59 protein-coding genes (2 of these 59 cut by a window edge) are annotated in these 57,671 nt (G+C 30.0%); 55 read left to right on the top strand and 4 right to left on the bottom strand.

The window, feature by feature from the left end:
- From recG to LQK79_RS04855, 4 genes are all read left to right on the top strand, one after another.
- Nucleotides 1-1,044 carry the 3' portion of an ATP-dependent DNA helicase RecG gene (gene recG / locus LQK79_RS04870; protein ID WP_053240814.1) on the top strand. Its footprint begins 993 nt before the window's first position, so only the last 1,044 of its 2,037 coding nucleotides appear in the window; its start codon lies off the left edge, out of view; it ends in the stop codon at nt 1,042-1,044.
- Between the two features lie 213 nt (nt 1,045-1,257).
- A complete protein-coding gene (gene rsmD / locus LQK79_RS04865) occupies nt 1,258-1,815 on the top strand; it encodes a 16S rRNA (guanine(966)-N(2))-methyltransferase RsmD (protein ID WP_231015740.1) in 558 nt (185 codons plus the stop codon).
- A 2-nt stretch (nt 1,816-1,817) separates the two neighbouring features.
- Nucleotides 1,818-2,303: a pantetheine-phosphate adenylyltransferase gene (coaD, locus tag LQK79_RS04860; protein ID WP_053240815.1), complete on the top strand. Its 486-nt coding sequence runs from the start codon at nt 1,818-1,820 to the stop codon at nt 2,301-2,303.
- A 32-nt stretch (nt 2,304-2,335) separates the two neighbouring features.
- The gene (locus tag LQK79_RS04855) at nt 2,336-2,869 is read left to right on the top strand and encodes a hypothetical protein (protein ID WP_053240816.1); all 534 of its coding nucleotides are present in this window, start codon (nt 2,336-2,338) and stop codon (nt 2,867-2,869) included.
- On the opposite strand, the gene ylbJ is transcribed toward LQK79_RS04855, so the two are convergent.
- Both ylbJ and LQK79_RS04845 read right to left on the bottom strand, forming a co-directional pair.
- On the bottom strand, nt 2,866-4,005 hold the full coding sequence (gene ylbJ, locus LQK79_RS04850; protein ID WP_231015739.1) for a sporulation integral membrane protein YlbJ: 1,140 nt from the start codon (nt 4,003-4,005) through the stop codon (nt 2,866-2,868). The genes LQK79_RS04855 and ylbJ overlap by 4 nt on opposite strands.
- 114 nt (nt 4,006-4,119) lie before the next feature.
- The gene (locus LQK79_RS04845) at nt 4,120-5,319 is read right to left on the bottom strand and encodes a nucleotidyltransferase (protein WP_231015738.1); all 1,200 of its coding nucleotides are present in this window, start codon (nt 5,317-5,319) and stop codon (nt 4,120-4,122) included.
- 357 nt (nt 5,320-5,676) lie between these two features.
- Between LQK79_RS04845 and pta the strand changes: the two genes are divergently transcribed.
- The 20 genes from pta to LQK79_RS04745 all read left to right on the top strand — a co-directional run bounded on the left by pta (nt 5,677) and on the right by LQK79_RS04745 (nt 23,648).
- A complete protein-coding gene (pta, locus tag LQK79_RS04840; RefSeq protein ID WP_231015737.1) occupies nt 5,677-6,678 on the top strand; it encodes a phosphate acetyltransferase in 1,002 nt (333 codons plus the stop codon).
- An 11-nt stretch (nt 6,679-6,689) separates the two neighbouring features.
- A complete protein-coding gene (locus LQK79_RS04835; RefSeq protein ID WP_053240818.1) occupies nt 6,690-7,892 on the top strand; it encodes an acetate kinase in 1,203 nt (400 codons plus the stop codon).
- A 128-nt stretch (nt 7,893-8,020) separates the two neighbouring features.
- On the top strand, nt 8,021-8,566 hold the full coding sequence (locus LQK79_RS04830) for a YceD family protein (RefSeq protein WP_231015736.1): 546 nt from the start codon (nt 8,021-8,023) through the stop codon (nt 8,564-8,566).
- Nucleotides 8,567-8,580: 14 nt separating this feature from the next.
- Entirely contained in the window at nt 8,581-8,766 is a 186-nt protein-coding gene (rpmF, locus tag LQK79_RS04825; protein ID WP_053240819.1) for a 50S ribosomal protein L32, read from the top strand.
- A gap of 225 nt (nt 8,767-8,991) precedes the next feature.
- Nucleotides 8,992-10,017 carry a phosphate acyltransferase PlsX gene (gene plsX, locus LQK79_RS04820; protein WP_053240820.1) on the top strand — a complete coding sequence of 342 codons (1,026 nt, stop codon included), beginning with the start codon at nt 8,992-8,994 and terminating at the stop codon, nt 10,015-10,017.
- Nucleotides 10,018-10,113: 96 nt separating this feature from the next.
- A complete protein-coding gene (gene acpP, locus LQK79_RS04815) occupies nt 10,114-10,347 on the top strand; it encodes an acyl carrier protein (protein WP_231015735.1) in 234 nt (77 codons plus the stop codon).
- Nucleotides 10,348-10,464: 117 nt separating this feature from the next.
- Nucleotides 10,465-11,163 (top strand): ribonuclease III, encoded by a 699-nt coding sequence (gene rnc / locus LQK79_RS04810; RefSeq protein WP_231015734.1) that lies wholly within the window; start codon nt 10,465-10,467, stop codon nt 11,161-11,163.
- A 1-nt stretch (nt 11,164) separates the two neighbouring features.
- Nucleotides 11,165-12,235, top strand: a complete 1,071-nt coding sequence (locus LQK79_RS04805) for an elongator complex protein 3 (protein WP_231015733.1) — start codon at nt 11,165-11,167, stop codon at nt 12,233-12,235.
- A gap of 201 nt (nt 12,236-12,436) precedes the next feature.
- Complete coding sequence (gene smc, locus LQK79_RS04800; protein WP_231015732.1) at nt 12,437-16,003, top strand: chromosome segregation protein SMC; 3,567 nt, start codon at nt 12,437-12,439, stop codon at nt 16,001-16,003.
- Nucleotides 16,004-16,123: 120 nt separating this feature from the next.
- Nucleotides 16,124-17,035 carry a signal recognition particle-docking protein FtsY gene (ftsY, locus tag LQK79_RS04795; protein ID WP_231015731.1) on the top strand — a complete coding sequence of 304 codons (912 nt, stop codon included), beginning with the start codon at nt 16,124-16,126 and terminating at the stop codon, nt 17,033-17,035.
- A gap of 119 nt (nt 17,036-17,154) precedes the next feature.
- Entirely contained in the window at nt 17,155-17,499 is a 345-nt protein-coding gene (locus LQK79_RS04790) for a putative DNA-binding protein (protein ID WP_231015730.1), read from the top strand.
- A 31-nt stretch (nt 17,500-17,530) separates the two neighbouring features.
- Nucleotides 17,531-18,883 (top strand): signal recognition particle protein, encoded by a 1,353-nt coding sequence (gene ffh, locus LQK79_RS04785; RefSeq protein WP_231015729.1) that lies wholly within the window; start codon nt 17,531-17,533, stop codon nt 18,881-18,883.
- A 95-nt stretch (nt 18,884-18,978) separates the two neighbouring features.
- Nucleotides 18,979-19,227, top strand: a complete 249-nt coding sequence (rpsP, locus tag LQK79_RS04780; RefSeq protein ID WP_053240825.1) for a 30S ribosomal protein S16 — start codon at nt 18,979-18,981, stop codon at nt 19,225-19,227.
- An 18-nt stretch (nt 19,228-19,245) separates the two neighbouring features.
- Entirely contained in the window at nt 19,246-19,473 is a 228-nt protein-coding gene (locus tag LQK79_RS04775) for a KH domain-containing protein (protein WP_053240826.1), read from the top strand.
- 234 nt (nt 19,474-19,707) lie between these two features.
- Nucleotides 19,708-20,208, top strand: coding sequence for a ribosome maturation factor RimM (rimM, locus tag LQK79_RS04770; RefSeq protein ID WP_053240827.1), 501 nt, complete (start codon nt 19,708-19,710; stop codon nt 20,206-20,208).
- Nucleotides 20,193-20,918 carry a tRNA (guanosine(37)-N1)-methyltransferase TrmD gene (trmD, locus tag LQK79_RS04765; protein ID WP_231015728.1) on the top strand — a complete coding sequence of 242 codons (726 nt, stop codon included), beginning with the start codon at nt 20,193-20,195 and terminating at the stop codon, nt 20,916-20,918. Before rimM ends, trmD begins: the two co-directional genes overlap by 16 nt.
- Nucleotides 20,919-21,059: 141 nt before the next feature.
- On the top strand, nt 21,060-21,410 hold the full coding sequence (rplS, locus tag LQK79_RS04760) for a 50S ribosomal protein L19 (RefSeq protein WP_053240828.1): 351 nt from the start codon (nt 21,060-21,062) through the stop codon (nt 21,408-21,410).
- Nucleotides 21,411-21,452: 42 nt separating this feature from the next.
- The gene (lepB, locus tag LQK79_RS04755; protein WP_231015727.1) at nt 21,453-21,998 is read left to right on the top strand and encodes a signal peptidase I; all 546 of its coding nucleotides are present in this window, start codon (nt 21,453-21,455) and stop codon (nt 21,996-21,998) included.
- 1 nt (nt 21,999) lies between these two features.
- Entirely contained in the window at nt 22,000-22,848 is an 849-nt protein-coding gene (ylqF, locus tag LQK79_RS04750) for a ribosome biogenesis GTPase YlqF (protein WP_231015726.1), read from the top strand.
- 20 nt (nt 22,849-22,868) lie between these two features.
- Nucleotides 22,869-23,648: a ribonuclease HII gene (locus LQK79_RS04745; RefSeq protein ID WP_231015786.1), complete on the top strand. Its 780-nt coding sequence runs from the start codon at nt 22,869-22,871 to the stop codon at nt 23,646-23,648.
- 371 nt (nt 23,649-24,019) lie between these two features.
- Here LQK79_RS04745 and LQK79_RS04740 read toward each other — a convergent pair whose 3' ends face one another.
- Nucleotides 24,020-24,382 (bottom strand): YraN family protein, encoded by a 363-nt coding sequence (locus LQK79_RS04740; RefSeq protein WP_231015725.1) that lies wholly within the window; start codon nt 24,380-24,382, stop codon nt 24,020-24,022.
- Nucleotides 24,383-24,472: 90 nt separating this feature from the next.
- The gene (locus LQK79_RS04735) at nt 24,473-25,990 is read right to left on the bottom strand and encodes a YifB family Mg chelatase-like AAA ATPase (protein ID WP_231015724.1); all 1,518 of its coding nucleotides are present in this window, start codon (nt 25,988-25,990) and stop codon (nt 24,473-24,475) included.
- Nucleotides 25,991-26,107: 117 nt separating this feature from the next.
- Between LQK79_RS04735 and dprA the strand changes: the two genes are divergently transcribed.
- The 31 genes from dprA to pgsA all read left to right on the top strand — a co-directional run.
- Nucleotides 26,108-27,178 (top strand): DNA-processing protein DprA, encoded by a 1,071-nt coding sequence (dprA, locus tag LQK79_RS04730; protein WP_231015785.1) that lies wholly within the window; start codon nt 26,108-26,110, stop codon nt 27,176-27,178.
- A 41-nt stretch (nt 27,179-27,219) separates the two neighbouring features.
- A complete protein-coding gene (topA, locus tag LQK79_RS04725; protein ID WP_053241882.1) occupies nt 27,220-29,304 on the top strand; it encodes a type I DNA topoisomerase in 2,085 nt (694 codons plus the stop codon).
- A gap of 178 nt (nt 29,305-29,482) precedes the next feature.
- Complete coding sequence (gene codY, locus LQK79_RS04720; protein WP_231015723.1) at nt 29,483-30,259, top strand: GTP-sensing pleiotropic transcriptional regulator CodY; 777 nt, start codon at nt 29,483-29,485, stop codon at nt 30,257-30,259.
- 160 nt (nt 30,260-30,419) lie between these two features.
- Nucleotides 30,420-31,121, top strand: a complete 702-nt coding sequence (rpsB, locus tag LQK79_RS04715; protein ID WP_231015722.1) for a 30S ribosomal protein S2 — start codon at nt 30,420-30,422, stop codon at nt 31,119-31,121.
- Nucleotides 31,122-31,174: 53 nt separating this feature from the next.
- Nucleotides 31,175-32,098, top strand: coding sequence for a translation elongation factor Ts (gene tsf / locus LQK79_RS04710; RefSeq protein WP_231015721.1), 924 nt, complete (start codon nt 31,175-31,177; stop codon nt 32,096-32,098).
- Nucleotides 32,099-32,182: 84 nt separating this feature from the next.
- Nucleotides 32,183-32,893 (top strand): UMP kinase, encoded by a 711-nt coding sequence (pyrH, locus tag LQK79_RS04705; RefSeq protein ID WP_053241885.1) that lies wholly within the window; start codon nt 32,183-32,185, stop codon nt 32,891-32,893.
- An 18-nt stretch (nt 32,894-32,911) separates the two neighbouring features.
- A complete protein-coding gene (frr, locus tag LQK79_RS04700; RefSeq protein WP_231015720.1) occupies nt 32,912-33,469 on the top strand; it encodes a ribosome recycling factor in 558 nt (185 codons plus the stop codon).
- 155 nt (nt 33,470-33,624) lie between these two features.
- The gene (locus LQK79_RS04695; protein WP_231015719.1) at nt 33,625-34,419 is read left to right on the top strand and encodes an isoprenyl transferase; all 795 of its coding nucleotides are present in this window, start codon (nt 33,625-33,627) and stop codon (nt 34,417-34,419) included.
- Nucleotides 34,412-35,203, top strand: a complete 792-nt coding sequence (locus LQK79_RS04690; RefSeq protein ID WP_231015784.1) for a phosphatidate cytidylyltransferase — start codon at nt 34,412-34,414, stop codon at nt 35,201-35,203. Before LQK79_RS04695 ends, LQK79_RS04690 begins: the two co-directional genes overlap by 8 nt.
- 120 nt (nt 35,204-35,323) lie before the next feature.
- The gene (lexA, locus tag LQK79_RS04685; protein WP_231015718.1) at nt 35,324-36,757 is read left to right on the top strand and encodes a transcriptional repressor LexA; all 1,434 of its coding nucleotides are present in this window, start codon (nt 35,324-35,326) and stop codon (nt 36,755-36,757) included.
- A 63-nt stretch (nt 36,758-36,820) separates the two neighbouring features.
- The gene (locus tag LQK79_RS04680) at nt 36,821-37,777 is read left to right on the top strand and encodes an AI-2E family transporter (protein WP_231015717.1); all 957 of its coding nucleotides are present in this window, start codon (nt 36,821-36,823) and stop codon (nt 37,775-37,777) included.
- Nucleotides 37,778-37,799: 22 nt separating this feature from the next.
- Complete coding sequence (dxr, locus tag LQK79_RS04675; RefSeq protein ID WP_231015716.1) at nt 37,800-38,957, top strand: 1-deoxy-D-xylulose-5-phosphate reductoisomerase; 1,158 nt, start codon at nt 37,800-37,802, stop codon at nt 38,955-38,957.
- An 11-nt stretch (nt 38,958-38,968) separates the two neighbouring features.
- Nucleotides 38,969-39,988: an RIP metalloprotease RseP gene (gene rseP, locus LQK79_RS04670; RefSeq protein WP_084756919.1), complete on the top strand. Its 1,020-nt coding sequence runs from the start codon at nt 38,969-38,971 to the stop codon at nt 39,986-39,988.
- Nucleotides 39,989-40,009: 21 nt separating this feature from the next.
- The gene (ispG, locus tag LQK79_RS04665; protein WP_231015715.1) at nt 40,010-41,059 is read left to right on the top strand and encodes a flavodoxin-dependent (E)-4-hydroxy-3-methylbut-2-enyl-diphosphate synthase; all 1,050 of its coding nucleotides are present in this window, start codon (nt 40,010-40,012) and stop codon (nt 41,057-41,059) included.
- A gap of 269 nt (nt 41,060-41,328) precedes the next feature.
- The gene (gene rimP, locus LQK79_RS04660; RefSeq protein ID WP_053241890.1) at nt 41,329-41,775 is read left to right on the top strand and encodes a ribosome maturation factor RimP; all 447 of its coding nucleotides are present in this window, start codon (nt 41,329-41,331) and stop codon (nt 41,773-41,775) included.
- Nucleotides 41,776-41,788: 13 nt separating this feature from the next.
- Nucleotides 41,789-42,865: a transcription termination factor NusA gene (nusA, locus tag LQK79_RS04655; RefSeq protein WP_231015714.1), complete on the top strand. Its 1,077-nt coding sequence runs from the start codon at nt 41,789-41,791 to the stop codon at nt 42,863-42,865.
- 32 nt (nt 42,866-42,897) lie between these two features.
- Entirely contained in the window at nt 42,898-43,164 is a 267-nt protein-coding gene (rnpM, locus tag LQK79_RS04650; protein ID WP_053241891.1) for an RNase P modulator RnpM, read from the top strand.
- Complete coding sequence (locus LQK79_RS04645) at nt 43,157-43,471, top strand: ribosomal L7Ae/L30e/S12e/Gadd45 family protein (RefSeq protein ID WP_053241892.1); 315 nt, start codon at nt 43,157-43,159, stop codon at nt 43,469-43,471. Before rnpM ends, LQK79_RS04645 begins: the two co-directional genes overlap by 8 nt.
- 15 nt (nt 43,472-43,486) lie before the next feature.
- The gene (gene infB / locus LQK79_RS04640; RefSeq protein ID WP_053241893.1) at nt 43,487-45,613 is read left to right on the top strand and encodes a translation initiation factor IF-2; all 2,127 of its coding nucleotides are present in this window, start codon (nt 43,487-43,489) and stop codon (nt 45,611-45,613) included.
- Nucleotides 45,614-45,637: 24 nt separating this feature from the next.
- Complete coding sequence (rbfA, locus tag LQK79_RS04635) at nt 45,638-46,003, top strand: 30S ribosome-binding factor RbfA (RefSeq protein WP_053241894.1); 366 nt, start codon at nt 45,638-45,640, stop codon at nt 46,001-46,003.
- On the top strand, nt 45,990-46,958 hold the full coding sequence (locus LQK79_RS04630; protein WP_053241895.1) for a DHH family phosphoesterase: 969 nt from the start codon (nt 45,990-45,992) through the stop codon (nt 46,956-46,958). The genes rbfA and LQK79_RS04630 overlap by 14 nt, the downstream gene beginning before the upstream one ends.
- Nucleotides 46,958-47,827, top strand: a complete 870-nt coding sequence (gene truB, locus LQK79_RS04625) for a tRNA pseudouridine(55) synthase TruB (RefSeq protein WP_053241896.1) — start codon at nt 46,958-46,960, stop codon at nt 47,825-47,827. Before LQK79_RS04630 ends, truB begins: the two co-directional genes overlap by 1 nt.
- Nucleotides 47,828-47,840: 13 nt before the next feature.
- A complete protein-coding gene (locus LQK79_RS04620) occupies nt 47,841-48,776 on the top strand; it encodes a bifunctional riboflavin kinase/FAD synthetase (RefSeq protein WP_231015713.1) in 936 nt (311 codons plus the stop codon).
- Between the two features lie 123 nt (nt 48,777-48,899).
- On the top strand, nt 48,900-49,163 hold the full coding sequence (rpsO, locus tag LQK79_RS04615; protein WP_053241897.1) for a 30S ribosomal protein S15: 264 nt from the start codon (nt 48,900-48,902) through the stop codon (nt 49,161-49,163).
- A gap of 78 nt (nt 49,164-49,241) precedes the next feature.
- The gene (locus LQK79_RS04610; RefSeq protein ID WP_053241898.1) at nt 49,242-51,347 is read left to right on the top strand and encodes a polyribonucleotide nucleotidyltransferase; all 2,106 of its coding nucleotides are present in this window, start codon (nt 49,242-49,244) and stop codon (nt 51,345-51,347) included.
- 119 nt (nt 51,348-51,466) lie between these two features.
- The gene (locus tag LQK79_RS04605; protein WP_231015712.1) at nt 51,467-51,742 is read left to right on the top strand and encodes a YlmC/YmxH family sporulation protein; all 276 of its coding nucleotides are present in this window, start codon (nt 51,467-51,469) and stop codon (nt 51,740-51,742) included.
- A gap of 14 nt (nt 51,743-51,756) precedes the next feature.
- Complete coding sequence (gene dapG, locus LQK79_RS04600) at nt 51,757-52,962, top strand: aspartate kinase (RefSeq protein ID WP_231015711.1); 1,206 nt, start codon at nt 51,757-51,759, stop codon at nt 52,960-52,962.
- A 64-nt stretch (nt 52,963-53,026) separates the two neighbouring features.
- Entirely contained in the window at nt 53,027-53,695 is a 669-nt protein-coding gene (locus LQK79_RS04595) for a ClpP family protease (RefSeq protein ID WP_053241901.1), read from the top strand.
- 95 nt (nt 53,696-53,790) lie between these two features.
- A complete protein-coding gene (locus tag LQK79_RS04590; RefSeq protein ID WP_053241902.1) occupies nt 53,791-56,040 on the top strand; it encodes an FtsK/SpoIIIE family DNA translocase in 2,250 nt (749 codons plus the stop codon).
- A 119-nt stretch (nt 56,041-56,159) separates the two neighbouring features.
- A complete protein-coding gene (gene rimO / locus LQK79_RS04585) occupies nt 56,160-57,497 on the top strand; it encodes a 30S ribosomal protein S12 methylthiotransferase RimO (protein ID WP_231015710.1) in 1,338 nt (445 codons plus the stop codon).
- Nucleotides 57,481-57,671, top strand: the start of a protein-coding gene (gene pgsA, locus LQK79_RS04580) for a CDP-diacylglycerol--glycerol-3-phosphate 3-phosphatidyltransferase (RefSeq protein WP_053241903.1). Its footprint extends 421 nt past the window's final position; only the first 191 of its 612 coding nucleotides appear in the window; its start codon is at nt 57,481-57,483; its stop codon lies off the right edge, out of view. The genes rimO and pgsA overlap by 17 nt, the downstream gene beginning before the upstream one ends.

The following is a 57,671-nucleotide window of genomic DNA, read 5'->3' as shown; positions in this document are numbered from 1 at the left end:
ATAAAAATTGAAATTTTAACTGGAAGTGTAACAGCAAAAAATAAAAATGATATAAAGGAAAAATTAAAGAGTGGAGAAATTGATTTAATTATAGGTACTCATGCTCTAATTGAAGATAATGTAGAATTTAAAAATCTTGGAATGATTGTTACAGATGAACTTCACAGATTTGGTGTTATGCAAAGAAATAAACTCTTCAATAAGGGGGATAACGTTGATGTGCTTGTGATGACAGCTACGCCTATACCAAGAACTTTATCATTGTATTTATATGGCGATCTTGATGTATCGATAATAGATGAGCTGCCGCCGGGAAGGAAAAAAATTGAAACATATTATATAAAAAGCAATGAAAAAAGCAGGGTTTATAATTTTGCATTGAAACAAATTGAAGAAGGAAGACAGATATACGTAGTATGTCCATTAGTTGAAGAAAATGATGAGCTTAAACTTACTTCTGTAGAAAAGCTATATGAGGAATTAAAAAGTACATATTTTAAAAATGTAGAAACCGAAATGCTCCACGGCAAAATGCCAGCTAAGGATAAAGAAAGGGTAATGAATGAATTTAAAGCTGGAAAAATAAAGGTACTTGTATCCACCACGGTCATAGAGGTAGGAGTAAATGTACCAAATGCATCTGTTATGATTATTGAAAATGCAGAAAGATTTGGTCTTGCCCAGCTGCATCAGCTTCGCGGAAGGGTTGGACGTGGTGAGTATAATTCCTATTGTATTTTGATAACTGAACTTAAAAATAAGATAGTTGAAAAAAGAATGAAAATAATATCAGGAAGTACAGATGGTTTCTACATTTCAGAGCAGGACTTAAAACTTAGAGGAAGCGGGGAAGTTTTTGGAATAAGACAAAGTGGAGATAATGAGCTTATTATAAGTGATGTTGTAGATGATATAAATACACTTAAGCTTGCAAATGAAGAAGCAAAAAAACTTATTTTAAGTAAAGCTGATGAAGATATAAAAGTTAAAAAATATATTGCTGAAAAATTAAAAAGTACATCTAGATATATATGCTTTAATTAAAGTGTTACCATATCTAAACTCAACTTATACATGTTTCAAAATCCTATGTTCAAGGTATTATGATGCATATATAAGCTAAAAGTTGAGTCGGCAACACTATAAAGCGTATTATATAACAGTAAAAATTAAAAATTTAACAAAATAGTTTTTGTATGTTATACATAAATGTGATAAAATATTAACGAAAATTTGCCTTGAATTGGAGGAAACATTATGAGGATAATTTCAGGTATTGCAAAAGGGCGAAAATTGCTACCACCAGCAAGCATGGTGACAAGACCTACTTTGGATAGAGTTAAAGAATCCATTTTTGATATAATTCAGAATGAAGTTCCCTATTCAATTGTTCTTGATGCTTTTGCTGGTACGGGAAGTTTAGGCCTTGAAGCAGTGAGTAGAGGAGCTAAAAGATGTGTTTTGATAGATCAAAGTCCTGAAACATATAGTTTGCTTAGAAAAAATGTGGAAAATTTAAAATTTGATGATAAATGCGAAACAATTAACATGGATTCATATAAGGCTTTAGAAAATTTGGGCGATAAAAATGAAGAGTTCGATTTAATATTTATTGATCCACCTTATTCGAAAGATATGATTCCGCCGGCTGTAGAAATTATAAGCAGCAAAGGTATGCTTAAGGGGGATGGGCTTATTGTTACTAAAATTGATTCTGGCGAAGAAATTTATGAAGGAAATAAAAGCATTAGACTTATAAGACACAAGAAATATGGTAATACAACAATTTGCTTTTATAGATATAAGGAGGACTAAAGATGAAAGTAGCTGTGTACCCTGGAAGTTTTGATCCGATTACTAATGGACATTTAGACATAATAAAAAGGTCATCTAGGGTGTTTGACAAGGTTCTTGTAGGAGTCCTTGTTAATCCAGATAAAAATGGGTTATTTACGATTAATGAAAGAGTAGATATTATAAAAAAGGTTGTAAAACCTTATGATAATGTAAGTGTAAAGAGCTTTAATGGACTTCTTGTTGATTTTATGCGGGAGAACAACTCTAATGTTATGGTAAGGGGACTTAGAAGTGTAGCGGATTTTGAATATGAGCTTCAAACCTCATTAATGAATAAAAAGTTGGATCCAGGAATTGAAACTGTATTTATGATGACAAGTTCAGAATTTTCATTTTTAAGTTCTTCATCTATTAAGCAAGTGGCCTTTTTGGGAGGCTGTATTAAGGGACTTGTACCAGATGAAATAATATCAGATGTTGCAAGAAAAGTAAAAAACATTAAGTAATATTATTATTGTACAATTTGGGGGAATAGAGTATGAATATAATGAAGTTACTGGAATACTTGCAAGAAATAGTTGAAACGGGAAGTAAATTTCCTCTTTCACGTAAGGTGTCAGTAAACAAAAAAGAAATGATAGATGTTATAACTCAAATTATTGATGAGCTTCCAGATGAATTTAGAAAAGCTCAGAGGATCATTAGTGATAAAGAAAAAATACTTAATAATGCTATTAAAGAAGCGGATGCTATAAGAGAAAGAAATCTTCAGAATATAAGAGAAGAAGTTGAAAAACATGATATTACAAAGGAAGCTGAGGAAAAGGCTCAGTGTATAATAATTTCTGCAAAAAAAGAAGCAGAGGAAATAAAACTTGCTTCAATCGAGTATGCATATAATCTTCTGAAAAAACTAGATGAACAAATTGAAATTAGAAAAAATGAAACAGGAGATAGAATTAAAAAGGATATGGAACAATTTGATATGGATATTGAAAATGATTTTAAAGCTATAAGCGATGTCATAAGTGAAAATATTGACGAACTAAAAAGGTCGAGTAATAAGCATTAATATTTTCGCCTTAGAATTTTGCTTAAAAGTATAGGAATTATAAAAATTATAATTAAAGAAATATAGTATAATATAAAATTGTATTTTGAAAGCTGAAAATTAAAAGTATATTTTATTTCTTGCTTAGGCAAAACATTTATTAGGATAAAACATATAAAGCTTCCTAAGACACCTTGGATAAGCTTTCTTAGTATAAATTTAGTAGGAGAAATTTCATATTTCCCTATAAATGAGTAAATTTGAGATATAACGCAGAATCCCCCAAAGCACATTAAAAAGCTTGTTAAAATCATTTTTAACTCAAATGAAGTTTCTGAAGTAGAAATTATTGAGCAACCATTAGTCATTTCAATACAACCAAGTATTATTGATTTAACCATGGGATTTTGAATGTTTTTAAATAAAAAGGAATTTTTTAATATACCTATTAATACGGAGAAAAAAACTATAAATCCCATAAGTTGAATTGATACTTGAAGCGCATTTTCAACGCTTTTTTTTATAAAAATGCCTAAGTTATTTTCTTTCCTAGTATTGCTTTTCTTTTTAGTGCGTACATGTGTAATTGAAGCTTTATATGGAAGTAATATACCCATAAGTATGCATGAAAGATAACAGGATGCCAAGAGAATATATCCTGAATATTTATTTCCCAGCATTGATGTCCCCACGGCTCCAACTATAAAAAGTGGACCTGCATTAGAAGCTATGTTTATAATCCTTTCGAAGGTATTAAAATCGATCACCCCTTCCTCATAGAGATCGCAAGAATACTTTGCACCAAGAGGATATCCGCAAAGAGCGCTTATTGCGAGCACTATTGCTGTATTTTTAGGTAATTTTTGAGGCTTACAAAGTATACCTAGAAATTTAGAATATATCTCAACACCATTATAATATATTATAAGATTTGATAAAATCATAAAAGGAAAAACATAAGGGAAAACATTATAAAAAAATAATTTTGCTCCATTTATTGAAAATTTAAGACATATTTCTGGACTTAAAATTATAAATACTACAATTATTGAACATATAGTAGTAATTAATATATTTATAGACTTTACAGGTGTGGTTTTTCTAAATAAAAGAAATAAAAGAAATATAATTGGGATAATTAAAAATAGAACTATCAAAGATAATCCCTCCTAAAATATTATTTACACATGGATAAATTGCTTAACTATAAAATTTAAGTTTCACTATATACAATATAATATTTTAGGAGAATGAAAGAATATTACATATAATTAAAATATTATAGGCTTTTTTAAATAGTCATCAAGAGGGTTTATAGAATTATTAATTAAACTGTATGCTCTAGTTGCTTGCATATCCAGGTTTAATATTTCATCTTCTATTCTATTTACTTTAGAAATTAGGGGAATTTTACTTTTTGACTTCATAAGCCTAAGGATTTCTTTTCCGCGTTTATTGAAACCCAAAATTCGTGCATAAGGACAGGGCAATTTTCTTAAATGCTCTGTATTATAACAGTCAAATCCAATGTAATATTGGGATAAAATTCTTGTAAGACGCGTATAGGCATACCTTTTGCTCTTCATAAGGGTTAATGCCTCATCTATGCTGTTAGAGTTTACTAAAGCATTATATATTTTATTTTCTAGACCTTCTGAAACATCAGGCAAGTTTTTTAAAGAATCTTTATTTATATAAGTTTTATATTTTAAGAAATTAAACATGCTGTCTTTAAAAGTAATATTGTCTACGTTGCTTTTTATAATGCTAAAGGAACTTTTAGGTACTAAATCCTTTAGCAAATCAATATTATTAGATTTTTTCAAGTGGTTTCTTATTGCTGTAGCACTTGGATAATCAGATAATTTAGTATCTGTGTATAGATTTCCTTTTCTTTTTACTGTATAAGGCTTTATTGTACTATTCAACTTTTTTAAGCTTTTACAGTATTCAATTCCAAGCACATTGTTGGAATATGTCATGTCATTTTCGTCTAAAGAAAAATCTAAATTTTTTAAAAAAAACTCTTTAATTGCTTTCATTCTTGCCTTAGGAAAAGATAATCCTTGTTTGAGATTGTCTTTTAAAAAGTTTTTGTATTCTTCAGGTTCCTTATTTAATATGGCAGCTATCAATTCTATATTTTTAATATTTCCAGATTCACTTCCAAAGCACAGACTGTTTACTACTTCAAGTGAATTTAAAAGACTTACAGCACCAAATGCAAAAAATTCTGCAGAAGATAAAGAATAAATGCATGGAAGCTCTACTACAAGGTCAACTCCAGAAAGAATAGCAGCTTTTGTTCTATTCCACTTGTCAATTAAGGCTGGCTCACCTCGTTGAACAAAATTTCCACTCATAACGCATACTATTCCGTCGCTGCTGCATATTTTTTTTGTTTGGAGTAAATGATAGATATGTCCATTATGTAGTGGGTTATATTCAGCAACAATTCCAGTTATATTCAAACAAATCACCTCATTAAGTATTATAACAAATATTGTGAAGTTTTAATTTATATTATTAAATCAATTCCATAAAATTTTAATTTAAACAATTAATATAGACTGAAAATTCGCAACATACTGAATTTATTGGCTGGAAAAAAATTTTTAATTTTTTGTTGAAAATTATATTGCAATGGGTTTATATTATATATGAATATTAGATAATAATATTATTAACGTGTGAATTTATATAAATAAATTAAAAATTAGATTTTTTAATTCCAAGATTTATAATTGCTAGATTTTTGCAACTTAAGAATTTAAAATCTAAGAGTGGAAATTACAAGATTGTTTCCAAAGTTCGAAAGGAGAAAAAACATGGATTTAATTGAAAGCTTAATGGAAGATGCTAAAAAAGATAGGAAAAAAATAATATTAGCAGAAGGCGAAGAAGAGAGAAACTTAATTGCAGCAAACACAATTTTAAAAGAGGGGCTAGCAGATTTAGTTCTTGTAGGAAATGAAGCTAAAATAAGAGAAAATGCTAAAAAACTAAATTCAGATATTTCAAAAGCTGAAATAATGGACCCCAATATTTCAGAAAAATTAGAAGGCTATGTTAAAGAATTTTATGAGCTTAGAAAGAAAAAAGGCATTACAATGGAAAAAGCCGAAAAAATGGTAAGAGATCCATTGTATTTTGCTACTATGGCAGTTAAATCTGGTTATGTTGATGGAATGGTTTCAGGTGCAGTACACACTACAGGTGATCTTTTAAGACCTGGACTTCAAATAGTAAAAACAGCACCTGGTGTTAAAATAGTTTCTGGATTTTTTGTAATGAAGGTTCCAGATTGTGATTATGGTGAAAGTGGACTACTTTTATTTGCAGATTGTGCAGTTAACCCTAACCCTACCTCAGAGGAACTTGCAGATATAGCTATAACTACAGCAGAAACAGCTAAAAAATTATGTAACCTTGATCCTAAAGTTGCAATGTTATCATTCTCAACAATGGGAAGTGCAAAAGGTGAGTTGGTTGAAAAAGTTACTAATGCTGTTAAAATAGCAAAAGAACTTAGACCAGACATTGATATTGATGGAGAATTACAACTAGATGCAGCAATTGAACCAGAAGTTGCAAAATTAAAAGCTCCAATGAGTAAGGTAGCTGGTAAGGCTAACGTACTTGTATTTCCTGATCTTCAAACTGGAAATATAGGTTATAAATTAGTTCAAAGATTCGCTAAAGCTAAAGCAATAGGACCAATATGTCAAGGTTTTGCAAAACCTATTAATGATTTGTCTAGAGGATGCAGTGCAGAAGATATTGTAAACGTAGTTACAATGACTGCTGTTGAGGCACAAAGAGGAATATAGGAGGTATATTTATGAAGGTTTTAGTTGTAAATTGCGGAAGTTCATCTCTTAAATATCAATTGATAAACATGGAAGATGAAGCAGTTCTCGCTAAGGGGTTAGTAGAAAGAATAGGAATAGAAGGTTCAATATTAACTCATAAAGTTAATGGAGAAAAATATGTTATAGAGGAGCCTATGAAGGATCATACTATAGCTATAAAGCTTGTTTTAAATGCCCTTGTGGATGAAAAATACGGAGTAATAAAAGGTATGAATGAAATTTCTGCTGTTGGACATAGAGTAGTGCATGGTGGAGAAAAATATGCTAAATCAGTTCTTATAGATGATGAAGTTATGAAATCGATAGAGGAATGCAGCAAGCTAGCACCTCTTCATAATCCACCTAACATGGTTGGTATAAATGCATGCAAGGAACTTATGCCAAATACTCCTATGGTTGCAGTGTTTGATACTGCCTTTCATCAAAGTATGCCAGACTATGCTTATATGTATGCACTTCCATATAATTTTTATAAGGATTACGGAATAAGACGATATGGATTTCACGGTACATCACATAAGTTTGTGTCTAAAGCTGCAGCAGAATTTTTAGGAAAAGACATAAAAAGTTTAAAAATGGTAGTATGCCATCTTGGAGGTGGTGCTAGTGTTACAGCTGTAAATGGTGGAAAATCAGTTGACACAAGTATGGGATTTACACCACTTGCAGGGCTTGTTATGGGAACAAGAAGTGGAGATATAGATCCAGCTATAGTTTCATTTATGATTAAAGAATTAAATATGACACCAGAAGAAGTGGATACTACTTTAAATAAAAAATCTGGAATACTTGGCTTAAGTGAAATAAGCAGTGATATGAGAGATATAAAGAAGGGTGTTCGTGAGAACGATCAAAGGGCTAAATTTGTTTTTAATATTTTTCATTATAGAATTAAAAAGTTTATAGGTGCATATATTGCTGCAATGAATGGAATAGATTGCTTAGTGTTTACGGGAGGAATTGGTGAAAATTCTCCAGAAAATAGACATGAAATATGTAAAAACATGGACTTTCTTGGAATAAAAGCTGACGAAGAAAAGAATAAGGAAGCTATTGGTATAGATGAAGATATAAGTGCAAAGGATTCAAAGGTAAAAGTTTTAGTTATTCCTACTAATGAAGAACTAATGATTGCTAGAGACACTAAAGAAATAGTGGGATATTTAAAATAAAACTTGACTTTTATTTGCTAGGTTTATATAATAAATTGTGGCTTTATTCCTAAGGGATAAATTAGTGGGTTAATAATAACTAGGGAGGGAATATTTAGCTTTACTGAGGCTTAGTAAGTGTTTTTGCGATGGCATACAAGGCAAATAGCTTGCATAAGTTTGAAGCTAATGGTATTATGATAAATGTTTCTGATTTAACAAGTAAAAAAGTAGATAAGAAATCTTTAGATATTGAACTTGATATTAAAAAACTTCAAGATGGCGTTGAAGAATTTGATGTAAAGGAACCTTTGAAACTTACAGGGGATCTTACAAGAGTGGGGGATATAATATATCTTGACTGTAACGTTAAAGGTATTATTGAACTCGAGTGTTCAAGGTGTCTTGAAAAATTTCCATATAATATTGATTTGGAAATTCATGAAAAACTCACTAATAATCCAGAAAATAAAGATGAGGAAATTATCTTTATAGAAAATGATAATGTGAATATTTGTGAAATTGTTGAAAACAACATTATAGTCTCTCTTCCTATAAAAAGGTTGTGTAAAGAGGACTGTAAAGGGTTGTGTCCAATATGTGGTACTAACTTAAATGTATCTACATGTAATTGTCATGAAGAAAACATAGACCCTAGGCTTGAAAAGCTTAAAGAATTGTTTTCAAACCGTTAAGGAGGTGTTTACAGATGGGAAATCCAGCAAGAAAATTTTCAAAAGGTAGAAGAGATTCAAGAAGAGCTCAAACATTTAAATTAAGTTTACCTGGAATAGTAGAATGTCCAAACTGCCATGAAATGAAATTGGCTCATAGAGTTTGCAAAAACTGTGGATATTATAAAGGTAAAGAAGTTGTTGTTTTAGAATCAAAATAAAGGAAAATTACATAAATTTCTTTTATTAGGGTGATTTCGATAGAGGTTCAGATAAAATCTATAGAGTTAATACTCTATAGATTTTCATTAGGGACATTTATTGAAAAAGCGTATCTAAATTCCAGAAGGATAAGTCCATCTGGAATTTAATTTTATAGAAATACTGTACAATCTATTAAATTAGTACGATTTTTTACTTAAATGTATTTGTAAAGGGGTGTTATCATGATAATAGCTGTAGATGGCATGGGTGGAGACAATTCGCCTTCTGAGGTTGTTAAAGGTTGTGTAGATGCTATCAATGAATATGATGTCAACATAATAATTACAGGTACTGAAGACAGAATAAGGGATGAAGTTAAAAAATATAGTTTTAATAAAGATAAAATGGAGATAGTTGATGCAAAGGAAGTTATAACTAACAATGAACATCCGGTTATGGCTATAAAAAGAAAAAAGGAATCTTCACTTTATAAAGCAATAAAGCTTGTTAAAGATGGCAAAGCTGATGGTGTAATATCAGCAGGGAGCACAGGTGCGTTAATGGCGGGTGCTACATTTATCATTGGAAGAATAAAAGGCATAGATAGGGTTGCATTATCGCCAATTATGCCAGGTAAGAATGCGCCTTTTATGGTTTCAGATTCAGGGGCTAATGTCGATTGTAAGCCTCAATATCTGCTTCAATTTGCTCTTATGGGTAAAATATACTTTGAAAACATTTTAGGAGTTAAAAACCCATCTATAGGACTTGTAAATATAGGAACAGAAGAAGAAAAGGGAAATGAGTTAACGAAGGCTGTTCACAAAATGCTTAAAGAAACCGATTTTAATTTTGTAGGAAATGTAGAGCCTAGAGAAGTTTCAAGTGGTGATGTTAATGTGCTTGTATGTGATGGATTTGTTGGAAATACCATACTTAAAATGTATGAGGGTGTAGCATCTAACATATTCAAAATGTTAAAAGACGAGATAATGTCTTCTACTAAAGCTAAAATAGGGGGACTTTTGCTAAAGGATGTTTTTAGAGATTTTAAAAAGAAGTTTGATTATACAGAATATGGTGGTTCGCCTTTTTTAGGTGCAAAAGGAATAGTTATAAAAGCTCATGGAAGTTCCGATGCAAAAGCTTTTAAAAATGCAGTAAAACAGGCTAAGATTTGTTATGAAAATGGAATAATAGGTAAAATATCTAAGGAGCTTGAAAAGGTCGCTGATATAAAAACAGTGAGTGATAAGAATAAAATTTAAGAAAAATACTATAATAAATAAAAAAAATAGTATTATAAATATTGACGATAGCTCATATATGTAATATTATCTTAATAGAGTTTAGGAGGTGAAATTATGATATTTGAAAAAGTTAAAGATATAATAGCTGAACAGCTTGGATTAGAAAAAGATGAGATTACTATGGATTCTTCCTTTGTTGATGACCTAGGAGCAGATTCTCTTGATATAGTAGAATTGATAATGGCATTAGAAGAGGAATTTGATATAGAAATACCTGATGAAGATGCTGAAAAAGTTTCAGCGGTAAAAGATGTTGTGGAATACATAAAAGCTCATACTGAGGAATAATATAAGTCCCGTATAATGCGGGGCTTTATATTTAAAATATTTTAAGTTTATTCTTGAAATTATTTAAAAAGATTAATAGAGTAATTTGAAGAATGAACTTGGTTTAGGCGGTGAAACATGTTTTCATATGAAGATAAAAAACTAAGTGATTTAGAAAAAAAAATAGGCATTGAGTTTAATGATAAAGAACTTATTAAAACTGCAATAACCCATAGTTCTTATGCAAATGAAAATAGAAATATAAAATATAATGAAAGACTTGAATTTCTAGGTGATGCAGTACTTGAATTATCAATATCTGAGTATTTGTTTAAAAAATATGAGGATATATCAGAAGGAGAGCTTACAAGAAAGAGAGCACTTATAGTTTGTGAAGCATCATTACATGAAATATCTAAAAAGTGGGAACTTGGAAATTACATAAAAATGAGCAAGGGAGAAGAATTAACTGGTGGAAGAACTAGAGTTTCTATTCTTTCTGATTGCGTGGAAGCTGTGATTGCGGCCATATACCTTGATAAGGGTTTTGATTATGTAAAGGAGTTTATTATTAAAGTATTTAAGGACATAATTGAAAAAGCAGTAAAAGATGAAATTATACTTGATTATAAAACTAGGTTGCAGGAAGTTCTTCAAGCTAATGGTAAAATTGATATAAAGTATGAACTTGTAAAATATGAAGGTCCACCTCATAGAAGAAAGTTTTATATAAATTTAATTTTTAATGGTGCTATTAAAAGTAATGGAATTGGGTATACAAAAAAAGAAGCAGAGCAGGATGCAGCGTGTAAAGCATTGAAAGGGCTGAAAAATTAGAATGAGTAATGCACATTATATTATACCTATTTTTGTTCCTCATGAGGGATGCCCACATAATTGTGTCTTTTGTAATCAAAATACTATTACAGGAGTTAGTGATCTTGTCAATGCAAATTATGTTAGAAGTACAATTGAGGGATATATAAAAACTATACCTAATAAAGATGCTGTTATAGAAGTATCATTTTTTGGTGGTACATTTACGGCTATAGATATGGAGAAGCAAAAAGAACTTTTAAAAGTAGCAAAAGAATATAAGGATATGGGAATTGTTAAGTATATACATCTTTCAACACGTCCAGATTATATTGATGATGAAATACTTAATAACTTGAAAAATTATAGTGCAGATGTAATTGAGTTAGGCATTCAATCTTTAGATAAAGAAGTTCTTTTGAAATCAGGTAGAGGACATAGTGATGAAGATGCTCGAAAGGCTTCAAAGCTGATAAAGGAATATGGATTTATATTGGGACATCAGGTAATGCTTGGACTTCCAGGCGATAGTTTCGAAAAGGACATTGAAACAGCAAGAAAAAGTATAGAAATGAAACCAGATATTTGCAGAATATATCCGGCTCTAGTAATTAAAGATACTCCTATGGAGAAGATGTATAGAGAGGGCATATATAAGCCATATACATTAGAAGAATGTATAGATATTTGTAAAGTTATATATGGAATGTATGCAGCGCATAATATAAAAATTATTAGAGTTGGACTTCAGCCAACAAAGGAAATAAATAAGGATGGCGACGTTGTGGCAGGACCTTTTCATCCTGCTGTAAGAGAGCTTGTTGAGGGCAGAATAATTAATGATATAATATTTGAATATCTTAAGGATATTGATGCCGATGAAGCTGAGGTAGTTATTAATGAGAAGGATATTTCAAAGCTTTATGCAAATAAAAAGGAGTTCTTTAATGATACAAAACGCAAATTAATTCATGTGAAAATTAACATTGCTCAAAGTAAGGACATTCCTAGAAATTATATTAAGATAATGTGCAGCGGGTTAGCTTATAATATAGATCTAGTTGAATATCTTAAAAGTAAATATAAAAAATAAAATCTATTAATAGATTAGGATAAAGACCGTGTTTATGCGGTTTTTTGCTTCTAAAAAAATATATTATGAGAGGAAGATGTATATGAGAAAGAATACAAGAGACAAGGCTATAAAAATACTTGTTTTTGTTATTGTATTAGCAATGATGCTAAGTTTGTTGCCAACATTTGCTTTTAAAGGTTAGAGTGGGAGAGTGCTTTTATGTTTCTTAAATCTATTGAGATAAGAGGATTTAAATCCTTTGCAGATAAAACTGAATTAGAATTAAAAGATGGAGTTACCGCTGTTGTTGGACCTAATGGAAGTGGGAAAAGCAATATTTCAGATGCCGTAAGATGGGTTCTTGGTGAACAAAGTGTTAAGAGCCTAAGAGGCGGAAAAATGGAGGATGTAATATTTGCTGGAACTCAATATAGAAAGCCTGTTGGATTAGCGCAAGTATCATTAACGCTTGATAATAATGATAAACTTTTAAACATAGATTATTCCGATGTTACAGTTTCAAGAAGGCTTTATAGATCTGGTGAAAGTGAATACTATATAAATAATACACAATGCAGACTTAAGGACATACAAGAGCTTTTTATGGATACTGGTATAGGAAAAGAAGGATACTCTATAATAGGACAAGGTAAAATAGAAGCTGTTTTGAGTGGAAAACCAGAAGAGAGAAGAGGGATACTTGAAGAAGCTGCTGGAATAGTAAAATTTAAGGCTAGAAAAGAAGAGGCTGAAAAGAGACTTCAAAATACAGAGCAAAATTTGGTTAGGATTAGAGATATACTTGGCACTTATGAAGAGAGAATAGAGCCACTCAGAGTAGAAAGTGAAAAAGCACATGAATTTGTTGCTTTGTCTGGCGAGCTTAAAACAAAAGAAATCAATATGTTAATATATTCAATTAATGAAATGAATATTAAGATTTCTGAGGTGAAAAAAGAACTAGAAAATGTAGAAAATAATATAAAAGCTAGTTTAATTGAAAAAAGTGAATTCCAAAAGAAAAAAGATGAAGCTGAAAATGAATTGAATAAATTTGAAGCCGATTATTCTGATAAAAGAAATGCTTATTATGAGAACAAATCAGAGTATCAAAAAGTAACTTCTGAAATAGATTTACTTAATGAAAGAGTAAATAATTTTAATGAAGCTATTAATAAAATAGAAAATCAAATTAAGGCATCAAAAGTAAAGCTTAGTGAATTTAAAAATAAATACAAAGATTACAGCAAAATTTTTGATGAAGAGAAAATTAAACAGCAAGATATTTGTGAAAGACTTGCTTTATCTGAAAAACTTAAGGATGAAGCTGAAAATAGCTTTAAGGATCAGGAAAGTATGGTTAAGAAGTATAAAAATGATGCTATAGAAATAATAAGTACAATATCTGAAAATAAAAATAATGCAGTTATTTTAGAAAAAGAGATAGAAGATTTTAAAGTTAAGGCTGAAAATATAAAAGCTGCTAATGAAAGTCATTTGAATTCAATAAAAATAAATAATAATACTAAAATTATGCTTCAAGAAAAAAAATCAGAAATAGAAGAAAAAGTGGTACAGCATAGGGAAGAAATAAGAAGTCACAAAAAAGAAATTTCGGCTTTAAATAAAATGATTGCTTCTGATGAAGAAAAGCTTAAACATTTAAATTTAGACTACAATAAAAATGAAGCAAATAAAAATGCTTTAATTAATCTTGAAAAGCAATATGAAGGATATAATAGGTCAGTAAAAAACCTTATGACTCACATTAATAAAGGTTTGATTTCTGAAGCTAAGGAAAAGTGTTTTGTATTAGGTGACATAATATCTGTAGAAAAGAAATTTGAAATTGCTATAGAAATAGCTTTAGGTGGTGCTATTTCTGATGTTGTTACAAAGGATGAAATTATAGCTAAAAAACTTATAGCATATCTTAAAATTAATAATATTGGAAGAGCAACTTTTTTACCTCTTAATATATTAAAAAGCCGTAAACTTCAAGTTAATGAGGAAATAAAAAGACAAGATGGATTTATAGGCATAGCTAGTGAACTTGTTAGTTATGAAGCTCTCTTTTTACCTGCTTTGGATTATACTTTGGGAAGAACTGTAATTGCAGAAAATATGGATAAGGCTTTAAGTATAGCTAAAAAAAGTGGATATTCTTTTAAGATAGTTACTCTTGGTGGTGAAGTTATTAATCCAGGAGGTTCTATGACAGGAGGAAGTGTTTATAATAAGTCTGTAAGTGTTATAAGCAGAAAAAGAGAAATAAACGAGTATTCTACTGAAATAGAAAAAATTTCCATGGAAATAAAATCACTTTCATCAAAAATAAATTCTAATAAGACTTCTGTGAAAAAGCTAGACGATATGTGTTTAGATATAGTGGATTTAATGCATAATGATAATATAGAAATTACAAAGATCGAGGAAAGAATTAAATCTATAGATATGGATACAAATAAGTTAAATAAAAACTATGAAGTTTCAAATGAGGAAATAATTATAACAAATAAACACATTGAGAATAAAATAAAAAAGCTTGAAGAAAATAAATTAATATTGATGAAACTTAGTAATGAAGAAAAAGCTAATAATAGTAAAATAGAGCAATTAGAAAACTATATAAAAAATGAGAATCAAAATATTTCAAAATTGAATGAAGAAATAACTTCCCTTAAAGTGAAAAAGGCTCAAATTGATGAAATTGTTTTGTCAAGAAAAAAGGAGCTAGATAGATATAACGAGGAAATCGAAAATACAGAAAACGAAGAGAAGAAGCTTAATTATGAGTATGAAGAGAGTAAGCAAAATCAGGAAAAAGCTGAGAGAAAAATAAAAATTAATAAAGGCAAGCTTATTGAAATTGAAAAAGAAATAAAGAAATTAGAAGATGAGTTAAAGGAAAGTGAAATTCTAAGCATAAAGATAAAAGAAGATATAAAGACTAATAGTGGTAAAATAGAAAGTCTTAATTCTATAATAGAGAATAAAGAAATTGAAAAACATAAATATGAAATTACGCTAACAAGGTTAGATACAGAGAACAAAAACTACTATAATAAGTTAAATGATGATTTTAAAATTACTTATGCAGAAGCTCTTAGTTTTAAAGAGAACTTAGGAAATATAAGTAGCTATAGGAATAGAATTAATTATTTAAACAATCAGATAAGAGAAATTGGCACAGTAAATGTTGCATCCATAGAGGAGTATAAAGATGTAAAAGAAAAGTACACTTTTATGCTTTCACAAAAAGAGGATTTGGATAATGCCAAAGAAGAGCTTTTTAAAGTTATAAAAGAAATGACAGATAAAATGAGAACTGTTTTTAAAGAAAATTTTGAAAAGCTTAGAGAAAATTTCAAAGAAACTTTTAGGGAATTATTTAAGGGTGGAAGTGCAGATCTAATACTTTCAGGAGAGGACGAACTTACATGTAATATAGAGATAAATGTTCAGCCGCCTGGAAAGAAGCTTCAAAATATAAATTTAATGTCTGGAGGAGAGAAAGGATTATCGGCTATAGCACTTTTGTTTGCAATATTAAAGATGAAACCAAGTCCTTTTTGCATACTTGATGAAATTGAGGCAGCGCTTGATGATGCAAATGTATTTAGATATGCTGAGTTTTTAAAAAAGTTTTCAAAGAGCACACAGTTTATAGTAATTACTCATAGAAAAGGAACTATGGAAGCTAGTGATATATTATATGGTGTTACCATGGAGGAAAAGGGAGTATCCAAAATTGTTTCTGTAGATTTAAATAAAAATTTATATTAATAAAGATAAATCACTTGAAACTTCAAAATTAATTTGTACCAAAATGGTATCTTTTGAGCATTTTTATGAAAATTGATTTTGTTAGTTGAACTGCTTTATCTATAGTAAAGGAGAATTTTAATGTTTGATGGATTTTTTAATAAACTAAAAAATGGACTTGCAAAAACAAAAAATAACTTTACAGATAAAATAGGTGAGGTTTTAAAATCAACTGTAACGATTGATGATGATTTGTATGATGAAATTGAAGAAATTTTGGTTACTTCAGATATAGGTATAGAAACTTCAATGTACATAATAGAAAGATTAAGAAAGGTTATAAAGGAAGAAAAAGTAAAAGACCCACAGCTTGTAAACACATACTTAAAGAAAGTTATAGTTGAGATTCTTGGAAATGATAAAGGAACCTTAATTCCTGAAAAGGTTCCAGAAACTATTTTAGTTATAGGGGTTAATGGTGTGGGAAAGACAACATCTATAGGAAAAATATCGGCTAAGTTAAAAAACAAAAATTATAAAGTTGTTATGGCCGCCGCAGATACCTTTAGAGCTGCGGCTATAGATCAGCTTGAGATATGGAGTAAAAGAGCAGGGGTAGATATAATAAAACATCAAGAAGGCTCAGATCCGTCAGCTGTAATTTTTGATGGAATTCAAGCAACAAAGGCAAGAAAAGCTGATATTTTAATATGTGATACTGCAGGAAGGCTTCACAATAAAAAAAATCTTATGAATGAACTTGGAAAAATAAATAGGGTGATTGATAGAGAGTTCAGTGAAAGCGTTAGAAAGACACTCCTCGTTTTAGATGCAACTACAGGACAAAATGCAGTTATACAAGCTAAGGAATTTATGGAGGTATGTAAAATAGATGGCATAATATTGACAAAGCTTGATGGAACAGCTAAAGGTGGAGTTGTTATTTCGATTAAGCATTCTCTTGGAATTCCAGTTGAGCTTATTGGAGTTGGAGAAGGTATAGATGATCTTCAAGAATTTGATCCTGAAGCTTTTGTAGAAGCTCTATTTTAATTATTATACAATCAATTTTTTAAAATTGTAAATGATAAAATTATATATGTGTGTTAAGTAAAAATACTTGACACACATATGCTTTTCTGGTATTATAATTTTATGAGTTGGTGATTTGTGTGGAAGAAAGAGTTTATTTATCTATGTTGCTCGGTGTATATGGAAGTTTGCTTACAGATAAGCAAAGAGATATTATGAAGTTATATTATGATGATGATTTATCTCTGTCTGAAATATCAGAATTAACCACTACTACAAGGCAGGCAATTTATGATATTATAAGAAGATGTCATAAAACTTTAATTGGTTATGAAAAAAATCTTCAATTGCTCAGCAAATATGATAAAAGTGAAAACTTAAAAAAGAGCATAAAAGAGGATTTAGTTAAAGTAAAATGTAAAATTGAAGATGATAAAATTCTAAATATAATTAACGATATTGAAAATAAATTAGAACAAATATAGTTTTATGCTGTAATTGAAAAGGAGGTTTAACATGGCTTTTGAAGGATTAGCCTCTAAGTTGCAAAATGCAATGAAAAAGCTTAGGGGAAAGGGGAAACTTTCTGAAAAAGATATCAAAGATGCTATGAGAGAAGTTAAGCTTGCACTTCTTGAAGCGGATGTAAACTATAAAGTTGTTAAAGATTTTATAAAGAAAGTGGGAGATAAGTGTCTTGGTAAGGAAGTTATGGAAAGCCTTACTCCTGCTCAACAGGTAATAAAGATTGTTAATGAGGAGCTTACAGCTTTAATGGGTGGAAGCGAAAGCAAACTTAATTTTAAGGATAATGGAATCACGGTTTTTTTAGCCGTAGGTCTTCAAGGTGCTGGAAAAACTACAATGTGTGGTAAACTTGCACTTAACTTAAAGAAAAATAAAAATAAAAAACCACTCTTAGTTGCTGGTGATATATATAGACCGGCAGCTATAAAACAGCTTGAGGTTGTTGGAAAATCCATCGATATTCCAGTTTTTTCAATGGGTGATAAAGTTAATCCTGTTGATATATCTAAGGCGGCTTTGAAGTATGCTAAGGAAAATGACCTGAATACAGTTATAATTGATACGGCAGGAAGACTTCACATAGATGAAGAACTTATGAATGAACTTTCAAACATAAAAAGTGAGGTTGTGCCTGATGAAATTTTGCTTGTTGTAGATGCTATGACAGGTCAAGATGCTGTAAATGTAGCAGATAGCTTTAATGATAAACTTGATATTTCAGGTGTTATACTAACTAAGCTTGATGGAGATACAAGAGGCGGTGCAGCACTTTCAATTAGAGCTATGACTGGTAAACCTATTAAGTTTGCTGGAATTGGCGAAAAAATGAATGATTTAGAAGTATTTCATCCAGAAAGAATGGCATCAAGGATACTTGGCATGGGAGACGTATTGACTCTAATCGAAAAAGCTCAATCTGCTATCGACGAAGATACTGCCAAGGAACTTGGAAATAAGATGATGAGTCAAGATTTTAATTTTGATGATTTTCTTAGTTATGTAGATCAAATGAAAAAGATGGGACCGCTTAGCAAAATAATGGAAATGCTTCCTGGAGTTAATACGGGTGCTATGAAAAATATAGACTTTTCTGAAAGCGAGAAGTCTATGAAAAGATATGAAGCAATTATTCACTCTATGACCATTAAGGAAAGAAAGAATCCAGCTCTTGTAAGTTCAAATTCATCAAGAAAAAGGAGAATTGCTAAAGGTTCTGGAGCTACAATACAAGAAGTTAATAAGCTTTTAAAACAATTTGAAATGATTAAAAAATTTACAAAACAATTTAAAAATGGCAAAAAAATGTCTAAAAAAGGTTTGTTTGGAAACTTTCCTTTTTAGTATAAATACTTAAGTTAGTGAAAACATGTCATGTGCAGCTTTGTGCTTACTTTGACTAAAATGGTTTCGCAATATGTGAAGGAGGTGAATATTACATGGCAGTTAAAATAAGATTAAAAAGAATGGGTGCTAAAAAAGCTCCTTTTTACAGAATAGTTGTAGCTGATTCTAGAAGTCCAAGAGATGGAAGATTCATAGAAGAATTAGGATATTACAATCCAACTACAGATCCTGTTACTGTTAAATTTGATGAAGAAAAAGTAAAAACATGGATAAAAAATGGTGCTCAACCATCAGACACAGTAAAAAAACTTTTAAACAAAGGTGGTATAGCAGCAAAATAGTAATTGGAGGTGTGTTACATGAAGCAATTACTAGAGACTATAGCTAAGTCATTGGTTGATTGTCCGGATAAAGTTCAGGTCACTGAGGTTACTGGAGAACAATCAATAATACTTGAACTAAAAGTTGCACCAGAGGATATGGGTAAAGTAATAGGAAAACAGGGTAGAATAGCGAAAGCTATAAGAACTGTTGTGAAAGCAGCAGCTGTAAAAGATAATAAACATGTTGTTGTTGAGATAATATAAGGGTTAGCTTGCTAACTCTTATATTTTTAAAATAATTTTGTTATAGATGTATCAAAATTTAGGAGGGTGACGCCCTCCTAAATTTATTATGTATGAGGTGTATAAAAATGGTAGTTTGTGTAAAGAATAATTATATGTCATGTATACATACATTTTATTGAATTAGTGGATAATTGTTTAGATGTGTAATATAATTACTTTATGTTTAAATGTGTTTTGTGGAGGTAATTAAAATTGACAGAATTTTTTAATGTAGGTCAAATTATAAACACTCATGGTGTAAAGGGAGAAGTTAAAGTTTATCCACTAACGGATGATATTAAGCGCTTTAGAAAGCTAAGGGAAGTATATATAGATGATGAAGTAAAAAAAATAAAATGGTGCAAAATCCAACCTGATAAAGTAATATTAAAGTTAGATGGTATAGAAAGCATGGAAGAAGCTTTTAAACTAAAAAATAAATATATTAGGGTGCCTAGAGAACAAGCTGCAGAGTTAAAAGAAGGTCAGTACTTTATTGCAGATATTAAAGGCTGCAGTGTATTTGATGAAAATGAAGAATATTTAGGCAAAGTATATGATGTGATCAGTACTAAAAATAATGATGTGTATTGGGTAAAAAGGAAAGACATGGAGGATCTCTTAATTCCCGTTCTTAAAAATATTATAGTTAGCATAGATATAAATAATAGTAAAATAGTTATAAGGGCTGTTGATACATGGAAAGAAAGCTAAAGATAGATATATTAACACTATTTCCTGAAATGTTTGATGTGTTTAACTACAGTATAATAGGAAGAGCACGGGAAAATAATATAGTTGAAATAAATACACATAACATAAGAGATTATAGTTTAAATAAGCATAAAAAAACTGATGATTATCCATATGGAGGGGGGGCAGGCATGGTTATGACTCCTCAACCAATAGTTGATTGTATAAAAAGAGTAAAAGATAGTAATAGCGGCAAAGTTATTTTTATGGGACCTAAAGGTAAAAAGTTTGACCAAAATATGGCTAAAGATATAAGTAAAGAAAATGAAATTATTATATTATGTGGTCACTATGAAGGAATAGACGAAAGAGTATATAAATATATTGATGAAGAAGTTTCACTTGGTGATTTTGTTTTAACAGGTGGGGAAATGGCATGCATTCCTATAGTGGATAGCATCTGTAGAATGCTTCCAGGTGTTTTAAAAACAAGTGAAAGTTATATTGATGAGTCTTTTTATAGCGGACTTCTTGAATATCCTCAATACACAAGGCCAGAGGTTTTTGAAGGAGAAAAGGTCCCAGAGATCTTACTTTCTGGTCATCATGAAAATATTAAAAAGTGGAGAAGGAAAGAATCTCTTTTAATTACTATGAAAAAGAGAAAAGATTTGCTTAAAAAAGTTGTTTTAAGTGAAGGAGATAAAAAAATACTTAAAGAAAATAAGTAACTTAAAAAGTTATTAGGTGAATTTTTAGTGTTGCAATATACTGGTTTTTATGATAAAATACACTTTGTGCTAGTACGGGCGGTCCTCTGGATTTAAAGAGAAATCCACGAACGTCAAATTTATCCGTGGGAGGGAATGCACATGTTAGAAGTAATAAAAAATATTGAAGCAGAACAAATAAGAAAAGATCTACCAGATTTTAACGTAGGAGACACTGTTAGAGTTGATGTTAAAATCAAAGAAGGTGAAAAAGAAAGAATTCAAGCTTTCGAAGGCACTGTTATAAAAAGACAAAATGGTGGATTAAGAGAGACTTTCACTGTAAGAAGAGTAGCTTACGGAGTTGGTGTTGAAAGAACATTTCCTTTAAATGCTCCTATAATTGATACAATCAAAGTAGTAAGAAAAGGTAAAGTAAGAAGAGCTAAACTATACTATTTAAGAGATAGAGTAGGTAAAGCTGCAAAAGTAAAAGAAATAATACAAAAATAGGGGCCGCAAGTCCCTTTTTTATTATCATGGTGGTGGAAAAAAATGGTTAAGCAGTTACTTCAACTTGGAAAGACATTAGTGGTTGCATTAATAGTAGCAGCACTTATTATAATGTTTGTGTTTGAAACAGTAAGTGTTGATGGAACTTCCATGTACAGCACTCTTCATAATAATGATAGACTAATAATAGAAAAAGTATCATATCGTTTTAAAAAGCCTGAGCGAGGTGACATCATAGTATTTAAATATCCAAGTGACACTAGCAAGAAATTTATAAAAAGAGTTATTGCGGTTGCTGGAGATAAGATAAAAATATCAAATGATAGAGTTTACGTTAATGGTAAAAAGATAAATGAACCTTATGCCTATTTTATAGATGGAAATGATGAGGTCATTCAAGATTATAGAATTCATAACTATAAAGAAGCAACTGTGCCTAAGGATTCAGTGTTTGTCCTTGGTGATAATAGATATAACAGCCTTGATAGTAGATTTGAAGATGAAGTTGGATTTGTAAATGATAAGCTTATAATAGGAAAAGAATTGCTCAGAATTTATCCTTTTAATAAGATAGAAAGGGTTAGGTAATATGATTAGTTCTATAAATTGGTTTCCAGGTCATATGGCTAAAACAAGAAGAGAAATAACAGAAAATTTAAAATTAGTAGATGCAGTAATTGAGATAAGAGATTCTAGAATTGTAAAGTCAAGTGCTAATCCTGAGATAGATAAAATCTGTGCTAATAAGCCAAGATTAATTCTTCTCAATAAATGTGATTTAGCAGAAGATGCTATTAATAAGCAGTGGGTTAAATATTTATCTACTGATAGAATAAATGTTTTACCAGTAAATTGTCTTAATGGTAAAGGACTTAACAAAATAAAATCAGCTTTAAACTTAATTCTGAAAGATAAATTGGAAAGGCTTAAAAACAAAGGAATACAAAATCATGTAATAAGAGTAATGGTTGTAGGTATACCTAATGTAGGCAAGTCTTCTTTTATAAATAAAATGGCTAAAAATAATATTGCAAAAATAGGTAATAAACCAGGAGTTACTAAAAGTAAGCAGTGGATAAAAACTGATATAGGAATTGAATTAATGGATACGCCAGGAATATTATGGCCTAAATTTAAAGATGAAAATGTAGGCATTGACTTAGCTTTTACTGGCGCCATTAAAGATGAAATATTGGATACAGAGGAGTTAGCTTTAAAGCTAGTTGAATTTCTTCAGAAAAATTATAGTGAAAAAATTAAACAAAGATATAAACTTGAAGAAATTTATGAAAATCCGCTTGAAAATATGGAGAACATAGCAAGAAAAAGAGGAGCTCTTTTGAAAGGTGGAGAAATAGACTATAACAGGGTTTCAATTATGTTGCTTGACGAATTTAGAGATGGTAAGCTTGGAAATATATCTTTGGAGAGGCCGTGATGTATTTGGATTTCCTAAAAATGAGTTTTAAGGATATTAAGCAGTATGTGTCTTTAAAAGATGAAGTAGGGCAACTTCAAACAGCTGATTTTTTAATTAAAGACCACAGAAAAAATGTAAGTAATTTGGGTAAACAAATATTAAAAAACAAAGATAAAAAAGAAAAAGAAATAAAAAGAGTACAGGGAATGTATGACTTTGATAAAAATTTTGGAGATATTATTATAGCTGGTGTAGATGAAGTTGGAAGAGGCCCTCTTGCAGGACCAATTGTAGGAGCTGCTGTTGTGCTTGACCTTAATGCATTAGAGGATGATATAATACTTGGAATAAATGATTCTAAAAAATTATCTTCTAAAAAAAGAGAAGAATTGGCTGAAATTATAAAGGAAAAAGCATTAAGCTATGAAATTGCAGGATTGGACAATAAGGAAATTGACGAAAAAGGAATAGCATGGTGTAATAATGAAATCTTTAAAATTGCTTGCTCAAAATTAAACAAAAAACCAGCCTTAGTAATATCAGATGGCTATGCGGTTAAGGGATTAAACATTCGAAATAACTTTGTTGTCAAAGGCGATGCTAAAAGCGCAAGTATAGCATGTGCTTCTATTATAGCTAAGGTATATAGAGACAATTTAATGCATAAATACGCTGAAAAATATCCGCAGTATGGTTTTGAACATAATGTTGGATATGGTTCAATAGAACATATTGAAGCAATCAAAAAGTATGGAATTTGTCCAATACATAGAATGAGCTTTTTGAAGAATATTATAGATAGACAATGTGAAACTTGAAAATTGCAATCTCCAAATTTATCCTGATAAACTGGAATTTGTCGAGCACTATAGTGAAGGGTTTTACGGTGCTGTGCACGTAAAAGGTGAACTTTTTTATCTTCAATAAAAAGCTAAGGTTGATTTTTCTCCGTTTCCCTACGGAAAATCTTTAACGTATTTAAATTATTTATTTTTCGTAGAGAAACGGAGAAAAATATTCCTTAACCTTTTGCCGTGGCAAAAACCTTCACCTTTGACAAGCAAAGCTATGTCAAACCCTTCACTTTTCACATAAGTGAAAAAGTTAGTTTTTTAATGAGCAGGGCGAATTAAAACCTGTAGAATACCTTTTCTCACATCCTCCTATATAAAAAATGCATTTCAAATTTTTATATTTGAAATGCATTTTTTATATGATTTATACATTTTTTATTGTTTTTATAATTGAGAATAATTTCAATAACATCAAATCTAAAATCAAAATTCATAAGGTTGTTTTTTATAATATAAAATTTAGCAGTCTTATATATTTTTAATCTTTTTAAGTAATTTACTGATTCACAAGGATTTCCGTAGAGAGAATTATAACGGCTTTTTACTTCGGCAAAAATTATTATATGATGTTTTTCAGCAATTATATCAATTTCACCTGTTCGGCATCTAAAGTTTCTGTCTAGGATAGTATAACCACTTTCTTCAAGATGTTCCTTTGCTACCTCTTCGCCATAGTTACCTATTGTTTTTTTGTACATTAAGTTTTTATTCCTTTCAAATTATAAAAACATTAGGTTATGTGTTAAATAAGCATAAAAATCAACACCTATTTAAAACATAGCTCAATATTAAATAATATTTTCATTTAAAAAATTCCTATATTGTATAGCCTCGAGTATATGTTCTCTTTCTATATTTTCTTTTTTATCTAGATCTGCTATTGTACGAGAAACCTTTAATATTTTGTTATACGCTCTTATGCTTAAGTGATATTTATTGTATACAAGTTCAAGAATTGATGAAGTTTTAGAATCGAGTTTACAATATTTTTTTATATCTTCTGATCTCATATCCGAATTACAATAAAAATTGCATTTGCTAAATCTTTCTTTTTGTATCATTCTTGCATCATTTATTCTCTTACGTATAGTTTTAGAGGATTCGTTTTCAAATTTGTTGTTTGTTAAATCACTGTATTTTATATCATTTACAAAAGTAAAAATATCAATTCTATCAAGTAAAGGACCAGATAATTTAGAAAGATATTTCTTTCTATCATAATCTGTGCAAGTACATTCTCTAGAAGAACCATAAAAACCACATGGGCATGGATTAAGAGCTCCAACAAGCATGAAATTACAAGGGTATATTACGGTTCCAGAAGTTCTTGATATCATAACAGCTTTATCTTCAAGAGGCTGTCTTAGAGCCTCTAAAACATTTTTATTAAATTCAAGCATTTCATCTAAAAATAGTATTCCAGTATGAGCTAAAGAAACTTCACCAGGTATTAATTTTGCACTTCCACCAATAAGGCTGGTCTTAGTGCAGGTATGATGGGGATTTCTAAAAGGTCTTCTTGCAATTAAATTATTGTCATTTAGTTGACCACATATACTGTACAATTTAGTAATTTCAATTGCTTCTTTGTAACTAAGATTTGGAAGTATAGAGGGTATCCTTTTAGCCATCATGGTTTTGCCTGAACCAGGGGGACCAAGTAAAATTATATTGTGCTTTCCCGCAGCAGCAACTTCAATTGCCCTCTTACACGCAGTTTGACCTGAAACATCAGAAAAATCAAGAGTATATCTAAATTTGGATTTTGCTTGATTTCTGTGATAAGGAAGCATGTCACGATATTTTATAAAATTTATAAGTTGAGTTAGATTTTCAAAGGGATATATTTGAGATTTTTCAGTGATTGAACATTCTTCAGCATTTTTTAGTGGAACTATGAAGTTGCTATATCCATTTGATAATCCTTCTAAAACAATAGTTAGAGCACCATTGACAGGATTTATATTTCCGTTTAGAGATAATTCACCTAGTAATATGTATTCGTTTAAAGTGTCAAAAGCTATTTGTTTTGTAGCTATTAATATGCCAATGGCAATAGGTAAGTCATATAATGATCCTTCTTTTCGCAAATTGGCTGGAGCTAAATTTACAGTAATCCTTTTGACTGGAAAGTTAAAGCCTGAATTTATTATTGCAGAACGTACACGTTCTTTTGATTCTCTTACAGCGGTATCAGCTAAACCAACAATATTAAAGCATGGCAATCCTCTTGTTATATCAACTTCAACGGAAACTATAAATGCATTTATGCCTGATAGTGCGGCTGAATTTATTACTATAGCCAATATTAATCACCTCTAACGAAATTATTGACAGTATATGTATTTATATTCAGCTTATTTTGAATAAAAAAAATATTTATGTTTAGAATTAATAAAAAAATTGTAGAGGTAATTAAGATTATGAACGATTATGATTTATGGTTTACAACTATTAATGCATCTAATAAAGAAAAATTAAAATTAATAAGGGAGTTTAAAGATACGAAGGAAATATGGTATAGGTTTATTAATGAAAATAAGAACATGGAGAAATTTTATTATGATAAGGATAGAATAAATGAAATTAAGCAGGAGATGATAAAAGAAGAGATAAAAGTGGTCTTTTATTACGAAGAGGATTATCCTAAAATATTAAAGAATTACGATGATATGCCATTTGGCTTATTTTATAAGGGTAATATAAAAAAAATAAACAGCATAAGTACTAATGTAGGTGTCGTTGGTTCACGTAATTGCACTCGTTATGGTTTTGATATTACTAAAATATTATTGAAGGATTTAGTGAAGCAGGGCATTGGAATTATAAGCGGAATGGCAAAGGGAATAGACACTTATGCTCATACACAATGTCTTGAGAATAATGGATTTACATGTGCTGTACTCGGATGTGGTGCAGATGTAATATATCCAAGAGAAAATAAGGAACTATATTGCAAAATTGTTGACAAGGGGTGTATAATTTCACAATATGAACCTAATACAAAACCAATGCCATATAATTTCCCAGTTAGAAACAGAATTATAAGTGGATTAAGTGATTTAATCGTAGTAGTTGAAGCTGGAATTAAAAGCGGATCACTTATAACTGCAAATGCAGCACTTGATCAAGGAAAAGATGTTGCAGCTGTACCCGGTTCGGTTTTTTCAAAGACGAGTCTTGGAACTAATATGTTAATAAAAGAAGGTGCCCATTCAATCACAAAATCTAGCGATATATTTGACATTTTAGGTTTGCAAGTTAAATATAATAGTTATGATAATTATGCAGAAAAAATAAAATTTCAAAAACCAGAAGAAAAAAAATTATATAACCTTATTACAGATGTTCCAATGCATGTAGATGATATTAGAAGATTAACTAATATTGACATTAAGGAGTTATATGCGTTATTATTTGAAATGCAGTTAAAAAATGAAATTTTATGTCTAAGCGGGAATTATTACGTAAAAATAAACAACGCTTTTAAATAATATATTTAATATCTTTAAGACAGAATTTTGGAGGGGATAAGATGGGACAAAAATTAGTAATAGTTGAATCACCTGCTAAAGCTAAAACTATAGGAAAATATCTTGGAAGTAACTATATTGTAGAAGCGTCAATGGGACATGTAAGAGATTTACCTAGAAGCACTTTAGGAGTAGATATTGAAAATGAGTATGCACCTAAATATATAACTATAAGAGGTAAGGGCGAACTTTTAGATAAAATAAGAAAAGTAGCTAAAAAGTGTGATAAAATTTATCTTGCAACCGACCCTGATAGAGAAGGGGAAGCTATATCTTGGCATTTAGAAAAAGTGCTTAAAATTGATGAATGTGAAAAATGCAGAATTGAATTTAATGAGATAACTAAAAATGCTGTTAAGAATGCAATCAAAAACCCAAGAAAGGTAAATTCTTCTCTTGTAGATGCTCAACAAGCAAGAAGAGTGTTAGATAGATTAGTTGGATATAAAATTAGTCCTATTTTATGGAGAAAAGTTAAATGGGGACTTAGTGCAGGTAGAGTTCAATCAGTTACGCTTAAAATGATTTGCAATAGAGAAAAGGAAATTAATGAATTTAAACCTGAAGAATATTGGACTATTGAATGTGAAGTTAGTAAAAATAAAAGCAGTAAATCATTTGTGTTAAAGCTTGTTTCTTACAAAGGAAAAAAGATAAATGTAATAAATAAGGAACAAAATGATAAGATTATAGAAGAGATTAAAAATGGAGAATTCAAGGTATTAAAAATAAAAAATGGAACAAAAAATAAGAATTCTCTTCCACCATTTACAACAAGCACGTTGCAGCAGGATGCCAATAGAAAAATGAATTTCTCTACAAAAAGAACAATGTCAATAGCACAACAGCTTTATGAAGGTGTAGAGGTAAAAGGGCATGGAACTATAGGACTTATTACCTATATGAGAACTGATTCCGTACGAGTAGCTTCAGAAGCTCAAAATGCTGCACGTGACTTCATAGTTTCTGAATATGGGAAAGAGTATTTTCCAGAAAAGTTTAAAGTATATAAAGGAAAGAAAAATGCTCAGGATGCACATGAAGCTATAAGACCTACCTATATAGATCTTACTCCGGATAAGGTCAAGGCAAGTTTAAAGGATGACCAGTATAAGCTTTATAATTTGATATGGTGTAGATTTATAGCAAGTCAAATGGCAAATTGTATTCTAAATAGTATTTCTGTTGATGTAAGTAATAATGATTATACCTTTAGAGTTACAGGAAGCAGTATAAAGTTTGAGGGTTTTATGAAGATTTATAAATATATAACTGAAGATGAAGAAGATAGTCAAAAGATACCTTCATTATCCGAAAACGAAATTTTGATTGCCAAGAAAATTGATGGTAAGCAGCATTTTACACAACCACCTGCAAGATTTAGTGAAGCATCTTTAGTTAAAACTTTAGAAGAAAATGGTATAGGAAGACCAAGTACCTATGCACCTATAATTTCAACTTTACTGGATAGAAAATATGTAAGAAAAGAAAAAAAGACTATATACTCAACAGAACTTGGAAATATTGTAAATAATATAGTTAGTGAATATTTCAAACAGATTGTTGATGTAGAATTTACTGCTGATATGGAAAATAAGCTTGATAACATAGAAGAAGGAAAAGAAAATTGGAATAAAGTCGTAGATGAATATTTTAAACCACTTGAAAAGTCTATTGAGGTTGCTGAAAAAGAAGTTGCTAAAATAACAATAGAAGATGAAGTTACAGATATAAAGTGTGATAAGTGTGGAAAAAATATGGTTATAAAGCATGGTAGATTTGGTGATTTTTTAGCTTGTCCTGGATATCCTGACTGCAAGAATACAAAACCTATTGTGGAAGAACTTAAGGTAAGCTGTCCAAAATGTGGTGGCAAGGTAGTTGTACGTAAAAGTAAAAAAGGAAGAAAATTTTATGGATGTAGTAACTATCCAGAGTGTGATTTTGTCAGCTGGTTTGAACCTACAGACGAGAAATGCTCAGAATGTGGAAGCTATATGGTTAAGAAAAGTAGTAAATCAAAAGGTGAATATCTTGAATGTTCAAATAGTGAGTGTAAACACATAAAAAATTTGGATAATAATTAATGTAGGTTCATTTTATTAGCTTTGGAGTATAATCTTATAGAATTTTAGTTGAATTTTAAAATTTATTGTGATATTATTTTAATGGTTTTACGTTCAATTCGAAATGTTAAGAAAAGTTATAATATTTTAAATTGATAGCAAACTTTAAAATAATGTATAAATAAACGGAGGAATACTAATGCCTACACTATTGAATAAAACACGAATGCTAAATAAGATACTTCAAAAAACTGGTGCAGAACCTGTGGTTTTTAATGATATATGTAAACTTTTGAGTAATGTGCTTGAATGTAATGTATATGTTATAAGCAGAAAGGGAAAAATACTAGGATACAATTTTTCCAGCGGATTTGAATGTGAAATTGTAAAAAATTATTTTATAAGTGAAATGAAATTCCCTGAGTTATACAATAATAAATTACTAAACTCTTATGAAACTAGTGCTAATATACATAGTAATGGAACATGCTTTTTTGAAGATGGGGCTAAATGTGGACTTAATGATAAAATTTCAACTATAGTTCCTATAATTGGAAACAGAGAAAGATTAGGAACACTTTTGCTTGCAAGGTTTGATAAACAATTTAATGATGATGATTTAGTTTTATCAGAATATAGCGCTACTATTGTTGGACTTGAAATTTTAAGATCTAAAAATGATGAAATTGAATTAGAAGCAAGAAAAAAAGCCGTTGTTCAATTGGCAATAGGAACACTGTCGTATTCTGAATTAGAAGCTGTAGAACACATATTCAACGAATTAGATGGAGATGAGGGATTACTTGTTGCTTCTAAAATAGCAGATAAAGTAGGCATAACACGTTCAGTTATTGTAAATGCTCTTAGAAAATTTGAGAGTGCAGGAGTTATTGAATCTAGATCACTTGGAATGAAGGGAACCCATATAAAGATATTAAATGATAAGCTTATGGATGAATTAAAAAAAATAAAATAAAATGTATTGATTAAGCAATTGCTATATGATATACTACTTAGAGTAAAAATACACACATTATCCAATTTGTAAATCGGTGCCTTTTAAAATTTATTTTAATAAGGTGATTTACATTAAAAGATAGTGGAGGTAATAACCAATTTTAAGGAGGAAAAATTTTATGTCAGTTATTTCAATGAAACAATTATTAGAAGCAGGTGTACATTTTGGTCACCAAACTAGAAGATGGAACCCAAAAATGGCTCCATACATTTTTACAGAAAGAAATGGAATATACATAATTGATTTACAGAAAACTGTAAAGAAAATTGATGAAGCTTATAATTTCATTAAAAGTGTTTCAGAGGAAGGAAAAGATGTACTTTTCGTAGGTACAAAGAAACAAGCTCAAGAAGCTATTTCAGAAGAAGCTGTAAGAAGTGGAATGCATTTTGTTAATAATAGATGGTTAGGTGGAATGTTAACTAACTTTAATACTATAAAAACTAGAATTAAAAGATTAGAAGATTTAAAGAAGATGGAAGAAGACGGAACATTTGAAGTTTTACCTAAAAAAGAGGTTACACTTTTAAAAGGTGAAGAAGAAAAACTTGTTAAAAATTTAGGTGGTATAACAAATATGCAACAAGAAAACATAGGAGCATTATTTGTAGTAGATCCTAGAAAAGAAAAAAATGCTATTTCTGAAGCTAAAATTTTAGGAATTCCTGTTGTTGCTATTGTAGATACAAATTGTGATCCAGATGAAGTGGATTATGTAATACCTGGTAATGATGATGCTATAAGAGCCGTAAAATTGATAACAGCTAAAATGGCTGATGCAGTAATTGAAGGTAGACAGGGAGAACAATTAGCAGAATAGAACTTTATAAATGTATAGTTTATTTTATAAAACATTAACGGAGGTAATAGTATATGATTTCTGCAAGTGCAGTTAAAGAACTTAGAGAAAGAACTGGAGCCGCAATGATGGCTTGTAAAAAAGCATTAACTGAAGCAAATGGTGATGCTGAAAAAGCTATTGAAATATTAAGAGAAAAAGGATTAGCAGCTGCTGCTAAAAAAGCTGGTAGAATTGCTTCCGAAGGTTTAGTTTTAGCATATGTTGATGAAAATAGCAAAAATGGAGCAGTAGCCGAAGTTAATTGTGAAACTGACTTCGTTTCAGAAAATGAAAGCTTTAAGGCATTAGCTAAAAATGTTGCTAAAATGGCAGCATTAGGTAATGCTAAAGATGTAAATGAGCTTTTAGAACAAAAATATATTGAAGATGAAAGTATAACATTGAAAGATTTTGTCACTAATTTGATTTCAAAATTAGGAGAGAATATTAATGTTAGAAGATTTACTAAATTTTCTGCTGAAAATGGATTAGTTGAGAGCTATGTTCATGCAGGAGGAAAAATAGGTGTTCTTTTAAAATTAAATTCTGATAAAGTTGTTCCAGAAGTAGCAACTTTAGCTAAAGATATTTGTATGCAGATAGCTGCTGCAAACCCACTTTTCTTAGATGAAACTTCAGTTGATCATGAAGCGTTAGATAAAGAAAGAGAAATTTACAGGGTTCAAGCTTTAAATGAAGGAAAGCCTGAAAAGATAGTTGAAAAGATGGTTGAAGGTAGAATAAAGAAATATTTAAAAGAAGTTTGCCTCGTTGATCAAGTATGGGTTAAAGATTCGGAACTTACTATATCTAAGCTTGTAGATAAAATATCAAAAGAATTAGGTGCTAAAATTACTATAGCTGATTTTGTTAGATTTGAAAGAGGCGAAGGTATAGAAAAGAAGGAAGAAAATTTTGCTGAAGAAGTTCAAAGACAGATGCAGCAAGGTAAGTAAAATAAAAGAGAGAACACAGAGTGTTCTCTTTTTTTAAAAGCCAATCAAAACAATAAACATATTGGCATGTTATGGAGGTATAGTATGGATGCTGTAAAATATAAAAGGATAATGCTAAAGTTATCAGGAGAAGCTTTAGCAGGAGAGAACGGATACGGAATAGATTTTGATGTAGCTAATAGAATATCACAGGAAATAAAAGAAATAGTTAACTTAGGATTAGAAGTTGGTGTAGTTGTTGGAGCCGGTAATATATGGCGTGGAAGAAATGGAGAAGGAATGGATAGAACAACTGCAGATTATATGGGAATGCTTGCAACTTGTATAAATTCATTAGCACTTCAAGATTCGCTTGAAAACATAGGAGTACTTACTAGAGTTCAAACAGCTATAGAAATGAAACAAATAGCCGAACCATTCATAAGAAGAAGAGCTATGAGACATCTTGAAAAAGGAAGAGTAGTTATTTTTGCTGCTGGCACAGGAAATCCATATTTTTCAACTGATACAGCAGCAGCTTTAAGAGCAGCAGAGATTGAGGCAGATGTAATACTTTTAGCTAAAAAGGTAGACGGAGTTTATAATAAGGATCCTCATAAATATGCAGATGCTGTTAAATATGATAAATTAAGTTATATAGAAGTATTGGATAAAAATCTACAAGTTATGGATTCTACTGCTACATCACTTTGTATGGATAATAATATACCTATAATTGTGTTTGGTTTAGATATTCCTGGAAATATTAAAAAGGCTGTATCTGGTCAAAAAATCGGAACTTTAATATCCAAGTAATATTAGGGAGGTAAATCTATGGTAAAAGATATAATTAAAGAAGCAGAAGAAAAAATGAAAAAGAGTATTTCTGTTTTAAAACAAGATCTATCAACTATGAAAGCAGGAAGAGCTAATCCGTCTATACTTGACAGAGTTGAAGTTGATTATTATGGCACAATGACTCCACTTAATCAAATGGCAAATGTTTCTGCACCAGAACCAAGAATATTATTAATTCAGCCATGGGATAAATCTTCTATAAAAAGCATAGAAAAGGCTATACTTGTGTCTGATTTGGGATTGAATCCATCAAATGATGGAAATGCTATAAGACTTGTAATTCCTGAATTAACTGAAGAAACAAGAAAAAATATTGTGAAGAACGTTAAAAAAGTAGGGGAAGAAAGCAAGGTTGCAATAAGAGCTATAAGAAGAGATGCAAATGATAAGGTTAAAGCTCTAAAAAAAGATAATTCTATTACTGAAGATGAAGTTAAAAAAGCTGAGGATGATATTCAAAAGAAAACTGACTCATTTATAAAAGAAATAGATAATCTTGTGGAAGCTAAAGAAAAAGAAGTTATGACTGTTTAATCTTATAATTTAACTTTTGTTTATGGAAGAACAAAGTTTTAAATGGCCTGCGTGTATTATTCGCAGGTTTTTTGATATTTTTCCTATATTATTTTATTAAAGTGTGTTGTATAATTTATTTGAAATAAAATTATGCTTTGATTGGAGATAAGGTTATGTGGAAGTTCCTAAATGGAAGTAATAAAAAAAATGTTGATAATAGTGTAAATATTGAAATTGATATGAATAATATCCCTGTACATATAGCTGTAATTATGGATGGAAATGGGAGATGGGCAAAACAGAGAAGCTTACCAAGAACGCTAGGACATAAAGCGGGAGTGGAAACTTTAAAAAAAATAGTAAGAGAATGCAGCGATATTGGTGTTAAATATCTTACTGTATATGCGTTTTCAACAGAAAATTGGAAGCGTCCTAAAGATGAAGTAAGTGGGCTTATGAAATTACTTGTTGAATATCTTAGAAATGAGCTTAATGAACTTAACGAGAATAATGTTATTATACATACTATAGGTAACATATACAAGCTTCCTGAACCTTGTATAGACATTTTGAATAAATCTATTGAGGATACAAAAGATAATACTGGTCTTGTTTTAAATTTAGCATTAAATTATGGTGGAAGGTATGAAATTTTAAGAGCAGTAAAGAATATACTTGATGACTATAAAAAAGGATTAATATCCGATGAAGATATAGAAAATCTAAATGATAGTAGATTTTCAGATTATCTATATACTAAAGGAATACCAGATCCTGACGTTATAATAAGACCAAGTGGCGAACAACGTTTAAGTAATTTTCTTTTATGGCAGTGTGCATATTCAGAATTTTGGTATTCAAATATAAATTGGCCTGATTTTTCTATAAATGACCTTCATAAAGCTATAAGAGACTATCAAAATAGAGATAGAAGGTTTGGAGGAGTAAATAATGGAGAAGATAAATAAAAGATATATAGGAGCAATATTTTTAGCACCTTTACTTATATTTTTATTTTTAGGTGGAATATATTTAAGATTATTGGTCTTCGTACTATCCATTTTGGGTTTATATGAATATTATAAAGTTTCAAAAGAAAAACAAATTAATCCTATGTCTGTGTTAGGATACGCTCTTTGTGTATTATATTATATTTTTCTTGAAAATAACAATTATAAGCTATTAATGTTTTTTATAGTGATTGGAGTATTTTTAATGTTTTGTATTCCAATATTTAATACAAAATATAATTATTTAGATATTGGAGTAACTATACTCGGTTTTATATATGTACCCGTATTTTTTAGTTTTATCTTTTTGACTAGCAATTTAACCTATGGAAAATATTTAGTATGGCTTATATTTATAGCTTCATGGATGTGTGATACTTTTGCGTATTATTCTGGAAGACTCTTTGGAAAAACTAAACTTTGTCCTAAAGTTAGCCCTAAAAAAACTGTTGAAGGATCTTTAGGTGGATTACTCGGAAGCGTAATTGCTTGCACAATATATGGATATATAATATATAATTATGGTATTAAAATTCCAATTTATAATTATGTTGCCATTGGTGTACTATGCGGTTTTTTTTCTCAATGTGGGGATTTGGCAGCTTCTTCAATAAAGAGATATGTGGGTGTTAAGGATTATAGTAATCTTATACCAGGTCATGGAGGTATATTGGATAGATTTGATAGCATACTTTTTTCAGCCGTTGTAGTATATTATTATTTGACTTTTATTGTATTTTAGTAGATATAAATTAAGTATTTTTATAAAATTAAAAAGGTTTGTCTTTATAAAAAGGACAAACCTTTTTAATTTTAGTGTATAATATATCTTATATTAATTTGTTTGGAAGGAAGTGATAATATGCAGCTGGATAGCGTACAAAATAAAATTACTACAAGTAAGACGTCATCCTATATATTTGTTAAAGGTAAAAGCAATAGTGGAAAGACAATTTCTGCTATAAATAGAGCGATTTTTCTTAAAAATAATTATTGTTTATATGATAATGATAGAATATTAATAATATGTTCTAACAATGAAAAATCAAATAAACTAAAAAGCTTATTTGCAAGTATGTCTATGGAAGCTGAAGGAAGATATATGACACTTCTTGAGCCTAAAGTTAATGTTGTTGACATTATGAGCTTAGAAAGCATATTAAATAAGTATAATAAGTTTAATGCTGTGACATTGAAAAATAAAATTTTATATATGAAAGAAGCTCTTGAGAGAATAAAGAACAGATATCCACAAATAAAATCATATGAAGACGATAAGTTGAAATTTTTAGCAGATGAAATAGGATGGATTAAAAGTTGTAAATATAATATGGAAGAATATCAAAATGCAAATAGAATTAAAAGAAATAGCAGTGCTAAAAGACTTAATAAAAATTCTTTGGGTAGAAAAGCGATATTTAAGCTGATGCTTAAGTACAATGCAATTTTAAGAAAAAATAAAGTTATTGATGAAGAGGATAGAATACTAAATGCAATAAAGTGTTTAAAAAACAATAGCAGATTAAAGTTCACCCACATAATTGCTGAAGATATTGAAAATTATACAAGAGCCGAAATAAGATTAATACAAACTTTAAGCAATGAAAAGAAATATTCGACAGTATTTTTTACATTCAACAAAGAAAATATTTCAAATGCAAATGCTTGGTTTATTAAAAATAGAAAGTTAAGTACAATTTCTAATGGTGATAAAATAAAAAGCTTTATTCTTAAAAATGTTTATAATGTTAAAAAGACTAATAGTAAAATAAATAAAAATGTAATTATCCAATCTATGGAGAATTTTAGATATAATGATTTAAAACATAATACAAGTTTTGATTTTGTAAGGGATATTGATAATAAATCAGAAATAATATTGGATGATAATATAAAATATAGTAAAGAAGATATGAACAAGATACCTGTGTTTAATGATATAGCAGCTGGAGAGCCTATAATGATAAATCCTGAAATAACAGATGATTTTTATATGCCAAAGTACTGGATTAAAGGTACGAAGGATTGCTTTATGCTAAAGATTAAAGGTGATAGTATGATTAATGTAGATATTTGTGATGGAGATTATGTAGTAATAAAAAAAGAATCTATGGCTCAAAATAAGGATATAGTTGCAGTAGATATAGATGGAAGTGCTACATTAAAAAGGCTTAATATAACCAAGAATAAGGTACTTTTGATGCCTGAAAATGATAAATATAAGCCAATAGTCATAAATGAAGAAGAGGGTGCAAGAATTATTGGCATTGCTTTAGGAGTGCTTAAAATAAAATAATATATAGTAAACTTATTGAATATTAATTAATAGATATTATTTAATGTTCAAGGAGTAGTTATTTTGGAAAAATATAAAAAATTAATCCAATGTGCTTTTTTGCTTGCAGTTTTTATAGTATTAACGCTTATAATAAAACATTATTTTAAACCTTTTTTTGTAATGTTTTTTTTAATTATACTCTGTACACCAATATATAATTTCTTGTGTAAAATTAATATTTTTAATAATAAAATAAATGCGGTTATAAGCATAGCTTTTGTTAATACTATGATTTTTATGTTTTTTATATATATAGGAAATTTTATAATAAAAGAAATTGGTATCAATGCTATAAATAATTTTAGTAGTGTGGATTTTAATAAAATGTACTTTATCAAGGATGCTGATATAGCAGCTATTTTTGAAAAAATAAAAATTCAGATTACTAGTTTTTTTAATAGCGATTTTATAAGAAGAGGTGCTATATATACTACAGATAGTATCTTAGCATATTTTGTTGGCAATATTGGGGGTTACTTTATTTTGACAGATAAATATGATATAGTTAGCTTATCTAAAATTGTACTGCCAGATAGTAACATACAACTGATATATAAAAAAATTGGTGAATTAAAGAAAATAATTGCGGTAGAGATTTCTTTGGTAATAATAACTACAGTTGAGACTGTTATTGGTCTTTTAATATTAGGAGTTGATAACGCTGTTATATTTGGACTTTTGTGTGGAGTTTTAGATATATTACCATATGTGGGAACTATACTGGTTTTTTTACCTCTAGTTTTATATAAAATTTACTTGAAGAATTACATAATAGCTTTTGGAATACTTGCTCTATATATTTTACTTCAAGTAAACAGGCAAATTTTAGAAACAAAATTTATGAGCAGCAGGCTTAAAGTGCATCCGCTTTTAATATTAATTTCTTTGTACATAGGAATGAAACTGTTTGGAGTGATAGGAATATTTATGGGACCATTGTATGTAATAAGTGCAAAGGAAATAATATTCTCAGTTTAAGGTTATAATAGGAGTTGATATAATGAAAAATATATCTATAATAGGGGTAACTGGTTCTATAGGAACTCAGACGCTTGATGTAATAAAAAGTGATATACATAAATATAAATTAATTGCAGTTACAGCTAATAAAAGTTACGAAAAGATGATACATATAATAGATGAATTCAGACCTGAAATTGCAGTACTCACAGATGAGACAGCATATAAAAAACTATATGAGTATTTTAAGGACAAAAACATAAAAACAGAAATAAAATTTGGTATGAAGGCTTTAAATGAGGCTGCTTCGAATGAAAATGCTGATATAGTTGTTACATCTATAGTTGGCATGATTGGGCTTATGCCAACTATAAATGCAATAAGAGCAGGAAAGGATATAGCACTTGCTAATAAGGAGACACTTGTAGTTGGAGGGGAAATAGTAAAAGAAGAGGCAAAAAAGCATGGTGTAAAAATACTTCCAGTAGATTCAGAACATGGAGCTGTTTTTCAGTGTCTTCAAGGAAATGAATCTAAAAATGTAAAGAATATACTTCTTACAGCTTCAGGAGGACCATTTAGGGGAAAGACTGAAGAGGAGCTGAAAGATGTTACAGTTAAAGAAGCATTAAATCATCCAAATTGGAGTATGGGTAGCAAAATTACAATTGATTCTGCAACACTTATGAATAAAGGACTTGAGGTTATAGAAGCTCACTGGCTTTTTAATATGCCTTTTAAAAATATTAAAGCAATAGTTCACCCTCAAAGTATTATACATTCAATGGTTGAATATAAAGATGGAAGTATTATTGCGCAAATGGCAGTTCCGGATATGAAACTTCCAATACAATATGCTCTCAACTATCCTGAAAGATGTGAAGCTGTCATTGAGCCACTTGATTTTTTTTCTATACCCAATCTTCAGTTTGAAAAACCAGATTTAGATACATTTAAGTGTTTGAAATTTGCATATGAAGCAGGAGAAGCAGGAGGAATAATGCCAGCAGTTTTAAATGCAGCAAATGAATATGCAGTGGATTTATTCTTAAAAGAAAAGATTAGCTTTAATAAGATACATGAGATTATATATGATGCCTTAAATAATTTTGAAAATAAAAGTGTTAGGGATGTAAATACTATAATAGAAGAAAGTGAAAAAGTAATTAAATATTTAAAAAATAAATATAACAAGTAGGAGTGGTGGATTTGAGCCTTATTAATATAATAATAGCTATTTTGGTTTTAGGAGTAATAGTATTAATACATGAATTAGGACATTTTGTACTTGCTAAATTAAATGATGTAAATGTAGAAGAGTTTTCAATAGGCATGGGACCTAAAATATTAGGTTTTAAAGGAAAAGAGACTCAATATTCACTTAGAATACTTCCAATAGGTGGATATGTTAAAATGCTTGGTGAAGAGGAGAAAAGTGATGATCCACGTGCGTATAATAACAAATCGCCACTTAGAAGATTAAGTATTGTATCAGCAGGACCAATCATGAACATTATACTTGCAGCGGTTTTATATGCACTTATTGCACAAGCAACTGGATTCGTTTCTTTAAGAATTAGCGCTGTTTCGCCAAAATCGCCAGCAGAACTTGCAGGAATTAAAGTTGGAGATACTATAATTAAAGCTAATAATTCAAAAATGCTAACTTGGGATGATTTTTCTCTTAAAATGTATTTAAATAAGAGTAATAATATAAACGTTACAGTTAAAAGAAATGGAGAAATAAAAAATTTTAATATTAAACCGATGAAAAATACTAAAGAAAATCGATATATGATAGGAGTAGGTCCTACGAATGTAAAAAATCCATCTGTGATTGAAGGTATTAAATACGGTTTTAATGAAACTATATTTATGGTAAAGGAAGTTTTTATTAGCCTTAAAATGCTATTTACAGGTAAATTATCTGCCCAGGATGTTTCAGGACCTGTTAGTATAATAAGAGTAACTGGAGCAGCAGCCAATGCAGGGCTAGTACCACTTATAAGTTTCATGGCATTTTTAAGTGCAAACGTAGGATTATTTAATTTATTGCCTATTCCAGCTTTAGATGGAAGCTATGTAATATTATTTTTAATTCAAATAATAACAGGTAAAAAAATAGATGATAATAAGGTTGGAGTAATAAATACAATAGGTTTTGCGCTTCTTATGGCGCTTATGGTCATAGTTACAATAAAAGATATTTTATATCCGCTTAAAATTTGAGTTTTGTAGAGGGGTAACATTATGATAAGAGTAAAAACAAAAAAGATAAAGGTAGGAAGTAAATTTGTTGGAGGGGATTCACCGGTTTCTGTTCAATCTATGACTAATACAGATACTAGAGATCCTATAGCAACTTTAGAACAAATAAAGAGACTTGAAGCAGAAGAGTGCGACATAATAAGGTGTGCTGTGCCAGACATGGAAGCTGCTAAGGCTTTAAAGGAAATCACCCAAAATACCAAGATGCCTGTAGTTGCTGACATACATTTTGATTACAGATTAGCACTTGAAGCTATAGAAAACGGGATTTCTGCTCTTAGAATTAATCCTGGTAACATAGGTTCAAAGGAAAGAGTAGAGATGGTGGCATCTAGTGCTAAAGAAAAAAATATTCCCATACGCATTGGTGTTAATTCTGGTTCGCTAGAAAAGGAAATTTTGGCTAAGTACAATGGTGTTTCAGCTGAAGGCTTGGTTGAAAGTGCACTAAAACATGTAAGAATACTTGAAAATGTAAATTTTGATGATATTGTAATATCCATTAAGTCATCTAATGTACAAATGATGATAGAAAGTTATAGGCTCATTTCACAAAAAGTTAATTATCCTCTGCATCTTGGAGTTACAGAGGCAGGAACTATATGGAGAGGAACTATAAAGTCTTCAATTGGTATAGGAGCTCTTTTGAGTGAAGGAATTGGAGATACAATAAGAGTATCATTGACGGGAGATCCTGTTGAAGAAGTAAAGGTTGGAAGAGAAATATTAAAAACTTTCGGCTATATTAAAAGTGGAATAGAATTTGTTTCATGCCCTACTTGTGGAAGAACATCTATTGATTTAATAAAGATTGCAAATGAAGTTGAAAAGAAACTTGAAAACTGCAATAAACATATAAAGGTTGCAGTAATGGGATGTGTCGTAAATGGGCCTGGTGAAGCTAGAGAAGCTGATATTGGGATAGCTGGAGGAAAAGGAGAAGGGCTTATATTTAAAAAAGGAAAGATAGTCAAGAAAGTAAAGGAAGAATATTTGGTAGATGAGCTTATAAATGAGATTAATAATATGTAGCTTCCTATTTCATAAGTTTTTAACTTTTTATTGAAATTTTTATTTGAGTGTGATAAACTAGAAATAGTTTAAAGTTTACTTATAGATTTTGCTTTGGAGAGTGGGTTCAAAACCCGCTCTTTAATTTTGTAAGCGCAACGTAGGTTGCGCTTTTCGTTAAGGTGTTTTCTATAAACTAATTGCTTTAGTATGTATGTTCATGGAGAACTAGAAGATATTTGTTTAAAATATTAAAAATAGCAGAACATATGTTGTAAGGAGGGATAAATATGATAGAGGAAGTAAAAGAAGCAATTAAAGAAGAAGTTGAAAAATTAGGTTATGAATTTTACCATTTAGAGTTTGTTAATGAATCAGGTGAAAATTATCTTAGAGTATATATAGATAGTCCGGATGGAATAGGACTTGATGACTGTGAAAAAGTAAGCAGAAGAGTAAGTGATATTCTTGATGAAAAAGATCCTATTCCTTACAGTTATTGTTTAGAAGTATCGTCATCAGGTATATTTAGGACTTTGTTTACAGATGAGCATTTGAAAAGGTATAATGGAAGTATGGTAAAAGTAAAAGTAAAGGGTACCTTTAATGGTAAAAAAGAATTTTCAGGTGATTTAGATGGATTTGATGAAGAGAGCGTAAACATTGCTAACAACAATGAAATAATAAAAATTCCTAGAAAAAAAATAAAAAGAGTAACTTTAGAAGGGGAGCTTTAAAGGAGGGTTAAAAATGAATCAGGAATTTATACAGGCGCTTAAGGAAATAGTTGGTGAAAAGGGAATAAGTGAAGATATGCTTTTTGAAACTATAGAAGATGCTTTAGTTGCTGCGTATAAAAAGAACTATGCGAAGGTAGCAGAAAATGTTCATAATGTTAAAGTAACTTTAGATAGAGAAAATGGAGAAATCCATGTTTACTCACAAAAAAAGGTAGTAGATGAGGTTTTTGATAAAATAACTGAAATTTCCTTAGAAGATGCTAAAAAAATAAATTCTGTATACCAACTTGACGACATGGTTGATGTTGAAATTACACCTAAAAGTTTTGGAAGAGTAGCTGCACAAGCTGCAAAGCAGGTAGTGGTTCAAAGAATTAAAGAAGCAGAAAGAAGTCTCATTTATAATGAATTCCAAGAAAAAGAATTTGATATTGTAACTGGTACAGTATTAAGAAAAGATAAGGGAAATGTTTTGATAGACCTTGGAAGAATTGAGGCTATTCTTACACCATCAGAGCAAATAGCTAGTGAAGATTATGTATATAATTCTAGAATAAAATTATATATAGTTGAAGTGAAAAATACTACTAAAGGAGCACAGGTTGTTATATCACGAACTCACCCTGGACTCGTTAAAAGATTATTTGAACTTGAAGTGCCTGAAATATATAATGGTATTGTAGAGATAAAGGGTATTGCAAGAGAAGCAGGTTCAAGAACTAAAATAGCCGTTTATTCAAATGATGAGAATGTAGATGCTATGGGAGCTTGCGTTGGTCAAAAAGGTATAAGAGTTCAAAATATAGTTAATGAACTTAAAAATGAAAAGATTGATATAATCAAATGGAGTAAGCTTCCTGAAGAATATATTGCTAACTCTATAAGTCCAGCTAAGGTAATAGATGTAGAAATTAATGAAGAAAATAAATCAGCACAAATTGTAGTTGAAGACAATCAACTTTCACTTGCCATTGGTAAAGAAGGTCAAAATGTACGTCTTGCTGCAAAACTAACTGGGTGGAAAATTGATATCAAGAGTAAATCTCAAGTTGAAGTTCAAGCTGAAACTAGCGATGATGAGCAGTAGAACATAATTCTATTTTATCGGAGGTGATATTAATGAAAGTTAAAAAAATACCTCAAAGAATGTGCACGGGATGTATGGAAATGAAGCCTAAAAAAGAGCTTATAAGAATTGTTAAAAATAAAGATGGAGAAGTTTCTATAGATATTACAGGTAAAAAGCCAGGCAGAGGTGCGTATATTTGCAAAAATATAGAATGCTTGGAAAAGGCAGTAAAACAAAAAAGACTTGAAAAAAATCTTGAAAAAAAAATTGACGATGAATTATATGCTAAGCTAAAGGATGAGATTATTAATGAATAATAGATTTCTGCAATTTTTAGGAATAGTTAAAAAATCTGGGAAGATTGCTGAAGGATACAATAAATGTGAAGAAATATCGAAAAACGGAATGGCAAAATTAATAATACTTTCTGATGATGCTTCTGACAATACAAAGAATAAGTTTGAAAATTATTCACTTCGGTATGATATTCCTATTATAAAGAATGGATTTTTAAGTGAAGATTTGGGAAAAATACTTGGTAGAGAAAATATTAAAGTAATATGTGTTACTGACTATAAGATGAGCTGCAAATTAATAAGCATATTGAAACAGCAAAATGATTAAACGGGGGTGTATAATTTGTCGAAGATTAGAATATATGAATTATCAAAGGAAATAGGTAGATCAAGTAAAGAACTCATTACCATTCTTGAAGATGAATTTGGAATAAAAGTAAAAAACCACATGAGTGCAATAGATGAAGAAGATGCAGAACTTATTAAAGAAATGTTATCAGATGATGAAAAGGAAGCAGCTGTTGACAAAAAAGATGATGAAAATCCATCAAATATAGTTGAAGAATATGAGGAAATAGTTGATAATAGCATAAAAGTTAGAAAAAATAGAAAAATTAAAAATAAAGCCAAGGATTCGGAACAAAATTTGAACGAAAGTGTAGCTTCAGCTGATAATGATGATAGAGATGTTATAGAAGTTGATAAGACATTGACAGTTAAGGATTTAGCTGAAAAGTTACAAAAACCAACTACTGAAGTTATTAAACAGCTTATGTTTATGGGAGTACTTGCAGCCATAAATCAGGAAGTAGATATTGAAACAGCTAAGAAAGTAGCTGATAAATTTAATTTTGATGTTGTAATGAAATCAGATGAACAAGAAAAGAAAGAACTTGAAAGCGAATTTGAAGATGAGTTTGAAGCTGAAGATGCAGAAGAGTCTGATAAAAATTTGATAAAGAGACCTCCTGTTGTAACTGTAATGGGGCATGTAGATCATGGAAAGACATCACTTCTTGATGCAATAAGAAAATCAAGTGTTACAGAAACAGAAGCAGGTGGAATAACACAGCATATAGGTGCATACACAGTTAATGTTAATGGAGAAAAGGTAACTTTCTTAGATACTCCAGGACATGAAGCATTTACTGCAATGAGAGCTAGAGGAGCTCAAATTACTGATGTTGTAATTCTTGTTGTCGCAGCAGATGATGGTATTATGCCTCAGACGAAGGAAGCAATAAACCACTGTAAGGCCGCTAAGGTGCCTATTGTTGTTGCAATAAATAAAATTGATAAACCTGGTGCAAATATAGATAGGGTAAAGCAGGAACTTTCAGAAGAGGGTCTTATCGCTGAAGATTGGGGTGGAGATACTGTTTGCGTTCCAGTTTCAGCACGTACTAAGGAAGGCTTGGATAGTTTACTTGAAATGACTGTACTTACTTCTGAAATATTGGAACTTAAAGCTGACCCAAATCGTAAAGCAAAGGGTACTGTAATTGAAGCAAAGCTTGATAAGGGAAGAGGAGCTGTAGCGTCACTTCTTGTTCAAAATGGTACACTGCATGTTGGAGATTCAATAATAGTTGGTTCTACTTACGGAAGAATAAGAGCTATGTTTGATGATAAAGGTAAAAAAATAAAATCAGCTGGACCTTCAGTTCCTGTTGAAATATTAGGATTATCTGATGTTCCAGAAGCAGGAGATAAATTTAATGTAGTAAAAGATGAAAAAACAGCTAGAAATATGGCTGATTTGAGAGTTGAAAAGCTTAGAAATGCAAACCTTGCAGCTAAACATAAAGTTTCTTTGGAGGATTTGTATAATCAAATTAAAGAAGGAAAAGTTAAGGAACTTGGAATTATAATAAAAGCAGATGTTCAAGGTTCAGTTGAAGCTGTTAAACAGTCTCTTGAAAAATTATCAACGGCTGAAGTTAAGGTAAGAGTTATACATGGAGCAGTAGGAGCTATAACTGAAACAGATGTATCGCTAGCAAGTGCTTCAAATGCAATAATTATTGGATTTAATGTGAGACCAGATAATAATGCATCAGCTCTCGCAGAAAAAGAAGATGTTGATATTAAGACTTATAGGGTTATATATAATGCTATAGATGATATAAAATCAGCAATGGTTGGAATGCTTGAACCTGAATTTAAAGAAGTAATTATAGGAAGAGCTGAAATAAGGCAAGTATACAAAATTTCAAGTATTGGAACTGTAGCAGGGTGCTATGTAACTAATGGAAAAATAACAAGAAATAGTCAAGTTAGAATAATTAGAGACGGAATTGTAATTTTAGAGGGAGAACTTGCATCTTTAAAGAGATTTAAAGATGATGCTAAGGAAGTTGCACAGGGCTTTGAATGCGGAATTACAATTGATAAGTTTAATGATGAAAAAGAAGGAGACATTATAGAAGCATTCGAAATGCAGGAAATTAAAGTGAAGGAAAATAAATAGACTGCTTTGGAAGGGAAGATTCGTATGGCTAAGTATAGAAGTGGAAGGATTAATGAGGAAGTCAAAAAAGCTATAAGTAGTACAATACAGAATGACATAAGAGATCCCAGATTTACAGCTATGGTAAGTGTTACAAAAGTTGATGTAACTAAGGATTTAAGATATGCTAAGGTATATATAACGGTTCTTGGAGATGAAAGCAAGCAAAAAGAAACTATGTCCATACTTAAAAATAGCGCTTCATTCATAAGAAGACAGTTAGGGCAAAGTGTTAAATTGAGGTATACACCTGAGATAATATTTGAACTTGATACATCAATACAGTATGGAATGCATATAGATGCTCTCTTAGAAAAAATAAAGGAGAATAGGGAAAATGATAGTAAATGAAATAATAGACAAAATTAAATCTAGTAAAAAAATTGCTATTACTTTTCACGTATCTCCAGATGGAGATTCTATTGGTGCTAGTCTTGGACTCTTATGTGGACTTAGATTAATAAAAAAAGATGTTTCTATATTGTGCAAAGAAAAACTTCCAGATGTTTTTTCATTTTTGCCTAATTCATCTGAAATAACAGGAGAGAATGCTGTTATTTCAGATGATATTGATTTACTAATCACATTAGATTGTGGTGATGTAGAGAGATTAAACTATGAAAAAGATGATAAAAGTTTTAAAAATAGGGATTATTTTGTTATAAATGTAGATCACCATCTTACAAATAAATCATTCGGAAATCTTAATTATGTAGATACAAGTGCTTCTTCAGTTGGAGAAATAGTGTATCATATTTTGAAGGAGATGAATGTTTGCATAAATCAAGAAATAGCTGCTTGTCTGTATACATCAATATTAACTGATACAGGGTCTTTTAGGCATTCTAATACTACTAGAACTACTCATTTAATTGCCGGTGATTTGATAAGTACAGGTATTGATTTTAGTGAAATACATAGAATTATATTTGATAATAAAAAGTTTGAAGCATTAAAACTGCAAGGACTTGTGCTAAATAATATGTATTTAACTTGTAATAAAAGATTATGCATAATGAAAGTGACGAAGGCTATGATAGATGAGTCAGAAGTAGATGAAGCTGATACTGGAGATTTAGTTTCAATAGGACTAAAAGTAAATACAGCAGAGGTTTGTGTGCTTTTAAAAGAAAAAGATGATGTGGTTAAATTAAGTTTAAGATCAAAATCTAATGTTGATGTAAGAAAAATAGCAGAGAAATTTAATGGTGGTGGGCATACAAAGGCAGCTGGATTAGTTATGGAAAAAAGTATTGAAGAAGCGGAAGAAATTATAGTAAGTGAAATTGAAAAAGAGTTGATATAATGAATGGCATAATAAACTTATATAAACCACTAGGTATAACTTCTTTTGATGCTGTTAGTAAAGTAAAAAAAATTTCAGGTGAGAAGAAGGTAGGGCATACAGGTACTCTTGATCCACTAGCTTCAGGAGTTCTACCTATATGTATTGGTAAGGCTACAAAACTTGTAGACTACATAATGCAAGGAGAAAAAATATATAAGGTTAAAATGAAGCTTGGAGAAGTAACTGATACTTATGATAAAGAGGGAAAAATAATTAGTGAATCCAAGGTTGAATTTGATTCGAATGAGGTTACTCATGCTATTATGAGTTTTAAAGGAGAAATAATGCAAGTTCCACCAATGTATTCTGCTTTAAAGGTTAATGGAAAAAGGCTTTATGAACTTGCAAGAGCAGGAGTAGAGGTTGAAAGGGAAGCAAGAAAAATCAATATTTATGATATTACTATACAAGATATTGATATCCCTTTTGTAACTTTTACAGCAAGATGCTCAAAAGGGACATATATAAGAAGTTTGTGTTTTGATATAGGACAAAAACTTGGCTGTGGGGCTGTAATGTATGAACTGGAGAGATGCGCTTCAGGGATTTTTAATATAGATGACAGTGTTAAATTAGAAGATTTAACAAAAGAAAACTTTGGTCAAAAAATTATTCCTATAGATAAATGCCTTTACAAATACCCCTCGGTAAAATTTGATGAAAAATTTGAAAAGCTGCTTATAAATGGTGTAGCAATTAAAGATAGGAGAGCCTTAACTAATATTGACGCTGATAAAGTTTATAGTGTATACAATAAAAAAGATGAGATACTTGGTCTGGCATCTTTGACTCATAATGGTTTTAAAATTTTAAAATTATTAACTTAGGAGAAATGATTTTATGATAGTTTTAAATGACAGTTTTAAAGTTAAATTGGAATATAAAACTTATGTAACTATAGGAAGTTTTGATGGACTTCATAAAGGTCATTTAAGTTTAATAGATAAAGCAATAGAATTAAGCAGAAAAAATAATATTAAGAGCATGGTTAATACTTTTAAAGAACATCCTCTCAACACTATTAATAAAGATATTGCGCCTAAGATCATTATGGATAATGAAACAAAAATACAAATTCTTGAGGATTATGGGCTTGATATACTTAATTTATGTAATTTTAATGATGTAATGAAAATGCTTCCTGAAGATTATGTAGTAAATATGCTTAAATCTTACAATATTAAAGGAATAATAACAGGTTTTAATCATAAATTTGGATATAAAAATCAAGGAGATGTAAATCTTCTTAAAAAATTAAGCGAAAAATATGGTTTTGAACTTTATATTGTAGAGCCTATTAAAGTGAATGGAGAAATTGTAAGCAGTACTTCCATAAGAAAATATATAACTAATGGTGAAATTATAAAGGCAAATGAGATGCTTTTAAGACCATATTCCCTTAAAGGAACAGTTATACATGGACGAGAAGTTGGAAGAACATTGGGATTTCCTACAGCTAATTTAAAATATGATAATAACTTTGTGGTTCCAGCAGTTGGTGTTTATTACACGATTGTAGAATATAATAACAAAAAATATAAAGCTATAACTGATATTGGATATGCCCCTACAGTAAGAAATAGTGACTTTTCAATAGAAAGTTATATGTTAAATTTTAATGAAAATATATATGAAAAAAGTATAAAAGTTAATTTTATTGAAAAAATAAGAGATGAAGTTAAATTTAATAATTTAGAGGAATTAAGGAATCAACTTGAAAAAGATAAAAATTTTGCGAAATCAAAAGATTTAAAAAATAATTTTAGTAAAAAATAGAATTTTTAATTTACATTTTCAAGTTTCTTTGTTATAATTACACGTGGAAACCTTATGCTAAGAGTACTGAATCACCGACGATATTCTTGGAATAAGGGGATAATTAATGGAGGTGTTTTATTAATGGATAAAGCAAGAAAACAAGAAATAATTACAAAATATGCAAGAAAAGAAGGAGATACTGGTTCTCCAGAAGTACAGATTGCATTACTTACAGAAAGAATTAATCATTTAAATGATCATTTACAATCTCATAAAAAAGATCACCATTCAAGAAGAGGTCTTTTGATGATGGTTGGTAGAAGAAGAGGTCTTTTAAATTATCTTGAATCTGTAGATATTGAAAGATATCGTGAAATAATTAAAAATTTAGGCTTAAGAAAATAATAAAGTCGGGGAGCGGTACATAACCGCTCTATTATTTTACGAAATAAATTATTTTATACTTTTTAAGGAGGTATGTGTATGTCACATGTATTAGAAACTATGGTTGGTGGCAGAAAGCTTAAGGTTGAATACGGCAAAACGGGAATGCTTTCTAATTGTGCTATATTTATGAGCTATGGTGATACTGTTGTTATGGTGAATGTCAATGCTTCAGAAAAACCTCGTGAAGGTATAGACTTTTTCCCATTAAGTGTAGAATATGAAGAAAGATTATATTCTGTTGGAAAAATACCAGGTGGGTTTATAAAAAGAGAGGGAAAACCTTCTGAAAAATCTATACTTCATGCAAGAGCTATAGATAGACCGCTTAGACCATTATTCCCAAAGGGATATAGAAATGATGTTCAAATAATATGTACAATAATGTCTGTTGAGCAGGATAATGCACCAGATATACTCGCAATGAATGGAGCGTCAATGGCTCTATGCCTTTCAAGTATTCCTTTCACAACACCTGTTGGAACTGTTTCTGTAGGACTTATAGATGATAAATTTATTCTTAACCCTACTGAGGAACAAAGAAATAAAAGTATCTTGAATCTAACAGTATGTGCCACAAAAGAGAGAGTAATGATGATAGAAGCTGGTGGAGATGAAATACCAGAAGAAACTATGATAAGTGCTATTAAATTTGGATTCGACGCTTGTCAAACAATAGTAGAATTTCAAGAAGAAGCAATGAAAGAATTTGGCAAAGAAAAAGATATTCCAGAACTTTATCATCCTAAAGAAGAAATAGAAAAGGATGTTACACAGTTTGCTTTTGATATGTTAAAAGAAACTATGTACATAACTGATAGAGAAGAGAGAAATGCAAAGCTTAAAGAAGTCAAAACTAAAATTTCTGATGAATTTGCTGAAAAATATCCTGATGATGGTGCGGATATTGACGAAATAATTTATAGTATTCAGAAAAAAATAGTTAGAAATATGCTTTTAAATGAACATAGGAGGCCAGATGGAAGAACTTTTGATCAAATTAGACCTATAAGTTGTGAAGTTGGTTTACTTCCAAGAACTCATGGTACTGGTTTGTTTACAAGAGGATTAACACAAGTAATGACTGTTGCAACTTTAGGCTCTCTTGGAGACGTTCAGGTTTTAGATGGACTTGGAACAGAAGGGTCAAAGAGATATATGCATCACTATAATTTCCCTGCTTATTCAACTGGAGAAGTTAAACCACTTAGAGGACCAGGAAGAAGAGAAATAGGTCATGGAGCTCTTGCAGAAAAAGCATTGGAACCTTTAATACCATCTGAAGAGGAATTCCCTTATACAATAAGGCTTGTTTCCGAGGTTCTTAGTTCTAATGGTTCAACATCACAAGCTAGTGTTTGTGGAAGTACTTTAGCCCTTCTTGATGCAGGTGTTCCAATAAAAAGACCAGCTGCGGGAATTGCTATGGGGCTCATAACAAGTGAAGATTTAAGTAAGGAAACTGTGCTTACAGATATACAAGGTCTAGAAGATTTCTTTGGAGATATGGATTTTAAAGTTGCAGGTACTGAAAAAGGAATTACATCTATACAGGTAGATACTAAAATTCATGGACTTTCTGAAAATTGTATACGTGATGCAATTAATGGAGCAAGAAAAGCAAGATTGTTTATTCTTGATAAGATTAAAGATTGCATTGATAAGCCTAAAGAAGAATTGTCACCTTATGCACCTAGAGCATATACTATAAATATAGCTCCAGAAAAAATAAGAACTTTAATTGGAACTGGTGGAAAGACAATAAACAAGATAATAGATGAAACTGGAGTTAAAATAGATATTAAAGAAGATGGAAAAGTTTTTGTTCTATCAACTGATGGACCATCCGCATCAAAAGCTTTAAAAATGATTGATGATCTAACAAAGGATGTTAAAATTGGAGAAGTATATTTAGGAAAAGTAGTAAAGATAACCAATTTTGGAGCGTTTGTTGAAATATTGCCTGGAAAAGAAGGTCTTGTTCATATTTCTAAGCTTGATGTTTCAAGAGTTGAAAAGGTAGAAGACATTGTTTCTGTTGGAGATGAGATATTAGTAAAAGTTACTGATATAGATAATCAAGGCAGAATAAATTTATCAAGAAAAGATGCTATTAAGGAACAAGAAAAAGAACAAAAAGATTAATTTTGATAGAAGGGCGTAAAAGCCTTTTTATTTTATAATCTATTATTCATTGTAATAAATTATTACTTTTATAAATATATTTAATAAATAAAAATTTTTATTTAAAGGAGTAATTTGTTATGGGTGATAATATAAAATTTTATAGTGAAATAGAAAAATATGAAATCATTAATATCAACGACGGAGAAAAATATTCATCGATAGAAAATAATGATATAATAATTGATGATAATGGAAATATGAGATCTCTAATTCTAGGAGATAACAAATCTGGTTTCTCATTGTTTAGCAAAAGTGATTTTTTTGAAGTACCATGGCAATATGTAAAGAAAATAGGAGCAAGAACTGTAATTATTGATGTTGATAATTCCATCATTAAAAAAAATCGTTTGTGATTTGGGGGATTATTATGAAACTCATAGTACAAAAATTTGGAGGAACATCCGTATCCAATCACGAAAGAAGAAAATGTGTTGTAAATAAAGTTTTAGATGCTCAAAAGAAAGGCTATTCTCCTATAGTAATAGTTTCGGCTATGGGAAGAAAAGGAGAGCCATATGCAACAGATACCCTTCTCTCTCTTGTAAATGAAGAATTTAAAAGTAATAATAAATTGGCAGTAGATCTTTTAATGTGCTGTGGTGAACTTATAAGTGCTGTAGTAGTTAGCAGCGAACTTAATGAAAATGGAATTAAAGCAGTCCCGTTTACAGGAGGGCAGGCTGGAATTATAACTGATGATAACTATAATAATGCTTCTGTTAAAACTGTAGATCCTTGTTGTCTTATGGAAACAGTTAAAAGTGGGAAAGTTCCTGTTATAGCTGGTTTTCAAGGAAAAAGCGAAAAGGGCTTTTTTACTACTTTAGGCAGAGGTGGAAGCGATGTTACAGCTTCTATTGTTGGATGCGCAGTTAGAGCAGAAAAAATAGAGATATATACTGATGTAGATGGAATAATGACAGCTGACCCAAGGATTGTTAGAGGTGCTTCTCTAATAGAAAAGATAAGCTATAATGAATTGTTTGAATTTGCACAGCAGGGAGCTAAGGTTATTCATCCTAGAGCAGTTGAAATTGCTATGAATGGCAATGTACCGCTTGTAGTAAAAAATACGCTTAGCGATTGCAAAGGCACTTTGATAAATGATATTGGAGAAATTGAGGGTAAAGAATTAATAACAGGAATAACTTGCTTAAGTGGTAGAATTCAAGTGGAAATTAAACTTAAAGATAATAAAAGTAGCACTAATTATGGTGATATTTTAAATATACTTGCATTAAATGGTATAAGTATAGATTTAATAAATTTATTTCCAAGAGAGAGCGTATTTACTATCAATGAAAGCAGTTTAATTAAATTTCAATATATAATGGATAAATTTAAAATAATTTATTCTATTACAAAGAACTGTAGTAAAATTTCAATTATTGGAAATAAGATTTGCGGTGTTCCTGGAGTAATGGCAAAAATATTAAAAGCTTTGACAAAAGAAGATATAGAAGTCTTGCAAACAGCGGATTCCCATACTACAATTTGGTGTCTTATAAAATCATCTGAAAAAGAAAAGGCTGTAAATGCACTTCATAATGAATTTAATTTATGTAATAAATAAAATATTTAGTATTATTTTATATTTTCTGCACACAATATTATTATATGTGCAGGAGGGATAATTAATGGAAGAAGAAAAAAATGAAAATAATGATGAGATAAAGGAATTAGGGTTACAAAGTGTTCCTGAGGCTGACCAGCGAATACAATTTATACAAATAATAGGCCAAATTGAAGGGCATGGAGTATTACCATCGCAAACTAAAACTACAAAATATGAACACATTATACCAGAACTTATATCCATGGAAAACAACGCAAAAGTAGAAGGAGTTCTAATTGTGCTTAATACCGTTGGAGGAGATGTAGAGGCAGGGCTTGCTATATCGGAAATGATAAATAGTTTAAGTAAACCAACGGTATCGCTTGTGATAGGAGGAGGGCATTCGATAGGAGTTCCACTCGCAACATCGGCTAATTATTCATTTATTTCCCCAAGTGCCACAATGATAATACATCCTATAAGAATGAATGGACTTGTGCTTGGGGTACCTCAAACTTTTGAATACTTTAATAAAATGCAAGAAAGAATAACTGAATTTATAGTGAGAACTTCTAAAATTAATAAAGAAAATTTAAAAGAAATGATGACTAAAACTAATGATTTATTAAATGATATGGGCACAATACTAATTGGAAAGCAAGCAGTTGATTGTGGACTTATTGATGAAGTTGGAGGAATAAAAGAATCAATAAAAAAATTAAATGAACTTATTGAAATTAAAAAGCCATAGGGAATCCTATGGTTAATTAATATTAATAGATACTTTATCATTTAAAAAGGATTATAATATTTTTTGTAGAAAATAAATCAGTGGGGGTGATACAGTTGTCTAGAAAGAGAAACAGAAAAAAATCATATGAAAAATCTTCTGAAACTACTTTAAATAGTGATATAGCAGGAATTGCAATTTTGGGATTTGGAGTATTTTCTTCACTCAGTATGTTTTTTACAAGCTTTACAGGAATAATAGGAATTGGAATGAGAAAACTTCTTTTTACGATAATTGGACTTGGAGCATATGTGCTTCCTATATTTTTAATATTTATTGGAATATGTTACATAATAAAAAGGGGAAAAATTAATTTTAGTAAAAGATTTTATGGAATTATTTTAATGTTTATAAACACATTGATGATTATACAAATGAATGTTTTAGATCAATATTTTATAAATAATAGTATTTCAGAAGGAATAAAAAGGATATACATAAGCGATGATATAATACATGGTGGAGTAGTATCGTATTTAATTGATATACCCATTTATAAGTTATTTGGTAATGGATGTGTTGTAATATTTATATCATTGTATTTAGTTGCATTTCTTTTAATTTCTCAAAAATCCTTAGGGGATATAATAGCAAAAAGAATTCATAAAAGAACTAAAACAGCTCCTGTAATTAAAGAAGAAAATAGCTTTGATGATAATAAAATTGAGGAAAATAGTAATTATGAAAAACCATTAACCCAAAAGATATCTGATAAAATTAAGATAGTAGATTTTCTTAAAAATGATGGTAATTTAACTGATGGAAAAAGTGGACAACATAATGATGATATTAAAATAAATGATTCTTTAAGCAAATCTGATAATGAAAACATAAGCAAGGAGTTAGAAAGTGAAATAGAGCAAAATTCAAATTCAGAATTAGAAATTGATTATGAATGCCCACCTTTAAGCTTGCTTAATCAAAATGAAATGGTTAAACTAAATAAAAGTGATAAAAAAGAACTGTTGTCAAGCGCAGAAAAACTTACAGATACTTTGAATAGTTTTGGTGTGGATGCAAAAGTCATACAAGTATCAAGAGGACCTTCGGTAACAAGGTATGAACTCCAACCAAGCGCTGGAGTAAAGGTAAGTAAAATAGTTAATTTAGCTGATGATATAGCACTTAACTTGGCTTCAGCAGGAGTTAGAATTGAAGCTCCGATACCTGGAAAGGCTGCTATAGGAATAGAAGTTCCTAATAAAGAACTCACATCTGTCTTTTTAAGTGAAGTAATTGAATCAGATGCATTTTTGAATGCTAAGTCTAATTTGGCATTTGCACTTGGTAAGGATATTGGTGGAAATTGCGTAGTTACAGATTTAACTAAAATGCCACATCTTCTTATAGCTGGTGCAACTGGTTCCGGAAAAAGTGTGTGCATAAATACTTTAATAATTAGTTTATTGTATAAATATCCTCCAGCTGATGTTAAACTTTTAATGATAGATCCAAAGGTTGTAGAGTTAAATATATATAATGGCATTCCTCATCTTTTGATACCAGTTGTTACAAATCCAAAGAAAGCAGCAGGGGCTTTAAATTGGGCTGTTAATGAAATGACAAGAAGATATAAGATGTTTGCAGATAATAACGTTAGAAACGTAGAAGGATATAACGAACTTTGCCGTAAAACTGGAGAAAGCAAAATGCCATGGATTGTTATAATAATTGATGAATTAGCAGATCTTATGATGGTTTGCCCTAATGATGTTGAAGATTACATAGGGAGACTTGCGCAAATGGCAAGAGCTGCTGGAATGCATCTTGTAATTGCTACTCAAAGACCATCTGTAGATGTAATTACTGGAGTTATAAAGGCAAATATACCTTCAAGAATATCTTTTGCAGTTTCAAGTCAAATTGACTCGCGTACTATACTTGATGTAGGTGGTGCAGAAAAACTTCTTGGAAAGGGAGATATGCTTTTTAATCCAGTAGGAGAATCAAAGCCACTTAGAATACAAGGAGCGTTCATATCCGAAGAAGAAGTTGAAAGAATTGTTGGGTTTATTAAAAACCAGGTAGGAAAATCTGAGTATAAAGAAGAGATAATGGAGGAAATAAATAATACTGTAGAAAATTCTAATTCTAATGATGATGAGCTTTTAAATGAAGCCTTGAAAGTAGTGCTTGAGAATAATCAGGCATCAACATCACTTATCCAAAGAAAATTGAGAATTGGATATAACAGAGCTGCGAGGATAATAGAGCAAATGGAAGAGAAAGGATATATATCTCAAAGGGATGGAAGTAAGCCAAGAAATATACTTATAACTAAAGAAGAAATTGAAGCCGCACAGTAAATTGTAGTTAATATGTATTAACAATTCTTGAATAAGACAAAATTTACTTGTTTAATTTCTTTTAAAGTAATAAAATATAACATGTATTTGTTTAAATAGATGCACTGGGAGGAAGCATAATGGGTAAATTGAAATTTGGAGTGGTTAGTTTAGGATGTGATAAAAATAGAGTAGATAGTGAAATAATACTCGGAAATGCAAAAGACAATTATGAGATTGTAAATGATCCAAAAGAAGCAGATATAATTCTTGTAAATACCTGTGGTTTTATTGAATCATCAAAGCAGGAATCTATAAATACTATACTAGAAATGAGTACATATAAGAAAAATTATAAATGTAAGATGCTTATAGCAACTGGATGCCTTACTCAAAGATATGGTAAAGAATTAATGGAACTTATGCCTGAAATTGATGGTATATTAGGTGTAAATAGTTATAATAAATTAGATGAAATAATAACAGATTTTTTTAAGAACGGTGAAAAGGAAATATATTGCAATTATAGTGATGTAAATATTAATGAAGGTAAGAGAATTATAACAACATCTACTTATTCAGCATATCTTAGAATTGCAGAAGGTTGTAACAATTTTTGTTCATACTGTATAATACCTAAAATAAGAGGAAAATATAGAAGCAGAAGGATTGAGGACATTATTGAAGAGGCTGAAAATTTAGTGCAAAATGGGACAAAGGAATTAATACTTATAGCTCAAGATACCTCAAGATATGGAGTTGACCTATATGGGAAAAAGCTAATCCATGAATTAATAAATAAAATATCTTTAATTAATGGTGTAGAGTGGATTAGAATTATGTATTGTTACCCGGAAGAAATTACTGATGAGCTTATAGATGAAATAGCTTCTAATCCTAAGGTATGTAAATATATTGATATGCCAATTCAACATATAAGTGATGATATATTAAAAAAGATGTGTAGAAAGACAAGAAAAGAAGAAATTATTGAAAAGATTACACTTATAAAGAAAAAAGTCAATGGAATTGCATTAAGAACATCTTTAATAGTTGGTTTTCCGGGAGAAACTGAGGAGAATTTTAATGAACTCTGTAAATTTGTAAGTAAAACTGGATTTGATAAGCTTGGAGTTTTTAAATATTCTAGAGAAGAAGGAACTAAGGCGGCTGAAATGCCAATGCAAATCAATGAGGAAATAAAGGAAAAAAGACAAGAAGATATAATGCTAATTCAACAAGGTATATCCAAAAAAATAAATTTGCAAAAGATAGGAAAAATATATAAGGTTTTAGTTGAGGGGTTTAATGGGGAATATTGGTATGGAAGAAATTACGAAATGGCTCCAGATATTGATGGGCAAGTATTTTTTAAGTGCGATAAAGTGATAAGAGATGGAGAATTTGTTGATGTAAAAATTACTGGAAGTTTAGAATATGATTTAATAGGAGTTGTATGTTATGAATCTTGCAAATAAGTTAACTTTACTTAGAATCTTTTTAGTTCCTGTATTTTTGGTTTTTATAGTACCTAAAGGAATTCCGTTTGGTAAAACTATAGCTACTGTTATATTTATTTTAGCTGCAATTACTGATAAACTTGATGGCTATATAGCTAGAAGCAGAAATCAAATAACAAGATTTGGAAAAAT

Origin of the sequence: Clostridium guangxiense, assembly GCF_021043395.1 — a bacterium.
Classification (GTDB): Bacteria; Bacillota; Clostridia; order Clostridiales; family Clostridiaceae; genus Clostridium_S; species Clostridium_S guangxiense.
The sequence above is the reverse complement of the archived record's forward strand: the minus strand, read 5'-3'. Positions and strand labels throughout refer to the sequence as shown.

Excerpts from the sequence above, each read along its gene's own strand:
- rsmD (WP_231015740.1), top strand. The coding sequence starts at position 1,258 with ATGAGGATAATTTCAGGTATTGCAAAAGGGCGAAAATTGCTACCACCA.
- coaD (WP_053240815.1), top strand. The coding sequence starts at position 1,818 with ATGAAAGTAGCTGTGTACCCTGGAAGTTTTGATCCGATTACTAATGGA.
- LQK79_RS04855 (WP_053240816.1), top strand. The coding sequence starts at position 2,336 with ATGAATATAATGAAGTTACTGGAATACTTGCAAGAAATAGTTGAAACG.
- pta (WP_231015737.1), top strand. The coding sequence starts at position 5,677 with ATGGATTTAATTGAAAGCTTAATGGAAGATGCTAAAAAAGATAGGAAA.
- LQK79_RS04835 (WP_053240818.1), top strand. The coding sequence starts at position 6,690 with ATGAAGGTTTTAGTTGTAAATTGCGGAAGTTCATCTCTTAAATATCAA.
- LQK79_RS04830 (WP_231015736.1), top strand. The coding sequence starts at position 8,021 with ATGGCATACAAGGCAAATAGCTTGCATAAGTTTGAAGCTAATGGTATT.
- rpmF (WP_053240819.1), top strand. The coding sequence starts at position 8,581 with ATGGGAAATCCAGCAAGAAAATTTTCAAAAGGTAGAAGAGATTCAAGA.
- plsX (WP_053240820.1), top strand. The coding sequence starts at position 8,992 with ATGATAATAGCTGTAGATGGCATGGGTGGAGACAATTCGCCTTCTGAG.
- acpP (WP_231015735.1), top strand. The coding sequence starts at position 10,114 with ATGATATTTGAAAAAGTTAAAGATATAATAGCTGAACAGCTTGGATTA.
- rnc (WP_231015734.1), top strand. The coding sequence starts at position 10,465 with ATGTTTTCATATGAAGATAAAAAACTAAGTGATTTAGAAAAAAAAATA.
- LQK79_RS04805 (WP_231015733.1), top strand. The coding sequence starts at position 11,165 with ATGAGTAATGCACATTATATTATACCTATTTTTGTTCCTCATGAGGGA.
- smc (WP_231015732.1), top strand. The coding sequence starts at position 12,437 with ATGTTTCTTAAATCTATTGAGATAAGAGGATTTAAATCCTTTGCAGAT.
- ftsY (WP_231015731.1), top strand. The coding sequence starts at position 16,124 with ATGTTTGATGGATTTTTTAATAAACTAAAAAATGGACTTGCAAAAACA.
- ffh (WP_231015729.1), top strand. The coding sequence starts at position 17,531 with ATGGCTTTTGAAGGATTAGCCTCTAAGTTGCAAAATGCAATGAAAAAG.
- rpsP (WP_053240825.1), top strand. The coding sequence starts at position 18,979 with ATGGCAGTTAAAATAAGATTAAAAAGAATGGGTGCTAAAAAAGCTCCT.
- LQK79_RS04775 (WP_053240826.1), top strand. The coding sequence starts at position 19,246 with ATGAAGCAATTACTAGAGACTATAGCTAAGTCATTGGTTGATTGTCCG.
- trmD (WP_231015728.1), top strand. The coding sequence starts at position 20,193 with ATGGAAAGAAAGCTAAAGATAGATATATTAACACTATTTCCTGAAATG.
- rplS (WP_053240828.1), top strand. The coding sequence starts at position 21,060 with ATGTTAGAAGTAATAAAAAATATTGAAGCAGAACAAATAAGAAAAGAT.
- lepB (WP_231015727.1), top strand. The coding sequence starts at position 21,453 with ATGGTTAAGCAGTTACTTCAACTTGGAAAGACATTAGTGGTTGCATTA.
- ylqF (WP_231015726.1), top strand. The coding sequence starts at position 22,000 with ATGATTAGTTCTATAAATTGGTTTCCAGGTCATATGGCTAAAACAAGA.
- LQK79_RS04745 (WP_231015786.1), top strand. The coding sequence starts at position 22,869 with ATGAGTTTTAAGGATATTAAGCAGTATGTGTCTTTAAAAGATGAAGTA.
- LQK79_RS04740 (WP_231015725.1), bottom strand. The coding sequence starts at position 24,382 with ATGTACAAAAAAACAATAGGTAACTATGGCGAAGAGGTAGCAAAGGAA.
- dprA (WP_231015785.1), top strand. The coding sequence starts at position 26,108 with ATGAACGATTATGATTTATGGTTTACAACTATTAATGCATCTAATAAA.
- topA (WP_053241882.1), top strand. The coding sequence starts at position 27,220 with ATGGGACAAAAATTAGTAATAGTTGAATCACCTGCTAAAGCTAAAACT.
- codY (WP_231015723.1), top strand. The coding sequence starts at position 29,483 with ATGCCTACACTATTGAATAAAACACGAATGCTAAATAAGATACTTCAA.
- rpsB (WP_231015722.1), top strand. The coding sequence starts at position 30,420 with ATGTCAGTTATTTCAATGAAACAATTATTAGAAGCAGGTGTACATTTT.
- tsf (WP_231015721.1), top strand. The coding sequence starts at position 31,175 with ATGATTTCTGCAAGTGCAGTTAAAGAACTTAGAGAAAGAACTGGAGCC.
- pyrH (WP_053241885.1), top strand. The coding sequence starts at position 32,183 with ATGGATGCTGTAAAATATAAAAGGATAATGCTAAAGTTATCAGGAGAA.
- frr (WP_231015720.1), top strand. The coding sequence starts at position 32,912 with ATGGTAAAAGATATAATTAAAGAAGCAGAAGAAAAAATGAAAAAGAGT.
- LQK79_RS04695 (WP_231015719.1), top strand. The coding sequence starts at position 33,625 with ATGTGGAAGTTCCTAAATGGAAGTAATAAAAAAAATGTTGATAATAGT.
- lexA (WP_231015718.1), top strand. The coding sequence starts at position 35,324 with ATGCAGCTGGATAGCGTACAAAATAAAATTACTACAAGTAAGACGTCA.
- dxr (WP_231015716.1), top strand. The coding sequence starts at position 37,800 with ATGAAAAATATATCTATAATAGGGGTAACTGGTTCTATAGGAACTCAG.
- ispG (WP_231015715.1), top strand. The coding sequence starts at position 40,010 with ATGATAAGAGTAAAAACAAAAAAGATAAAGGTAGGAAGTAAATTTGTT.
- rimP (WP_053241890.1), top strand. The coding sequence starts at position 41,329 with ATGATAGAGGAAGTAAAAGAAGCAATTAAAGAAGAAGTTGAAAAATTA.
- nusA (WP_231015714.1), top strand. The coding sequence starts at position 41,789 with ATGAATCAGGAATTTATACAGGCGCTTAAGGAAATAGTTGGTGAAAAG.
- rnpM (WP_053241891.1), top strand. The coding sequence starts at position 42,898 with ATGAAAGTTAAAAAAATACCTCAAAGAATGTGCACGGGATGTATGGAA.
- LQK79_RS04645 (WP_053241892.1), top strand. The coding sequence starts at position 43,157 with ATGAATAATAGATTTCTGCAATTTTTAGGAATAGTTAAAAAATCTGGG.
- rbfA (WP_053241894.1), top strand. The coding sequence starts at position 45,638 with ATGGCTAAGTATAGAAGTGGAAGGATTAATGAGGAAGTCAAAAAAGCT.
- LQK79_RS04630 (WP_053241895.1), top strand. The coding sequence starts at position 45,990 with ATGATAGTAAATGAAATAATAGACAAAATTAAATCTAGTAAAAAAATT.
- truB (WP_053241896.1), top strand. The coding sequence starts at position 46,958 with ATGAATGGCATAATAAACTTATATAAACCACTAGGTATAACTTCTTTT.
- LQK79_RS04620 (WP_231015713.1), top strand. The coding sequence starts at position 47,841 with ATGATAGTTTTAAATGACAGTTTTAAAGTTAAATTGGAATATAAAACT.
- rpsO (WP_053241897.1), top strand. The coding sequence starts at position 48,900 with ATGGATAAAGCAAGAAAACAAGAAATAATTACAAAATATGCAAGAAAA.
- LQK79_RS04610 (WP_053241898.1), top strand. The coding sequence starts at position 49,242 with ATGTCACATGTATTAGAAACTATGGTTGGTGGCAGAAAGCTTAAGGTT.
- LQK79_RS04605 (WP_231015712.1), top strand. The coding sequence starts at position 51,467 with ATGGGTGATAATATAAAATTTTATAGTGAAATAGAAAAATATGAAATC.
- dapG (WP_231015711.1), top strand. The coding sequence starts at position 51,757 with ATGAAACTCATAGTACAAAAATTTGGAGGAACATCCGTATCCAATCAC.
- LQK79_RS04595 (WP_053241901.1), top strand. The coding sequence starts at position 53,027 with ATGGAAGAAGAAAAAAATGAAAATAATGATGAGATAAAGGAATTAGGG.
- rimO (WP_231015710.1), top strand. The coding sequence starts at position 56,160 with ATGGGTAAATTGAAATTTGGAGTGGTTAGTTTAGGATGTGATAAAAAT.